The 57,671-nt window shown below is 58.6% G+C and carries 57 protein-coding genes and 1 pseudogene (1 of these 58 running past the window's edge); 46 read left to right on the top strand and 12 right to left on the bottom strand.

Going from position 1 to position 57,671, the window contains the following annotated elements:
• Positions 1–543, bottom strand: partial view of an McrC family protein gene (locus tag MUG95_RS16020; RefSeq protein ID WP_247010665.1) — the start only. Its footprint begins 660 nt before the window's first position; the window shows 543 of its 1,203 coding nt (coding positions 1–543); the start codon lies at positions 541–543; the stop codon falls past the left edge of the window.
• Positions 540–2,879 carry an McrB family protein gene (locus MUG95_RS16015; RefSeq protein WP_247010713.1) on the bottom strand — a complete coding sequence of 780 codons (2,340 nt, stop codon included), beginning with the start codon at positions 2,877–2,879 and terminating at the stop codon, positions 540–542. The genes MUG95_RS16020 and MUG95_RS16015 overlap by 4 nt, the downstream gene beginning before the upstream one ends.
• Positions 2,880–3,138: 259 nt before the next feature.
• Here MUG95_RS16015 and MUG95_RS16010 point away from each other — a divergent pair, with 259 nt between their 5' ends.
• The 15 genes from MUG95_RS16010 (at position 3,139) to MUG95_RS15940 (ending at position 20,298) form a co-directional block, all read left to right on the top strand.
• Positions 3,139–3,579, top strand: a complete 441-nt coding sequence (locus MUG95_RS16010) for a hypothetical protein (protein WP_247010712.1) — start codon at positions 3,139–3,141, stop codon at positions 3,577–3,579.
• 130 nt (positions 3,580–3,709) lie between these two features.
• Positions 3,710–4,762, top strand: coding sequence for an exodeoxyribonuclease VII large subunit (gene xseA / locus MUG95_RS16005; RefSeq protein ID WP_247010711.1), 1,053 nt, complete (start codon positions 3,710–3,712; stop codon positions 4,760–4,762).
• A gap of 2 nt (positions 4,763–4,764) precedes the next feature.
• Positions 4,765–4,947 (top strand): exodeoxyribonuclease VII small subunit, encoded by a 183-nt coding sequence (xseB, locus tag MUG95_RS16000; protein WP_049987856.1) that lies wholly within the window; start codon positions 4,765–4,767, stop codon positions 4,945–4,947.
• A 202-nt stretch (positions 4,948–5,149) separates the two neighbouring features.
• Positions 5,150–5,398, top strand: coding sequence for a hypothetical protein (locus MUG95_RS15995; RefSeq protein WP_123115093.1), 249 nt, complete (start codon positions 5,150–5,152; stop codon positions 5,396–5,398).
• A gap of 6 nt (positions 5,399–5,404) precedes the next feature.
• Complete coding sequence (locus MUG95_RS15990; RefSeq protein ID WP_122106700.1) at positions 5,405–5,827, top strand: DUF7985 family protein; 423 nt, start codon at positions 5,405–5,407, stop codon at positions 5,825–5,827.
• A 28-nt stretch (positions 5,828–5,855) separates the two neighbouring features.
• Complete coding sequence (locus tag MUG95_RS15985; protein ID WP_247010710.1) at positions 5,856–7,592, top strand: DUF8186 domain-containing protein; 1,737 nt, start codon at positions 5,856–5,858, stop codon at positions 7,590–7,592.
• Positions 7,593–7,594: 2 nt separating this feature from the next.
• Positions 7,595–8,431 (top strand): hypothetical protein, encoded by an 837-nt coding sequence (locus MUG95_RS15980; RefSeq protein WP_247010709.1) that lies wholly within the window; start codon positions 7,595–7,597, stop codon positions 8,429–8,431.
• A 2-nt stretch (positions 8,432–8,433) separates the two neighbouring features.
• Positions 8,434–9,549 (top strand): TrbL/VirB6 family protein, encoded by a 1,116-nt coding sequence (locus tag MUG95_RS15975; RefSeq protein WP_247010708.1) that lies wholly within the window; start codon positions 8,434–8,436, stop codon positions 9,547–9,549.
• A gap of 2 nt (positions 9,550–9,551) precedes the next feature.
• The gene (locus tag MUG95_RS15970) at positions 9,552–10,673 is read left to right on the top strand and encodes a TraC-like domain-containing protein (RefSeq protein ID WP_247010707.1); all 1,122 of its coding nucleotides are present in this window, start codon (positions 9,552–9,554) and stop codon (positions 10,671–10,673) included.
• Positions 10,666–12,873: a VirB4 family type IV secretion system protein gene (locus tag MUG95_RS15965; RefSeq protein ID WP_247010706.1), complete on the top strand. Its 2,208-nt coding sequence runs from the start codon at positions 10,666–10,668 to the stop codon at positions 12,871–12,873. Before MUG95_RS15970 ends, MUG95_RS15965 begins: the two co-directional genes overlap by 8 nt.
• Entirely contained in the window at positions 12,866–17,248 is a 4,383-nt protein-coding gene (locus tag MUG95_RS15960) for an ATP-binding protein (RefSeq protein ID WP_247010705.1), read from the top strand. The genes MUG95_RS15965 and MUG95_RS15960 overlap by 8 nt, the downstream gene beginning before the upstream one ends.
• Before the next feature lie 447 nt (positions 17,249–17,695).
• Positions 17,696–18,949: a phage NrS-1 polymerase family protein gene (locus tag MUG95_RS15955; protein ID WP_049983723.1), complete on the top strand. Its 1,254-nt coding sequence runs from the start codon at positions 17,696–17,698 to the stop codon at positions 18,947–18,949.
• A 74-nt stretch (positions 18,950–19,023) separates the two neighbouring features.
• Positions 19,024–19,464 carry a DUF8030 family protein gene (locus MUG95_RS15950; protein WP_049983724.1) on the top strand — a complete coding sequence of 147 codons (441 nt, stop codon included), beginning with the start codon at positions 19,024–19,026 and terminating at the stop codon, positions 19,462–19,464.
• Between the two features lie 220 nt (positions 19,465–19,684).
• Positions 19,685–19,975, top strand: a complete 291-nt coding sequence (locus tag MUG95_RS15945; RefSeq protein ID WP_157687606.1) for a DUF8069 family protein — start codon at positions 19,685–19,687, stop codon at positions 19,973–19,975.
• Positions 19,975–20,298, top strand: a complete 324-nt coding sequence (locus MUG95_RS15940; RefSeq protein ID WP_247010704.1) for a DUF7558 family protein — start codon at positions 19,975–19,977, stop codon at positions 20,296–20,298. The genes MUG95_RS15945 and MUG95_RS15940 overlap by 1 nt, the downstream gene beginning before the upstream one ends.
• 165 nt (positions 20,299–20,463) lie before the next feature.
• On the opposite strand, the gene MUG95_RS15935 is transcribed toward MUG95_RS15940, so the two are convergent.
• Complete coding sequence (locus MUG95_RS15935) at positions 20,464–21,276, bottom strand: DUF6036 family nucleotidyltransferase (protein WP_247010703.1); 813 nt, start codon at positions 21,274–21,276, stop codon at positions 20,464–20,466.
• On the bottom strand, positions 21,273–22,196 hold the full coding sequence (locus MUG95_RS15930; protein ID WP_247010702.1) for a helix-turn-helix domain-containing protein: 924 nt from the start codon (positions 22,194–22,196) through the stop codon (positions 21,273–21,275). The genes MUG95_RS15935 and MUG95_RS15930 overlap by 4 nt, the downstream gene beginning before the upstream one ends.
• A gap of 739 nt (positions 22,197–22,935) precedes the next feature.
• Here MUG95_RS15930 and MUG95_RS15925 point away from each other — a divergent pair.
• The 26 genes from MUG95_RS15925 to MUG95_RS15805 all read left to right on the top strand — a co-directional run bounded on the left by MUG95_RS15925 (position 22,936) and on the right by MUG95_RS15805 (position 41,362).
• The gene (locus MUG95_RS15925) at positions 22,936–23,832 is read left to right on the top strand and encodes a DNA-binding protein (RefSeq protein WP_247010701.1); all 897 of its coding nucleotides are present in this window, start codon (positions 22,936–22,938) and stop codon (positions 23,830–23,832) included.
• A 224-nt stretch (positions 23,833–24,056) separates the two neighbouring features.
• Positions 24,057–24,983 carry a transcription initiation factor IIB gene (locus tag MUG95_RS15920; RefSeq protein WP_049983730.1) on the top strand — a complete coding sequence of 309 codons (927 nt, stop codon included), beginning with the start codon at positions 24,057–24,059 and terminating at the stop codon, positions 24,981–24,983.
• Positions 24,984–25,083: 100 nt separating this feature from the next.
• On the top strand, positions 25,084–25,971 hold the full coding sequence (locus MUG95_RS15915) for a biosurfactant protein 1 (protein ID WP_096396480.1): 888 nt from the start codon (positions 25,084–25,086) through the stop codon (positions 25,969–25,971).
• A gap of 144 nt (positions 25,972–26,115) precedes the next feature.
• Positions 26,116–26,304: a DUF8012 family protein gene (locus tag MUG95_RS15910; RefSeq protein ID WP_096396460.1), complete on the top strand. Its 189-nt coding sequence runs from the start codon at positions 26,116–26,118 to the stop codon at positions 26,302–26,304.
• A 106-nt stretch (positions 26,305–26,410) separates the two neighbouring features.
• Positions 26,411–26,791, top strand: coding sequence for a hypothetical protein (locus MUG95_RS15905; protein ID WP_006183452.1), 381 nt, complete (start codon positions 26,411–26,413; stop codon positions 26,789–26,791).
• A 68-nt stretch (positions 26,792–26,859) separates the two neighbouring features.
• Positions 26,860–27,522 (top strand): DUF6735 family protein, encoded by a 663-nt coding sequence (locus tag MUG95_RS15900; protein WP_247010700.1) that lies wholly within the window; start codon positions 26,860–26,862, stop codon positions 27,520–27,522.
• 37 nt (positions 27,523–27,559) lie between these two features.
• Positions 27,560–27,844: a DUF7967 family protein gene (locus tag MUG95_RS15895; RefSeq protein WP_006183450.1), complete on the top strand. Its 285-nt coding sequence runs from the start codon at positions 27,560–27,562 to the stop codon at positions 27,842–27,844.
• Positions 27,845–27,905: 61 nt separating this feature from the next.
• Positions 27,906–28,655 (top strand): helix-turn-helix domain-containing protein, encoded by a 750-nt coding sequence (locus tag MUG95_RS15890; protein WP_006183449.1) that lies wholly within the window; start codon positions 27,906–27,908, stop codon positions 28,653–28,655.
• A 60-nt stretch (positions 28,656–28,715) separates the two neighbouring features.
• Entirely contained in the window at positions 28,716–31,088 is a 2,373-nt protein-coding gene (locus MUG95_RS15885) for a heavy metal translocating P-type ATPase (protein WP_015299293.1), read from the top strand.
• Positions 31,089–31,209: 121 nt separating this feature from the next.
• The gene (locus MUG95_RS15880) at positions 31,210–31,632 is read left to right on the top strand and encodes a DUF8025 family protein (protein ID WP_006183447.1); all 423 of its coding nucleotides are present in this window, start codon (positions 31,210–31,212) and stop codon (positions 31,630–31,632) included.
• 107 nt (positions 31,633–31,739) lie between these two features.
• The gene (locus MUG95_RS15875) at positions 31,740–32,231 is read left to right on the top strand and encodes a DUF7995 family protein (RefSeq protein WP_006183446.1); all 492 of its coding nucleotides are present in this window, start codon (positions 31,740–31,742) and stop codon (positions 32,229–32,231) included.
• A 3-nt stretch (positions 32,232–32,234) separates the two neighbouring features.
• Entirely contained in the window at positions 32,235–32,600 is a 366-nt protein-coding gene (locus tag MUG95_RS15870) for a DUF7568 family protein (RefSeq protein ID WP_006183445.1), read from the top strand.
• Between the two features lie 77 nt (positions 32,601–32,677).
• Complete coding sequence (locus MUG95_RS15865; RefSeq protein WP_006183444.1) at positions 32,678–33,073, top strand: DUF7567 family protein; 396 nt, start codon at positions 32,678–32,680, stop codon at positions 33,071–33,073.
• A gap of 79 nt (positions 33,074–33,152) precedes the next feature.
• Positions 33,153–33,554, top strand: coding sequence for a DUF6166 domain-containing protein (locus tag MUG95_RS15860; RefSeq protein WP_122106725.1), 402 nt, complete (start codon positions 33,153–33,155; stop codon positions 33,552–33,554).
• A gap of 23 nt (positions 33,555–33,577) precedes the next feature.
• Positions 33,578–33,856, top strand: coding sequence for a DUF7389 domain-containing protein (locus MUG95_RS15855; RefSeq protein ID WP_006183442.1), 279 nt, complete (start codon positions 33,578–33,580; stop codon positions 33,854–33,856).
• A gap of 49 nt (positions 33,857–33,905) precedes the next feature.
• On the top strand, positions 33,906–34,127 hold the full coding sequence (locus tag MUG95_RS15850) for a DUF8129 domain-containing protein (RefSeq protein WP_006183441.1): 222 nt from the start codon (positions 33,906–33,908) through the stop codon (positions 34,125–34,127).
• 53 nt (positions 34,128–34,180) lie between these two features.
• Entirely contained in the window at positions 34,181–34,480 is a 300-nt protein-coding gene (locus MUG95_RS15845; RefSeq protein WP_006183440.1) for a hypothetical protein, read from the top strand.
• 60 nt (positions 34,481–34,540) lie between these two features.
• Positions 34,541–35,362 carry an IS5 family transposase gene (locus MUG95_RS15840; protein ID WP_247010699.1) on the top strand — a complete coding sequence of 274 codons (822 nt, stop codon included), beginning with the start codon at positions 34,541–34,543 and terminating at the stop codon, positions 35,360–35,362.
• Between the two features lie 85 nt (positions 35,363–35,447).
• On the top strand, positions 35,448–35,648 hold the full coding sequence (locus MUG95_RS17110; RefSeq protein ID WP_443984541.1) for a DUF7534 family protein: 201 nt from the start codon (positions 35,448–35,450) through the stop codon (positions 35,646–35,648).
• Positions 35,649–35,866: 218 nt separating this feature from the next.
• Entirely contained in the window at positions 35,867–36,553 is a 687-nt protein-coding gene (locus MUG95_RS15835) for a DUF6166 domain-containing protein (RefSeq protein ID WP_247010698.1), read from the top strand.
• A complete protein-coding gene (locus tag MUG95_RS15830) occupies positions 36,553–36,708 on the top strand; it encodes a hypothetical protein (protein ID WP_006183438.1) in 156 nt (51 codons plus the stop codon). Before MUG95_RS15835 ends, MUG95_RS15830 begins: the two co-directional genes overlap by 1 nt.
• Positions 36,705–37,241, top strand: a complete 537-nt coding sequence (locus MUG95_RS15825; protein WP_006183437.1) for a hypothetical protein — start codon at positions 36,705–36,707, stop codon at positions 37,239–37,241. The genes MUG95_RS15830 and MUG95_RS15825 overlap by 4 nt, the downstream gene beginning before the upstream one ends.
• A gap of 168 nt (positions 37,242–37,409) precedes the next feature.
• A complete protein-coding gene (locus tag MUG95_RS15820; RefSeq protein ID WP_137685130.1) occupies positions 37,410–38,570 on the top strand; it encodes a dihydrodipicolinate synthase family protein in 1,161 nt (386 codons plus the stop codon).
• Between the two features lie 325 nt (positions 38,571–38,895).
• Positions 38,896–39,897 (top strand): DUF6610 family protein, encoded by a 1,002-nt coding sequence (locus MUG95_RS15815; RefSeq protein ID WP_137685131.1) that lies wholly within the window; start codon positions 38,896–38,898, stop codon positions 39,895–39,897.
• A gap of 75 nt (positions 39,898–39,972) precedes the next feature.
• Positions 39,973–40,320 (top strand): DUF8013 domain-containing protein, encoded by a 348-nt coding sequence (locus MUG95_RS15810; RefSeq protein ID WP_006184811.1) that lies wholly within the window; start codon positions 39,973–39,975, stop codon positions 40,318–40,320.
• Positions 40,321–40,432: 112 nt separating this feature from the next.
• Positions 40,433–41,362 carry an ArdC-like ssDNA-binding domain-containing protein gene (locus MUG95_RS15805; protein WP_137685132.1) on the top strand — a complete coding sequence of 310 codons (930 nt, stop codon included), beginning with the start codon at positions 40,433–40,435 and terminating at the stop codon, positions 41,360–41,362.
• 125 nt (positions 41,363–41,487) lie between these two features.
• On the opposite strand, the gene MUG95_RS15800 is transcribed toward MUG95_RS15805, so the two are convergent.
• On the bottom strand, positions 41,488–42,183 hold the full coding sequence (locus MUG95_RS15800; RefSeq protein ID WP_137685133.1) for a nucleotidyltransferase domain-containing protein: 696 nt from the start codon (positions 42,181–42,183) through the stop codon (positions 41,488–41,490).
• Positions 42,180–42,851, bottom strand: a complete 672-nt coding sequence (locus MUG95_RS15795; RefSeq protein ID WP_247010697.1) for a helix-turn-helix domain-containing protein — start codon at positions 42,849–42,851, stop codon at positions 42,180–42,182. The genes MUG95_RS15800 and MUG95_RS15795 overlap by 4 nt, the downstream gene beginning before the upstream one ends.
• A 228-nt stretch (positions 42,852–43,079) precedes the next feature.
• On the opposite strand from MUG95_RS15795, the gene MUG95_RS15790 reads away from it, so the two are divergent.
• The 3 genes from MUG95_RS15790 (at position 43,080) to MUG95_RS15780 (ending at position 44,662) form a co-directional block, all read left to right on the top strand.
• Positions 43,080–43,901: a hypothetical protein gene (locus MUG95_RS15790; RefSeq protein WP_247010696.1), complete on the top strand. Its 822-nt coding sequence runs from the start codon at positions 43,080–43,082 to the stop codon at positions 43,899–43,901.
• 74 nt (positions 43,902–43,975) lie between these two features.
• Entirely contained in the window at positions 43,976–44,227 is a 252-nt protein-coding gene (locus MUG95_RS15785) for an AbrB/MazE/SpoVT family DNA-binding domain-containing protein (RefSeq protein WP_135823146.1), read from the top strand.
• A complete protein-coding gene (locus tag MUG95_RS15780; RefSeq protein ID WP_092635736.1) occupies positions 44,228–44,662 on the top strand; it encodes a PIN domain-containing protein in 435 nt (144 codons plus the stop codon).
• A gap of 37 nt (positions 44,663–44,699) precedes the next feature.
• Here the strand turns inward: MUG95_RS15780 and MUG95_RS15775 are convergent, their stop codons facing one another.
• Positions 44,700–45,623: a helix-turn-helix transcriptional regulator gene (locus tag MUG95_RS15775; RefSeq protein ID WP_247010695.1), complete on the bottom strand. Its 924-nt coding sequence runs from the start codon at positions 45,621–45,623 to the stop codon at positions 44,700–44,702.
• A 138-nt stretch (positions 45,624–45,761) separates the two neighbouring features.
• Between MUG95_RS15775 and MUG95_RS15770 the strand changes: the two genes are divergently transcribed.
• Positions 45,762–46,088: a DUF6788 family protein gene (locus tag MUG95_RS15770; protein WP_247010694.1), complete on the top strand. Its 327-nt coding sequence runs from the start codon at positions 45,762–45,764 to the stop codon at positions 46,086–46,088.
• A gap of 512 nt (positions 46,089–46,600) precedes the next feature.
• On the opposite strand, the gene MUG95_RS15765 is transcribed toward MUG95_RS15770, so the two are convergent.
• Entirely contained in the window at positions 46,601–47,995 is a 1,395-nt protein-coding gene (locus tag MUG95_RS15765; RefSeq protein WP_372608215.1) for a Cdc6/Cdc18 family protein, read from the bottom strand.
• A 1,051-nt stretch (positions 47,996–49,046) separates the two neighbouring features.
• A pseudogene (locus MUG95_RS17070) lies at positions 49,047–49,242 on the bottom strand (hypothetical protein); the annotation flags it as partial.
• Between the two features lie 165 nt (positions 49,243–49,407).
• On the opposite strand from MUG95_RS17070, the gene MUG95_RS15760 reads away from it, so the two are divergent.
• The gene (locus MUG95_RS15760; protein WP_247010692.1) at positions 49,408–55,575 is read left to right on the top strand and encodes a hypothetical protein; all 6,168 of its coding nucleotides are present in this window, start codon (positions 49,408–49,410) and stop codon (positions 55,573–55,575) included.
• Between the two features lie 144 nt (positions 55,576–55,719).
• On the opposite strand, the gene MUG95_RS15755 is transcribed toward MUG95_RS15760, so the two are convergent.
• The 3 genes from MUG95_RS15755 to MUG95_RS15745 all read right to left on the bottom strand — a co-directional run bounded on the left by MUG95_RS15755 (position 55,720) and on the right by MUG95_RS15745 (position 57,441).
• A complete protein-coding gene (locus MUG95_RS15755) occupies positions 55,720–55,956 on the bottom strand; it encodes a hypothetical protein (RefSeq protein WP_247010691.1) in 237 nt (78 codons plus the stop codon).
• Positions 55,957–56,074: 118 nt separating this feature from the next.
• Positions 56,075–56,515, bottom strand: a complete 441-nt coding sequence (locus MUG95_RS15750; RefSeq protein WP_247010714.1) for a DUF8160 family protein — start codon at positions 56,513–56,515, stop codon at positions 56,075–56,077.
• A gap of 14 nt (positions 56,516–56,529) precedes the next feature.
• Entirely contained in the window at positions 56,530–57,441 is a 912-nt protein-coding gene (locus tag MUG95_RS15745) for a ParA family protein (protein ID WP_092663113.1), read from the bottom strand.
• Between the last annotated feature and the right edge of the window lie 230 nt (positions 57,442–57,671).

The raw sequence follows: 57,671 nt of genomic DNA, 5'->3' as shown, positions 1-57,671 counted from the left end.
CGACGACAGCGTGTTCGCAACGCAGAGAATCGTCTGGTTTAGCGTGGTATCGTAGGTGAATTCGTCGTAATCGCACTCGAAATCCGTCTTACCGGGACCTCCTGCGAGCTGTCTCTGGACGTTCAATCTGCCCCGGAGATACTCTTCTGTTCCTTCTACATCGACGTACTCTCTCCTAAGGCCCTGAGACAGAACTGTTTCCAGTTCTTCGAGAAACAGGGCTGCTATCGTGTCCACAAAATTCGTCCCGCTTTCGAGTTCCGTTTCGTGTGAGAGATGGGTTGGTTCTGTCCCGTTTGCATATCGTAGCAGCGTGACTAGGTTCGGCTCCCCGATTTTCGGTTGTATCTCAATAGTGGGTCCATCAGGGAGGGCAACGACTCCGACTCGATGATCCGTGTGCAGTACGACCTGTTTGCCTCGTCTGTACTCCACTCGTAATCCATCGACCTGTGATTCGACCATCTCGATATCGTCATCGGACAGGTCGATTGGGTCTGATTCGTCGTACTCGGACAGTTCTATCAGGTCAGCAGTTGTCACTCCACTTCACCATCCTCGCCAACGAGTTCGGAAAGCGCGGCACGGAGAGCGTCGGAATCGAAATCGGCGATCCGCTGTTCCTTCCAGTTGAAGAGGCTCTCACCCCCGCCATCGAATATGTGCTCTTTAAGCCGCTCCATGTCTCCAAAGTAGTACTCATCGAGCAGAGGGAGTATCTCGTTCTTCCAGGACTCTACGAGGCGCTCGTCCGTCGTCCCACCGATGAGGTAGGAGTGACCGACCTGTTTGCCTTTCCCGAGGTTCCCACTGTCCCGAATACGTTCGTTGATAGCACTGAGTGCGAGAATGGAAAGAGCACCGAGGTCCTCTCCCTCCTCGACTGACGCCTTGGTTTTGACGTCCTGTTCACCATCGAAGCCAAGTTCGTCGTAGAGAACTTCGTAGTTCGGCGGGAAGTGTCGAAATCGGAATCGCCGACGTATCGCGGCATCGACAAGGGCGATTGACCGATCGGCCGTGTTCATCGTCCCGATGATGTAGAGGTTCGGGGGCACTACGAGCCGGTCCTCTGAATGTGGCAGCTCGTCTCTCATCTCGTTCGGCTCACCGAGTCGCTTGTCGTTCTCGATGAGGGTGATCGTCTCACCGAAGATCTTCGGGATGTTTCCCCGGTTCACTTCGTCGATGATGAGGATGTATCTGGGGGCATCTGCTTTCGAGTCGGCGTCTTCGTAGGCCTCGACGGCGTCCTCAGCCATCTCTTTGAACACGCCAGCCTCGGGTTCGTACACGAGGTCGCCGTCACGGGTCTTCGCCGTTATCCCCTCAATGAAGTCTTCATACGAAAACGTCGGATGGAACGTTACCATCCGAAGGCGGTCCTCGACAGCGTCGTCGAAGTGGTCTTGCTCGTCCAGCCCCCTGTCTATCCACCACTTGGCGAAGTTGAGCGCTCCATAGGTCTTCCCGGTTCCTGGTGGGCCGTGGAAAACGATCTGTTTCTTGCGCTGGAGATGTTTTTCGACGGTCTCGAACCACGGTAACTCGTCGTACTCTGCGGAGTCCGGTTCTTCGATCAGTTCTTCGTTCCACCTCCAGAACGTGTCCAGCCGTTCTCTGTACGCTTCGACCACGCTCTGGATCGATATTTCGTCTTCAGACTCGAACGACTCGTCATCGTATTCCTTTCGAGGGACGTCGCTCCCGTTATCGATCCCGTATTCAATCTCGTTGGGATAGAAATAGATGTACAGTTGATATGCCGATTTGTGATCTCCGAGAACGCTCGGATACAGAACAGCCCACGAGCGAGTACTCGGGATGTTGGTTGCGCCTTGGTAGGTGACGTAGTGAGTAGACAGTTGGTCAGCGTCTATCTCGTTTCGTAGATAATCGAGCAAATCCTCGATATACGACTCTACACGGTCTTTGGCATAGTTGTAGTAAATCTGAGCGAGGATCTTGTAGTCGTCCCACGAGTTCATAATGTTCTTCTCGTGGTTTGCGTTCTCTCGTGCGGCGATTTCGTCGATATCTACGGATTCACCGTCAAGGATGGCATCGAGCACATCGTACCGGATTTTGGCTATTTTCTGGCGTCCTTCGTACGCCTCAAGCTGATCTCTGAGAAATGCCTGTGGTAGCGTGCGAATTTCGTCGAGGAACACAGAGGTTTCGTCCTCGAACTCCTCTAACCGGCTAGTGTGTCTGAAGAGGTATCTGAGAATGAAATTGTATCTACATTCCGCCGAGTGCGTTACAGTACCTACGAACTCTTGAGCGTCTTGGAGCGTGGCGTCAGCGAGTTTCTCGCTCAAAACGTCCGTCTGGATTGTTGCACAGTAGTCCCGATAGAGTTCGTATCTTTTCCCGACAGAGAGATCGCCGAGATCGGGACTGTGCAACCCAGTGAAGTAACGAATGAGCGTCTCAAAGCCTTTCTCGTCGTATAGTACATATTGGTCGGGGTCGGAAGTCGCCAAGAGAGCACTAATGACCGTGGGATCTATATCTTGATTCGTCCTGAATCGCTCGATGCGATCTTCGAGTGAACTCTCATCTTCGAATAGCGCTACCAGGTCCTCGACGAAATTTCCAGCGTCGTCAGCTACCTTCGCTTCCAGGTCGTCGAAGTCTTCCTCAGACAGAATTGGGTGATCATCTCCCGTTGCTTCTCTCAGTTCTGACGTATATTCCGATACCGTGTCCGTAGTCAGGTCCCGTTGATTGAGCCACGAATGGCCGCTATTCAGAACCTCTCGGGTCCAATTTCTCTGGTCCTCATCAGTCGATTTGAAATCGAGGTACGTATCGACAGCCGCGTGGAGGGCCCCTTCGTCGAGATTGAATTCCCCTACTGAAACCAGATTAACCATACCTCCGGTATTGACAGAACGGACAAAATAACCTTGTCCCGGTGCGTGAGATGATTCGAGGTACTCAAGTCAGAAGCTCACAAAGTCCACTCCGCTACAGCTCTAACTAAAAGGAAGCCCCCTCAGATTCGTACGGCGATCTCCCAAACCGGCAAAGCCTCAGTACGTCTGACTCGTAGCTCACAGTATGGCCTACTGCCCGAATTGTGGGAGCCAAGTCAAGGCGGTTCACCACTACTGCGGATCTTGTGGACAGGCATTGTCTGAGATCGCAGAATCGGAGAGCGATCCACCAATGGCAGTCGATAGAGATGGATTTCTGTCACTGCGTTCGCTCTCGTACGTCAATGAACTACTAGGCGGTGAACAGGAACTTGACCGAGATTCTGTCTCCTATACCCAACTCTCTCGAGAGGTGAGCGCCGCGTTTGCGGATTTCGCTCGTCTTGCGATGGTCAACGACCTCGATCTTCTTCAGCTCTGGGCGACGGGGTCAAACACGAATGCATTGAGTAAATCGGTTGATGATATGAATAATAACCAGTTCCAAGAATGGCTTGCTGCGATTGGGCTAGGGCGAACTCTTCGAATGTACGATGACGCACTACATACGGAGTTCGAGGACGAGTTCGACGACAGACTGCAGAAACTGATCGAGGTCGCAAATGAAGAACTCGACGACGGGGAGCTAACGGGGTAGTTCTACGCTGCACAAGCGATATGGTCTGTTGATATCTGGGTCGTCCCCTACTACGATTCCCTTGCTGAGGTGGTATACTCAGCACGAAGATAGCTTTTTGAGGATCTTGTTCAAAAGTTAGTAGACGTGTATGGCGGACGCACCGGATGCTGAACGGCAGGCAGCCGAGCCCGATGCAGGAGAGGTCCTTAGCGTGTCACAGCTGAACGACCGGATTGCGTCGGTCGTCCAGGACACGCCTGCCCTCAATAGCGTCCGCTGTATCGGCGAAGTCACCGATCTCCACAAAAACAGTACGGCGCTCTACTTCACGCTCACTGACGGCGACGCCGAGCTCCCCTGTATGATCTGGGCGAACCGCTATCGGAAGATGGATGCTGACCTCGAGGACGGAACTGAGGTCATCCTCGAAGGCGATATCGACTACTGGACTGAGGGTGGGAAAATCGATCTCAAGCCGTGGGAGGTGATTGTCGTCGGCGACGGCGACCAAGCGGCCGCAGTCGAGCGACTGCGAAGCGAACTCGAAGAGCGTGGCTGGTTCGACGACGAGCAGAAACAGCGCCCGCCAGCGTTCCCAGAGCGGGTTGGGGTCGTAACCTCCCTCCGTGGCGATGCCCGGTATGACATCCAGAACGCGATCCACGAACAGGACCCTACCGTCGACATCCTGGTGAAGGACGCCACCGTCCAAGGGTCGGAGGCGCCCACGTCTATCGCGAATGGCATCCACCATCTGGACCGTTCCGAAGAGGTCGACTCGATCATCGTCGGCCGTGGCGGCGGGAGTGATTCGAACCTCCAGGCGTTCAACACCGAGCAGGTCGCGGAAGCTATCTTCACCGCAAACACCCCGATCGTCACGGCGATCGGGCATACTGACGACCGGTTAATCGCCGATCAGGTCGCGGATGTGGCAACGATCACGCCGACGGCCGCCGGCGAGTATATCGTGAATTCCCGCGAGGAGTTCTTGGCGGGCGAAGTCAAGCCGCTGGCACAGCAACTCGACGCCGCGTACGAGACCTTCCAGCAAGAGCACGAACATAAACGGGAGCTTGCCGAAGCAGTCGACGAGGCGGCCGTACCCGAGGGCCTCCCGCCGGTCTACTACAAGGCCGCAATCGCTGTGCTGTTGTTGCTGTTGTTGGCTATCACTGGGCTTTGGTTGGGGGTGATCTGAGCGTGGCAAACGACCAAGAGATCCACGACCGGCTGACCCGTGTCGAAGAAATCATTGAGCAGCTCGATGCGGATGAGTGTGATCTCGATGAAGGGACAAGGCTCCACGAGGAGGGTCAGGAACGCTTGGCCGAGGTGCGAGAAATCCTTGACAACGGGCGTGGAGAGGTCGTGGAACTCGAGTAGAGGCCATCCTAACCTTAACCAACAGACAACGGAATCTAGCCCCATTGTTGGTTAACCGTACCCTTGCGAGGTGAACGAGCTATCCGGTTATAATTTACTTTAGATTTTTGCGCCAGTTGGTGGCCAGAAAGCATATACCGATCTTCTAGCTATCGCACCACCATGGACCGGGGCTCAACCGGTGCATACCCACCCCGCACATATGATCACACGGGCAGTCACCATCGAAGACATCGATGACCTGTACCTGACGTGGAACAGCCATATCAACGGGTCCGCCCTCTACCGCCGCGCCCTCCGAGATGAGATGGAACTTCGCGACGTCGACCCCGACGAGCTTCGAGATCTCTTCGAACGGGCTCGCGAACAGGGCTACACGAAAGACGAGATCGTCGAGGAGACCAACCGCTACGCTGATCTGAAAGCACTCGTCGACGACGCAGAGGAGTAACCCGCTATGTCACAGGACAATACGCCCTCCGAGACGGCTTCGAATCGCCCCGACAGCCAGTCCACGGCATCGAGTAGGCTTCCCAGGCAAGCTATGTTCATCGTCGTCGCCCTGAGCCTGTTCGCTGTGGAACCCGCCGCCGCACAGACGAATGCCGTCTGTAGTGCGGACAACCTTCCCAGCATGATCGAGGGTTTCTTCCAGCTTACCACGGCGCTGGGCATTGTCGGCCTCGCAGTCGTGTGGCAGGCTGACTCCCTTATCGAGATGTTCACGATCACGCCCGAGCAGAAGAAGGGCCTCAAGCGGCACAAACGGTCGGCGATGAAGTCCGCGGTCGTCCTCGTCGCCCTCGGCCCACTCTACACCGTCGCTGGGTCGATGATGAACCTCCCGCTGGCGCAGTGCGTCGACCTCGCCCCCTGGTAGGCGACTACCACCCCCGTCGCGAGCCCCCATGACACAACGAGAGCTCTCCGTGCTAATGGCCGCCCTGTTCGTGACGAGCCTAGTCACAGGTCTCGTCACTGCAAGCCCGCCACGGCCAGGCACGGAGGGGAATGGCCTCACAGAAAATGAATCAGCGACGCTGTGGTCTCGCGACGCGGACAACTACATCAGCCAAGAGGAGTACCAGCAGCGCTACGGCGAGAGCCGGACCGCGATGCACCAGCTCGCAAACGGGACGGACATCACGTTCACGCGCCCGCCGGCGACAGCTGCAACGTGGACGCGAAACGACTTCGCTGATCTCGAAGCCGGTGGGTCGGATACGTCCGTGCATCCGCACCACGCGTCGCTCGAAGATGGCGTGTTTATCGAGGACGCCCACGCCACGGTGTTCGCAGTGCAGCCGTCGACGCGAGGTCACTTGGAGTCGGGTGACACGCCGCTCTATATCGCGCCGAACGGCACAATACGGGGGTTCGTCGACTATCGCGTTCGCGTCCCGAACGGAAGCTCTTCGGGGAACACGACGATCGAGTGGTCGCTCGCGAGCAACGAGGTTGAGGAAGTTCGATTGCAGAAGGACGGCGAAACCATCGTCGAGCGCGACGGCTCGCACACGCCGGCCCTCGACTACCAGATCGAGGATGACTGGAGTGCAAACCTCACGCTTGAAGCCGAGATCAGCGTCCGACTGAAGAAGACCACGCGAATCGACCGAGGCGACGAGACCGATGTCGAGGTCACGTACCGAACCGAATCGCTCAACGTCTCGGATTCGATCGCCGTCGAGATCTACGACCTCTCGGCGTACCCCTACTACGCCGAGTACCCCAATGGTGACGCTGGTGTGGCTATCTTCCAGTCCAGACCGTGGCAGGGGTACACGCTGACGGAGAATGGAAGCGCACGAGTGCGTGGCGTCTGGCGGTTCTACACCGCTCGGAACACCAACTGGGATACACTCGTCAGGTCGAACCGGACCGACAGCGCCACCGTCGAGTCGGATGCGATTCCGGTCTATGTTCACGCGTACCCGTCGCGAATCGGCCCGCGTGCTGAACCAGTTCGCGATGGCCCAGAGATTATCGACACCTGGGGCAGTGACCGACCGTCTCCGGACGGAACGCTCGGTGAGAACATCAACATCGACATCGTCAACCAGTCGTACACGACGACGTACGGTGTTGCGGTTCGCGCGGAGAACGTCGACCGCGACGCGCTCCAGGTGGCGGGGATCGTACGGGGCGTGAACGCCTCGATTGTGGCACCTGACGCTAGCTCAGAGCGGCAGCTCCGGCACAGTAATCTGACGGTTGAGGTGCTCCAGCAGAACGAAAGTCAGGCCACACTCCGCATCGAACTCCGAGACAACGAGACCGGCGCTCCGATCATGCTCAGCGATCCCGACCGACGGTATCCAATTGGCGGGAACACTCGCAACGGCTACATCACCATCGCGGAGCAACGCGTCGAGACCAACGCCTCCGGGGTGGCGATTGTGACGATCGACGAGCCGGGTATCTACACGGCACGGTACCATCCGGGTTCGTGGCTCGGGCACAACCCCGCATATGTGAGTGCGACGGCTACTGCTCGCTGGCATCCGCTCGGTACCATCGACGGTTGGTTCGCATTTATTTTCGAGGTCGGCTGGCAGCTCATCCCGTTCATTGTGATGTTCTACGCTGGCAAGCGGCTCCTCCGAATGCTCGGTCCAGAAGACATCTTCCAACGGAACCCATAGTCATGACTAGAAACCACCCACACATCAGTCGGCGAACCGCCCTCCGAACAGTCGCAGGTGCCGCCCTCGTGAGCGTCGCTGGCTGTCTGAACGACAATGGCGGTTCTGGGACGCCTGGTGACGGAACGACCTCCCCAGATGGCAACGGCCCACTCACGCGTATCGCTGTCGAGGGGACAACACTCGTCGTCGAACTCTCCGGAGAGGCCGACATTGACCAGGTCAATCTCATCCAACCGAACGACGAGCTATTCGGGAAGCGTGACGTAGCTGCGGGTGCTCAACAGGTCTCGTTTGAGATCGGCACCGCATATGCGCCCGGTGAATATCGCGTACTCGCGTTGAAGAGTGAGGAGACAGTAGTCGAGACCACGACTGAACTGCGTCCAGAGATCCAGATACAGGATGTCGGACTCTATCGGAATAATCCAGATAAGCCGTGGGATGAGGTCTATGGTGAGAGCGAGACTGACCGGATCAAGAATGGCGAGGCATTCGTCACGGTAGAGAACACAGGAAGCGGTCCAGAAGCGATAACTGAACTAATCTTCTCCGGGGACGTTCCCAATCCAATTGAGAACCCCAGAGGCAGTGGAATGCACGAAACCGACCGGGTAGTGGTCTCCCCTGGCGAGACGGCCGACCTGTTCAGTAATTCGTTCCCGTTCGGTTCAGAGAGTGAGGATGGAATGGGGTGTTCCCCAGATGGTAACAGCGGGCAGTTCACGGTTATCGTCGAGACTCGAGTCGGTGGAAATCGGGTCACGAGTACCTACAATGTCCAGTATTCCGGGTCTGACGAGATGACAGACTGTGAGGTCACGATCACGGAGGCCTGACGATGGTTGATCTCATTGACGTCGTTCTTGAGGGTATCAAAGGCGTCGTTGATTGGTTCATCGGGCTCTTCATGGACGGTCTCAGGTCGGGGTATGAGACTCTGTCTGAGGGAATGTTCGGAACGCCGACCCCAGAGACGAACGGAGCATTTGTCTTCGGTGAACCAACCAACGCACCCTGGCCAGCGATTCACGATGCTCTCATCGGCGGCGAAATCATGCTGGTTTCCCTTTTGCTCCTCGTAATGAGTGTCCAGGGGCGTCACACGGTTCGGATCTTCAATATTGGAAGTACCTACGAAGCCCGAAAAACGAAGAAGACGGCCTGGGTCGGGGCCTTTCTAATCATTACGTGGTATTGGGTTGGAACTCTTGCGCTCTACCTCGTCGACGGGTTCACCATTGCACTGATGCCGGAGCTTTCCTCCGTAGCCTCGGCAATGCTTCAGTTCTTGGGTGCAGCCATCACAAACCCAGGGCTGGGGCTATTGTTCGCCGTGATTGGTGGAATTTCGATGTGGGCGCTGGAGGCGCTGTTCTACATCCGGATGATCCTGCTCTATGTCTACCTGTACGGAATGCCGATTGCATTTGCACTGGCCTACGGAAACATTCCGGTCGTATCCGATATCGCGATGGGGTTCTGCAAACGGTTTGTCCCGTTGGCTGTCCTCCCGCTCCCGGCAGCGATGGTCCTCAAGGGATACGATTTGATCTACAGCGGTGGAACGCTCACACCAGGAACAGCGTTCCTCAAATATCTCGTCGCTGCGTCTCTCCCGCTGGTCGCCCTCTACATCACGTGGAAGACGTTCAAATACGCGACCCCGCTGACGGCCAAAGTCGTCGGCGGTGCGACGAAAGGCGCAGCACTCGTTGGCGGTGTCGCCGCTGGAGCCTACGTCGGTGGCGCCGGCGTCGCGACGACCGCCGCTCGATGGGGGCCGAAAGCCGCCGCTGGCCACGCCGTCGCGCAAAAAGCGGCTGCCCGCGGTGGGCATGGAGGAAACGATGGTGGCACGCCGTCGTACCGTCGAACAGAGAATGACCCAGGTGGAGCGACAGCAGAATCAGCGAGTGACGACCGTGGGATGGAGTTTGACCGAGGGATTCACTAACTATGTCAGCAGATCAAGACGCGGCCGCACGGCGCATCATGGATCAGTTCGGCGAGGAGAGTCGCATCCCGTATCTCAATATTGAGGAAGGAGACGTCGGTATGCTCATCGCCTTCCCCATTATTGGGCTGTTTATCGCGGGCCTCACCGGGATCGAATCACTGGCCCTCCCGTTCGTTGCTGGCGGGCTTGGCTTTGGCGTCGCCGTCATTTACGTCTCACCAACCCACCTGAACGCTTGGACGTGGACGAAAGATGTCTATCGGTATCTCAAGCGACCTCAGGTCACGTTCAGTGCGCCCGCCGAAGCCGACACGAGTACCAACGAATCAGAGCGCAACGAGGACGGACTCGCGAACTACACGCCGTTCAAGCCGGACGAGCGAACGCAGGATCTCACCAACATCAAGCGAGCGTGGCCGGGCGCTGGTGCTATCCAGCGTGAAGACGGCGCGATGGAGGCGTTCATCGAGATCGATCCGGCCAACATGGACTTCGCGATGTCCGACGACTGGGCACAGCTCCAGGACGCCGGAGAAGAGTTCGCCAACAAAGAACTGGACTCGAAGCTCAAACTCCACGCCACAACCCGTTCATTTCCGGTCGAGCAGATCACCGAGACCATTGAGGAGCGCCTCACTGACGAAGACGTTACGGAGAACCCGATCTTCCGGGAACTCCTCGAAGAGTACCGGGAGACACGGCCGAAGGAGATGCGTGACCGGGGCATCCAGCAGGTCCGGTACTACATCGGCGTTGAAGTTAGCCCGATAGAGGTCTACGACCGCTTCCGCGACGAGGGCACCCCCGCAGAGAAGCTGACCCAGTTCCCCGTCATCGGCTTCCTGTTCAACCCGTTCGTCACCCGCCGCGAGGACCTTACCGACGTCGAACGTCGTGCGCAGATGTTCGAGAAGCTCGACAGTCGCGTGAACGACGTGCGATCCGAGTTCATCCAGCAGGCGTCGGGGTGGTCCGCACGTCGACTCAGCACGGTCGAGCTGTTCGTTCTGAATATGGACTTCTGGAACGGCCGCGAACACGACTACGACGAGGCGGAGCGTGTGGTTCGCGACCAATCGATCATCGGCCACTCGCGCCGGGAGGATCCACACGATGCGTAACGTGACCCTCCAGACCGGTGGTGGCGCGCTTGGCTCCGTCGCCGGGTGGCTCCAGAACCTGACACCAGCAGAGAGTGCAGTACTAGCCCTTGCAGTGGGTCTCGGCCTTGGCGTCGGCAGTAAGTACCTCTGGGACCGCTTCACTGCGGATGATGAACCAGACGTGGACTTCACCGATGTCCTCGACGAGGAGACACTCGAAGAAGGCGAGGCTGAACGCAAGCTCCTCGACGACATCTCCGAGTCGCACAAGACCGTCACCGCGCCCGGAGCTGTCGAGTGGGAAACGCGAGCCGCACGGGTCGGCGAGCAGTGGACGACGACACTGTACATCGCTAACTATGCCGACTACCCCAACGACGGGTATCTGAGCGACCTCTTCGAGATGACCGACGTCCAGTTCGATCTGACGGCCCACATCACGCCGAAAAATCAGGAGCGGGCCCGGAACGAACTGCAAGACATCGCGGACGACCTCCAGGTCGATGCTGACCTGGAACAGAGTATCCGGAGCGCGTATCTCCAAGAGCGCGCCAACGAGGCCGCAGCGACGTACAAGGCCGTCGAGAACGGCGCGAACGTTTTCGACCAGGGGATGTTCATCACTGTGCGGGCCGACGAGAAGGACGACCTCAGAGACGCCGTCCAGACGGTCAAGAGTGCGCTCCGCGACGACCCGGCGAACCTCACGCCGAAGACCGCAATTTGTCGGCAGGACCTCGCCCTCCAGTCCGCCGCGCCCATCGGCGACAACGAATTCGGGCGGACATCAATCGCACTCGGCGGGGCCGTCGGCGCGTTGCTCTCCTCGCCGCACAACGCGACGATCCTCGAGGAGGGCGGTGTCGAGTTCGGGATTCACAAGGACAACCAGAGCCCCGTGGTCATCGACCCGTTCGCCCGGGACAACGGGTACGCGATGTTCACCGTCGGCGACACGGGGTCGGGGAAGTCGTTCAGTTCGAAGCAGAACTTCATCCGTTCCATCGAGCAGAGCAAGGACCGCATCGGCATCATCCTCGAGCCGTTGAACAACTGGGCAGGAGTCGCCGAAGCGCTCGATGCCAAACGCATCACGGTCGGCGGGACACTCGGGCTGAATCCCTTGGAGATCCGCGAGACACCCGAGCACGTCCAGCGGGCGATGGGTGAGGACGCGAGCCCGTTCAACGAGAAGCTCGACGACGCGATGAGCTTCCTTACCAACTTCTTCGCGCTCCGCGGGATCTCGCTGGGTGACCGCCGGACGACACTGGAACTGGGTCTCAAGCGAGCGTACAAGCGTAACGACATCACCGACGACATCTCGACGCACGGCAACCCGAGTCCGACCATCCGGGACATGATGGACGTCTTCGAGGACATGGTCAACGATCCCGAGGAGTTCGTTGTCCGATCCGACGAGGAAGCCGGGAAGATCAAGGAGGATGCGACGTGGCTGCTCGATCAACTCCGCCCCTTCGAGGACGACGGTCGCCACGCCAACCTCGGCCAAGAATCGGACTTCGACATCCGGGACGAGAAGGTCATCTATCTCGACCTCGCCCAACAGGAGGGGAGCGTCGACAGCAGTACGGCGCTGACCATGCAACTGCTCATCTCGCTGGTCTACGAGCGCGCGAAAGTCTCGGAGAAGGAGGTCGTGTTCTACATCGACGAGGCGCGCTACATCATGCAGGACGCCGCGAGTCTGGCGTTCCTCGAAACAGTGTTCCGGCACCACCGCCACCACGACCTCTCGATCCGGCTGGTCACCCAGACCGTCGACGAGTTCTTCGAGCACGCCGAGAGTGAGGCCATTCTCGACCAGTGTGCGGTCAAGCAGTTCCACCGCCTCGACGGGATGGATGATGAGTGGGCCGACGAGTTCGGGCTGAACTACGCGCAGATGCGGTTCGTCCAGGACGCCGTGCCCGGCAACGAGGACGCCGGCTTCTCCGAGGCCCTCGTGGGCGTCGACGGCGAGTGGCGCGGCATCCAGGTCAAAGCGATGCCCAAAGAGAAGCAAGTCATCGACTTCGAGCCAACCGAGCAACGGCGATCCTCGCTCCCTGGTACTGGCGAGGATGCTGTAGACGCGGACGTGCAGGCGTTCCAAGACGATATTGAAAGCCGAGCGACCGATAACGGACAACGCCCACCTGAGCAGACGCCAGCAGAGACTGATGGTGGCGCAGCGGGAGGTGACGAGGATGCGTGAGTACCTTCGCGTGACGCCAACCTCCGAACGGCTCACTCCGGAGCGTCTGCCGCAGGCACTGGAGAGCCTCCACAAACTGACCTCAACGGACTCGGCAGGGCTAGCTGACAAACTCAACCCGCTACATAGCGACACACCGCTACGCTTCGAATTCCTCGCGCTCAGTGAGGGGAAAGATGACCCCGTCGAATTCTACTACGGTGCCGACGACCATCTGGATACCCTTGAAAAACGGCTCCGGTCGGTCTATCCCGAGACGTTCGACATCGACCGTACCGAGGTCGACATCGCATCCCGACTCGTACAGCCTGTCGAATTCGACCGCGAGACATTCGTCGAGCACTATGAGTCGGGCGACCTCCAGTACGAATTCGGTCCTGACGAGCAATACGAACGTGGCACTGACGCCGATAGTCAAGCGGGGCCAGCAGACGCCGAATCAGTCGCGGATGGAGGAACAGTCGGCGACCAGTCTGCCGACCACTTCATCGAAACCGAAGATACTGTCCTCGAACTCGCCCCACCAGATGCGATTCCCGAGGATGAGCCACTCACGACGCTTGCCAAACCAACGGTAACATCGGAGGGGACGATACTCGCCCGGCCAGCGACCGAATCCGTCTCCCCACTCGGCGTGCGGTGGCAAGGGTCGGCGACTCGGAAGCAGGACTGGATGACCTCACTCTCGCCATTTACTGCCGACGACGAAGCGGAACTCCCAGCCGTCGATCAGCCAGGAGGTGCGCTCGCGTCGCTCGTCGACCACCTGATGGAGGCGACAGCACCAGTAGCGTTCCAAGTCGTCTTCCAACGACGCGAGAGCTGGCAGTCCGATGCCGACCTTCGCAAAGAAGACGTCATCGACGGACGGGACACACTCGCACAGGAGATTATTGGCTCCCTCTTCGAACTCGACGATCAGTCGGAGAGTCGCGATAGAAACCAGCTGAGCGACGCGGTTGCAAAACGTGTTGCGGCAATCGAGGCGAAAAATCCGAAGCGGTCGTTCACCGCGAACATTCGAGCAGTCGGGATTCCATCCGGTAGTGACGGTCACGATGATCTCGATGAGCGAATGCAATCACTTGTTCCGGTATTCGATCCGCTTGACGGGCCGTACTACCAGGTTGCGGCTGAACGGGTACGCGACAGCGGCTTCCGGGCAGCCACGAAAGAACGAAACGCCCGAGCGGCGCTGCAGCGGCTCTTGGATCGTGAGATCACGACCGGCCGTGGGAAGACCCGACCCGAGTTCGTGCTGAGTGGCCGAGAGCTCGCGAATTTCGTACTCGTCCCCTCCTCGGAACAGCTTACTGTCGAGGGGACACGTGGGACGCGTGCGGAACAGCAGAGTCGGAATCCGTTGCCCCGTCCGCACCAGGACCTCATGAGTGAGTTCCGAGACGGGATGGCAATCGGGTATGCTCTCAACGACACCGGCGAGGCCGAAGACGTGCCGACACACATTCCACCCGGACTGCTGCCCACTCATTTCGGCCGATTCGGAACAACCGGCTCTGGGAAGTCGAAAGCCCTCATCAACGACATGCTGTCGCTGTACGACAACACCGAGGGGCCGACGATCCTCATCATCCCGAAGAACGACGATATGGCCCAGAATTACATGCGGGCTCACGCGCGTCGGTTCGGAATGACCGACCTCGAAGAGAACGTCGTCCACTTCCCGATTCCGGACGTCCTCCCCGGGTTCTCGTTTTTCGATCTCGAACCGTCGATGGAGAGCGGACGGCGTCGCGAAGACGCCGTCCAACGGAAGGCCGACCACTACGAAGAGATTCTGAAGCTCGTGATGGGAACCGACCGCTACGAGCGGGCGACTGTGGCCCCGACTCTCATCAAGACACTCATCAAGGCACTGTTCGACGAGGAATACGGCCGTGAAAACGGGCTGTACCGAGCGTCGACGGACTACTTCGCCCACCGACAGCTCGAACACGTCGTCGACCAGCTCTGGGAGGCCGGGCCACCGAACGAGAACATCGGCGACGCCCCACGGTCGAGCGACGAGGAAGTCACCCGGACGATTCGACGGCAGCTCCAGTTAGATTCGAACACCTTCGCGAACGTGATGGGCGGTGTCGGAAACCGTCTCGCCTACATCTCACAGGATACGCACCTGCGGCAGATCTTCAACAATACCGAGAACCAGTTCGACTTTCGGGATGTCCTCGACGAGGATACGGTCATTCTCTTCGACCTCGGCGACCTCCGCGACGACGCCGCCCGGATTATGACCGGTGTGATCCTGACCAATCTCGATGCAGCTCTCAAGGACCGCAAACAGGCCCTCCCCCAGCACTCGGACGACTACGTCGTGAACTTGCTCGTCGACGAGGCAGCATCGGTCGTGGTCTCCGACATCATGAATGATCTCCTCGAGAAAGGCCGGGGATTCCGGCTCTCTGTTGGTCTGTCGATGCAGTTCCCCGAACAGATGGAGGCTGAAGGTGGGCGGAAGATCTACCTGAATGCTCTGAACAACATCGGCAGTTCACTCATCGGGAAAATCAACGTCGACCGGGAACTGGCGCGAGCGATGGCCCACGAAGAGATGGACCCCGCGGATTTCGCCAATCGGATTCGTTCGTTGCCACGAGGGGAGTGGATCGCCAGCCTGCCAAGCCCGACGTTCGGTGAAACGGGGCCGTATCCGTTCAGTCTCGAACCACTCCCGATTCCACCGGGCCACCCCGAGAGCGAATCCCCGCTCACAGAGCGTGAAGAGGAGCAGTTCACTGAGACACTCTCCTCGATGCACGAGGACATCAATGACGAACACGGTGTGCCGGCTGAGCCAGACACTTCAACAACGAGCACACCTGCCGACGGACACGAGGTGCTCGATATCGCGAGCGACGACCTGGACGTCGCGATTGCGAACGTGGTTCGGAGTCTGCAGCTTCGAGAGGGCTGCCGTGAGGAAAACGGCTGGGTGGCCGTCGAAGCAGTTGACGACGAACTCAGACGACTCTTCGACGACGTCGACGCCGAGCCGCCATCGTATGATGCCCTCGCGGACATCCGAGAACGATCACGATACCTCGATACGACCGTCGATATCGACGCCGACGAGCTCCGCATCCGGCTCACTGACGCCGGAGAAGAGGTCGCGACACCCGATACTGGTGGCGTGCAGGCCGCTGGTGGGAGTGCCCACGACGCAGCACTCCTTCAGATCGAAGAAGAGCTCACCGCACTCGGTTTCACCGTCTCGATCCTCGCACAGGATGGCAGCGAGAAACCTGACGCGAGGGCGAGCCACCCCGACGTTTCCGACCGATTCGCCATCGAAGTCGAAACGACGACACCCGAGAATCCCGCGAAAGTGCTCACGAATCTCCGGAAGGCCCAAGCAGCAGGTGATATCCCGCTGTTTGTCGTTCGACCAGGAAACGACGAAACTGAGTGGGCCGAGCGTGTTGACGGCATTCTCACACCTCCCGTCCGTACCCTCCAGAATGGTGAGACACGGTTCTACACGACTGACTCGAATCTCACGTTCAGCGGTGGAGCGACCGAAGAAGGTGGAGTGACGGCCGTGCGACCGGCGACCGACGACGAGAACGGGACCCAGAACATCTGGCAGCGTGATGGCGACGAGATCGTCCTTCGTGATGCCAGCGGGACGGAACATATCCGCCTCGAGTCGCTGGAAAAACTCTCGAAAGATCGTGTTCCGGCCATCTACAGCTACGACCACGCTGCCGACGAGTACGTCGTTTATGAGCACGGTGAACAACACATCTACGAGACGAAATCGGCGTTCGAGGACGACTGGATTCGGATCAAAAAGCCGTTCGTTCCGGAAGACGAGTTCTCCACCCCAGAGTACAGCTGCGACAGCTACGTAATCGTGATTCTTGCCGATGAGAAGTCATCAGTCGTCTACACGGACGGGACAACGAAACCTCTCACAACCCTATTTGATCACTCAACCGCCCACAATGAATCAGAGGGGGACTCCAAAAACGACGACGAAAATAGTGACCGGGCGGAGACTGACTATCGGGCCGAATCTGCTCCGGGAGAGGATATGCCGGGGGAAGATTCCTCAGAGCAAATCTCCCAAACTAACGGGAGTGAACTCGATCACGACGCGGACGATTTCGAGTCATTCGTTGACGTGTACGTTACCGAAGAAGAGGAGGCGGAACTCCCGAAGGATGATCTCTATAATGCGTATCGGATATGGGCAATCAGACACGACAAAGAAGTTCAATCGAAAGCGTGGTTCTCCCGTTCTCTCGGGGAGTTCGTAACGCATGATACGAGTCGGATTCGTCAAAACGAAACCCGCGTGAACTGCTATACAGGTATTTCGCTCACGGCAGCAGGGCAACAATTGATTGAATGAAGAGAAATCTATGAGGTACTTGAATTCGAGACGGGTTATCAAAAAACCGCCCGAAGGCGTTGCCGGTCAGGGGAAACGACCAGTAACAGCACGAGAGGGTAAGAATCAAGAGTTAATACTCGGTTATGGACCGAGAAAACCGCAAGACGGAACCGCCGGTCAGGGCATCTGGGAGGGGCAACAGTATCTAACATCAAGTGAACATACGAAATCGCAGGACGGCGCTGCTGGTCAGGGGAAATTAAGAAAGGGTACTCCCGCCCGTATCAGCGGTCAGGGGAAAAACCACCAGACGGCGAAGCTGGTCAGGGGTATCACCGAGCGAAAACCAACTAGGATAGAACGGGGGGTCCCCGTTGGGACCAAGGGATTGGATCGAGGAGTAGAATTGAGTGAGTTCTGTGCTGGCTCAGAATTAGTGAGAGCCATGCAAGGTACTGTGAGAACATGAATAAGAATATCATCGACGAACCGGAGGAGATTCCGGAGACGCTACGCGAACGGGACCAGTGGGTGTGCTGGCGCGAAGAAGAGCGGGACGGCAAGCCGACGAAGATTCCGGTGACGCCGGGAGGTGGGGGGTTCGCGTCATCAACAGAGTCGGAGACCTGGGCGAGTTTCGAGACAGCGCTCGACTACACCGAGACGGCACACGCCGATGGCGTCGGGTTCGTGTTTACCGACGACGACCCCATCGTCGGCGTCGATCTGGACGACTGCCGCGACCCGGAAACCGGCGACGTCGACGACGCGGCACTAGACATCATCGAGCGCCTCGACTCCTATACGGAGGTGTCACCGTCCGGCACCGGCTATCACGTCCTCATCAGGGGCGAACTTCCCGACGGGCGGAACCGTCGCGGGAGCATCGAACTGTACGACACGGCACGCTTTTTCACCGTCACTGGCGATCACGTCGAGCGGACACCAACGTGCGTCGCACGTCGACAGGACGCGCTCAGAGCGATTCACCGTGAGTACGTTCAGGAGACAGAGCGTGACACGGCAGCAGAGCCCGAACAGCGTGGTAGCGCTGACGACGAGTCACCGACGACCGGTGCAGCCGGCGTTGACGTCGACCTCGAAGACGATGACCTCCTCGAGAAAGCGCGAAACGCATCGAACGGCGAGAAGTTCGAGCGGCTCTGGAACGGGAATACGGTCGGCTACGACAGTCAGTCCGAGGCCGACATGGCGCTGTGCTGTTTGCTGGCGTTCTGGACCGGTGGTGACCGGACCCAAATGGAGCAGCTGTTCCGCCAGTCGGGATTGATGCGAGAGAAGTGGGACGAGGTCCACTACGCTGATGGGTCGACGTATGGGGAGAAGACCATCGAGCGAGCAATTGCGACTACTTCGGAGTTCTACGACCCGGACGCCGGCGACGATACCGCGGACGAGATCCCCGCCACATCGTCGCCAGACGTCGGCGCTGCTGACTCGGAGCGGAGTCGCGCATATCTCGCCGAGAAGAACCAGATCTTGAGCGACCGCGTCGACGAGCTCGAGGCGACACTCACGGAGAAAACCGAGCGCATCGACGCTCTCGAAGCGGAGGTCAAGCGACTCACTGACGAACTTGCCACCCGTGGCCAGGAGGAGGAGTGCCAGGGCGAGCACGCCGCTACTACGAGTGAGAACAGTAGTGAGTCAGAGTCATCCTCACTGTTGGGTCGGTTATTCGGCGGTCGGTCCAAGTAGCGTTGCGACCGCAGCGGCACGTCTGTCACCCCCGCCAGGGGGCGGCGGGGTACATCACGTGCCCCCGATAGACGATGGCTTCGGAACGTACGACCCAAACGCAGACGGTACAGCAAGCAGCAACCAACTCCGACGGGGAGGCTCCGTGGGCAGACCTCGAGGTGGCGATCCCGAACGACCGCGATCACGCGTCGCTCGTCGCGCTCGTGGAGTGTGCCCTAATCGAGCTGACGCACGAGCACGTGGGGGCAGTCGTCGTCACCCACCAGGTCCGGGGGACAAACCACACGCAGTACGTCGCCGTCGACGACGTCAGCGAGCAGTTCCAAAAGCGGCACTTCGACGCCCGGCTGGGCTGGCACGAGACAACCGTTCCTCGTGAGATCGTTCGCGACGAACTCGTCACCCAGCTCACCCGGTCGGCAGCCTCACAAGCGGAACGCACACGAGAAGCAGCAGCCAGCGAGCCGGACACGTTCACCGTGAAGCCGGTTCAGGAACTCCGGACTCCATAGGCCACACTCTTAACCAACACTCGGGACCAGTTCTGTCGAAGTGTTGGTTAATGACGTTGCCAGAATTTATGCCCTCAACCCACGCCCACCGCCCTATCCCTCCGCGACGTTGCCGTTTTCGAGTACCGCGACCCAGGGTCGGACTGACGCCCTCCGACTGGGCTGTTTATCGGCGCCGGGAGGCGTGCAGCGCGCGAGAGCGTGCGCGGCGTGATTCACCATGGTTGGTCCCGATCCTCACGACGACACGAGTGCCGACCACGAACAGCGCGAAACCGAACTCCTCGCACAGGACCGTGACGCCGCGAGCGTCGCGACCGCGGACGTCGACGACGCAACGGCCCGCAGCCTAGTCGACGACCTCATCGACGCGGACGTCGTCACACCCGTTCCCGAGGATCGCGTTCTCGTTCACGAGCCGAGTGTTACTACCTTCGACTCGACGACGCAATTGGCCGTCTTCCACCGTGGCTGGACGGCCGGCCGCGACGCCGACGCGGAGGCGGAGTAATGCAGCAGACGCTTACAGGGTGTGCGTTCTGCGACGCTCCGCCCAGCACCGAGACTGGCGAGGCCCACACCTGGGGGGAAGATGAGCGGGTCACCCACCCTATCTGCGTCGACTGCGCGATCCAGATGGATCCGGATCCCGACGAGCGCGATCGCTACGCCTGCGATGGCTGTGGTCTCGTCGTCGACGCCCTCGCGGCGCTCACGCGTTTCCGTGTGGAACTCGGCCATCTCGAGGGGCCGCTGCAGCTGTGTGCGCGATGTAGTCCTGGCGGGCCCGCGACGTACTGGACGCACGACCTCGATGAGCATCTCGTTGAGTGAGACATGTTGCCGACGCTTACACCGTTTCCATGGAGGACCTCGTTGACGAAGTCGACGTCGCGCTTGACCGCGACTAATGGGGGGGTCTCCTATCCAGGGATAGGGAAAGTATCCAATAAGCCGCACCGCTTGGCATTACACCACAGATTCCGGTATCCCTCGCCGTCAGATCGTCGTCGAAAGACGCTCGATGCGATCAGCGGTTCCCTTGATTGCGTCTTTCTCCTCGAGACGACTCACGATATCCTGTAGTTCAACCGTGGTGTAATCGAGTTCCTGCTGGAGGGCAGGCATAGATTTCGGTTCGTCGAGGGCGTGAAGCACTTCGAGTTCCTCGTATACGCGCTCTGTAATCTCCGCGACCGGCTCATGCAGGGGTGTCCTCACGTTGTGTTGCTCGGTGAGATCGGCCAACGCCTCGTTCACGTATGTCACGAATAGCTCTTGGTCCAAGAGGTCGATCTGCGCGGCGAGTTCTGCTTCGACGACGTCGAAATCGAGGTCAGTCTGCAGCAGCGAAAACATATCTTCGATATCGTCCACCCGTCCGGCGACCGCCTTGAATAGGAAGATGTCCTCTGGGCTCACGAGTTCGACCACCAAGTTGCTGGGGTTGAGGTACCGCTCGCTGCGCTTCCGAATCCCGTCAGAAAGAACCAGTTTATCGATTACCTGCTGGTGAAAGATGTCGATTCGACACCCATCATCGTTCTCGAGGATTCGCTGAGCACCGAGCGCTTCGTATTCTTCGTCCGGTTCCCGAACGATATTGTAACCAAGTTCGAGCAGTACTGCTTGGAGCTGCCCGAGGTCATCACCGGATGCGACGATGAGATCGATATCCTTGGTAGTGGTCTTGAGATCCTGGAACGCCATTGCCCCACCGCCGATCAAGAAGACAGTGAGCGGGTCGTCTAGCTGCTCGCCGATGCGCTCGAGTTCCGACCGAATGTACGAACTGTCGAATCGCGCCCTCATGCTGACACCCCGTAGTCCGCAGCCAATTCTTGGAACTCCTCCCACTCGGGAAGTCGAGATGCCCGCTCCTCGCCACTCGTGTCGAGATACGTGAGCAAGTCCTCGACGAGATCGTCGACGCCGTACTTTGTGGCCTGGTCACGCAGTTCGTCACGGTCGACGTCAACGTGGCTGAGCAGGAGCAGACAGTATGACTGGGTACGTGCGCCCGAATCGATCACGAGCATATGACAGCACAGCATCGCCGGCGAGAGATCATTCATCGTCTCTGAATGGAAATAGTACCGACGGTCGCGGGCCAGAAGGGGCAGGTCGTAGGTCTGGAAACGCTCTGGCCCCGTCGAAAGGAAGTCCTCGGCGGTAATCTCATCTGCGGTCTGGACGAGGAACTCGTCGAGTGACTCCCAGAGAATCGTGTAGGTGTCGGTGTGTTGTTCGACGGTCTGGCGATGGTCGTGGTGAACGAGTTCCCGAGCAAGCGTACTCAGTTGTTCGAATCCCTCGTTCAGCACATATGCATCCTCGTCAGTTTCGTAGATGATCCCTCGATGCTGAAGTGGATCGAGGGCGCGATGGACGGTACTCCTGTGAATGTTGGCCCGGCGTGCGAGCTCCATTACGACCCGCGGTGTTTCAAGATAGTAGAGAACGCGGAACGTCGCGCCCGACAACAGTTCAGGCCATTCGATGTGCGAATACTCTTGGGTGATGTCTGCGAGGAGTTCGAGTGCTTTTGCGTCCGATGGCCGGATCTGCTTTGTTTTCCCTTGTCGACGCGTCTCGACGAGTCCGGTCGCTTCGAGACGATCGACAAGTTCAGACGTGTAGCTGAGACTGCGGTCCAGCTGGGTCGCAAATTCGGAGACTGTCTGTTCACCGTGAAGGACGGTGAGCGCGCGAACCTCGCCTTCGGTAAGCATCTGTTGCGTAGATACGAACCGATATTTAAATAACTTCGCTATCTCGCAACGAGTATGACTGACTCAGCTGAAGTTGCTGGGTGAGCAACACGATGAAGGCCCTCGGCCGTTCACGGGCGGCGCGCCGCCCGTTAGCTCGGGAGAGCAGGCTCTCCCGGTGACCGAGGCGGCCTCGCCCTTTCTGAGTCCGCCAGGGCAGTAGTTGGGTCGCTGAGTGTCGCGGCTGGGTGGACAGGTGTGTCCGTTATGGCCCGCACCGCTCGCCGCGTTCCGCCCTCCGCGTCGCTCGCGACCGACCATTCCGGGCGTGCGGGCGCTCTCCGCACCGCCCGCGCCCGTTCCGGGCTAAAATGCATGTGCCCTCGGCGCCAGCGGGTATCCCCGTCGGTTGCGCCCCTTGCGGGCTTTCGCGTTCCAGCGCTTGGTGCCGCCTGCGCTGTCGCGCGCCACACCGCGGCGCGCGTTCTCGGCGACAGTCGCCCTGGACACGGACCCGCACATCGGGCCGGACACGAGCGGGCATATCCCGCTGGCCGCTCGCTCCGGGCGGGTCGGCGCGCGGTGCTGGTTGAGTGGCCTCCCTATGGCGCGCTCTCGCTCGCGCCCCAAGGGGCGCTCGCGAAGGCGCGAGCGAGAGCGCGCAGACGAGTCTGTCGGTCGTTGTCGTCGAGGAAATCCGCGATGTTGTAGCATCGCGGTGTCGGGCGCTGAGCGCCTTCAGGAATCAGGGTAGATTCCAATGTCTAGTAACAACGTCACCACGGATGTAGTTTCGGTCGATGAACAGGCTTTCGAGAAACACGATGAAGGCGAGGTCGACGAGGATGGCTTCGAAGTCGTCGACGAGACCCCGGAGTTCCGGGCGACGGTCGACATGGAAGTCCAGGCCAAAGTCGATTCCAACCACCCAGACGCGCGCGTCGAGGAAGGCCCGGATCACCTGTTCGGGAAGACCCTCGAACAGGAAGAGCGCATCAAGGCACGAGAGGCCGAGTTGGAACACATCAGTGCCCAGGCAGAACTCAGTCAGCAGGAGGGGCGTGCGAAGCGGACGCGAGACATCGCAGCGAAGCGAAGCGCTGAGCGGCGTGTGAAGTTCCAGAAGCGGGCAGCGAGCGTGAATCCGATGGCTGACCCGGAGCGAGACGATCCTCGTGCAGAGCTCACGCAGGAGCAGTTGGCGGCGGTGAACAAGCAGTCGATGCGGTTGGCGGAAAAACTGGATGGCTGGTCGCGAGCAGCGATTGGCCGGCGGTTGGGTGAAGCCGTCGTCGGTGGGAAAGACCTAACGAGTGCAGTCGTCGGGATGTTCGAGGAGTTGCAGACGGCGCCTGGGACGGTGATCCCCATTGGGAAGCTCGAGGACGTCAATCGCAAAGAGGTGAGCATCGAGGGTCGAGTCGAAGTACTCTGGGATGCGGACTCGCCGGCCATCGCTCAAGTCGGGCTGATCGCAGACGACAGTGGAAAAACGAAGGTGACGATCTGGGAGAAATCAGATGCGCCGTGGATTGAAGAGGGCGAGCAGGTGCGTATTCACAAGGTAGCCCGGAACTGGTACGAGGGGCGCGTCTCACTGGCTGTCACTGGGTGGAGCACCATTATGTTCCCTGAGCGCGGTCGGTGGTGGGAATAGCCGGTCGGCGCACCCCTTTTTTGCTGGTGTGTACGCGGTCACCGCCACCTCCCACCACCTCCACGGTCCGGGCTGCTCACGGCGCTCACGCGCCGTTTCGCGGCCGGGCTTTCGCCACCGCAGCCCTCCAGTGTCAGCGCTGTTCCGTGTGGTGTGTATGTGCCCCTGATGGGTGAGGGGCACTCCGAGAGACGCGATCCGCGTGAGTCCCCTCGTGAGTATCCATGGCAACCAGAGAGATCTACGAAACGACGTTCGACGAAGACGTCCAGACCGACTCGAATGCTACGCAGTGTCCCGAGTGTAACGGGCAAGTTACAACCAACGCGGTTGAAACCGTCTGCGAGGACTGTGGACTCGTCGTCGACGAGCAGCGGATCGACCACGGGCCAGAGTGGCGAGGGTTCGACGAAGACGAACGGGAGCGCACGGGTGCTCCGTTGACAGCGGCGCGGCACGATCGTGGGTTGTCGACGGAGATCGGCCACGGGACCGATGCGAACGGGAACGAACTCTCAGGACAGAAGCGACGGCGGCTCGCTCGGATGCGCCGTGAACAGACGCGTGGGCGGTTTCAGTCGAAAGCCGAACGCAACCTCGCACACGGGCTTAGTGAAGTCCGCCGGATCAGTAGTACGCTCGAACTATCCGAGACGATCCGTGACCAGGCCTGCCAGCTCTTCCGCAGCGCTCAGAACGAGGAACTCCTGCAGGGCCGGTCGATTGAGGCGATGGCCGCCGCGAGTGTCTACGGAGCGTGTCGGTGTAACGGGCGACCACGAACGCTCGACGACATCACCGAGTCGGCGCGCGTCGAGCAATCGCGGGTGACGAACGCATACACGACGCTGAATACGGAACTTGGCCTGCCAGCCCAACCCGTGACGCCCAGTGCGTTCGTTCCGCGGTTGGCCTCGGAGCTCGACGTCTCCGATCAAATCCGGCAGCGGGCTCGGCAGTTGGCGGAAGCATCCGAATCGACTGGGGCAACCACCGGGGTTCGGCCGTCCGGGTTCGCTGCAGCCTGTCTGTACAAAGCCGGACGCGAAGACGGGCAATGGCTCACCCAGTCGGACGTCGCTGACGTTGCGAACGTCTCGGTGGTCACCGTGCGGACCCACCGCGACACACTGGACGAACTGGCTGTCTAACGCCCACACTGCTGATTTTCGATTGTATGTCTGTAGGCTGATTGATGTGAGAGCCATTATTTAAACCCGAAGACGAAGCATGATACGGCCAGATCACTCTATGACCGACCAGTACGCCGACTACGAAGCCCTCCGACCGCTCGGCGAAGCGACCCACGTTCCCGACGATCAACTCGCCAGTAGTAGTGGCGAGCCCCGGCGGCAACGCTCTGGTGGCGTCGACGCGGGCTATCCAGACGACCCGACAGAAGGTGAGACCGAGTGCGATTCCTGTGGAGCGTCGATCCCCGCTGGCCAGTCGAAGTGCCGGTTCTGTCTCACGAACCATCTCGAAGCAGCCGACGATCAGGACACATCGACTGCCGAACAGACTCTCCTCCATATCATCCACATAGTCGTTGAGGCGTCGACGTTCTACGGCGCCGTCGGGAAGGGATCTGCTGCGGCCACCCTCCTCGCGAAGGCAGACGATGACCCAGTAGTCGATGACTGCAAGCTAATCTATGATCTCGACGAGGAACCGGCCCCACGGCTTGTCGATCAGTGGCCCTCGCTCCCCTCGGCGACACGGGTCACGTCTGAATGTGGTAATCAGCTGCTCGCGGCTGCTCGTGAGCGGACGGCGTGGACAGAGACGACGCAGTCCTGTCACGACGGCGAGCACACGACGTTCCTCTACGACGAAACCGGGAGCGAGGTTCGCACCGAAGCTCGTCTTGCAAGCCTACGTGAGGACGCAGACAACGACCTCTGGCTGGTGCCAGCGATTGCGCTCCAGAAATCCGTTGACAAGACCGATACCGAACAGCCACGACGCGAGCGCCCAAACAGAACTCACCTCGAGTGTCGAGAGTGTGATCGGGAGACTAAGCATCGATTCCGCGAATTCGAGGCTGTCCCCGATGACGAGTGGACCGGGCAGCCAATGTGGGGCTGTCAGCGGTGCGGCACGCCACGCTACGGGCCCGAACCCGAAGCCGATCAGTAAAGACGACGTCAAATTAACCAACAATTCTGGTGTCGGCTCGGAGTTGTTGGTTAACAGAAGCCAGCTCGCGACCACCCGACGATACCACACCTGCTGACTGCCCGCCGGTGTTTTTCGGCGCCGAGAATTGGCGGAGGCGCACACATGGATCCACGAGACACCCCCGGCTATCGACTCCACCGCGCGCTCAGTAGCCTCACCAGTATCGACAGCGACCAATTGGAGCCCGCTGATCGAGAGCGAATTAGCACCGCGACGACGCTCCTCGAGCAGGTAGATTTTCTCACCCAACCGAATACGACGAGGGACGGTGACATCAACAGAGAATCCTGACAGCTCGACGCATCGGCAGCGCAACGTCATGTGGCCGTCACAGCGTGAGCAGTTGCTCGCCCCCTGAAAGGGTGCGGGGGCGCGAGACCGCTCCCGAGAACAATCCATGGCAACATTGCAAGCCGCAACGACATCGACCGGCGCGCTCGTATCGGATCCACAGGCAGTCCGCGAGCTCTGTGAGAACCACTGCTTCGGGACGCTCAACTGGGAAGTGGACGACGACGGCGAACTCGTTATCTGGGGCTACGACAGCTTCGAAGTGTACGAGGCCCGTGAGAACGGTCTTCCTGACTACGACGGTGGCATCGTCACTCACGAGTTCCTCCGGTCGCTCGCGGAGTATCTCGAACCGAACGAAGAATTCGACATCCAGACAGCCGGATTTACCAAGTGCCGGTTTCCCGTGCTGGCGAAACGGTACGTCGTTCGCGACGGCGAAGTCCTCCACGCGGACCTCAGTTCCCCCGACCCGATCGACGAGTAGCGTTGTTCGTCCCCCGGGAGGGGTGCGGGGCGATCCAGTCGTGGGTCGTCCTGCAAGGAGATTGTTCAATGGGCCACCGCGCACTCGTTGCGTACGAACGCACAGACGGACAGTACACGCTCCACTACTCTCATTGGGGTGCAGCGAATCTCAAGCTCAAGCACCGAATCTCGGCCGAAACACCGTTCGGTGGCGACGACACCGACTCGAAGTGGGCGAAACAGCTGCTGGCGGAACTGGCCGATGGCCTCGAAGCAGATGGCGTCGACGGCTACCTCGCCGGCGAGGATCGTCCGTCGTCGGTCGTCAAGCCGAAGTCCCGTGCCACCGGGCTCACCCTCGACGAGATCGTCGCGGACCACCTCGACTATCTCCACCACGAGGCGATCTTCGTGGTGTCACCCACCTTCGAGGTGACCGCCTATCGGACGCTGTGGTTCGGGCTGCAGTACGACTCGGAGACGGTCGAACAGGGAGAGACCGTCGGGAACGGCGCGCTCGCGACGGTGCGCTGGTACGACGGCAAGCCGGTCGGCGACGGCCACCTACAGGGACAGTTCGCGGCCCTCAAAGACGTCGTCGGCGACATGCTCGATAAGGGCGTCTTCACGCCGTCAACGGCGATACAGTATCTGAAACGGAAGCTCGCTGAGCGGGTCGGAGACCGACAGGAGCTGCTCATTCCGACCGGAGAATCACCCTTCGAGACAGCGAGTCTCGGCAAGCCGTAACACCAATCCCTTAGTGGATATCGGGGGACGTCTAAGTATGTCAAATCAGTCTGAAGATGACGTTCGTGTTTGGCTTGTCGAACGGACGTACTCCGATGACGAGCAGAACCTGATCATCCTCACCTACGCAACACCCGATGGAGAACAGTACTATCGGAAGGAACGCGCACTCACGTCCTTCACCGACGTCCGAGATACGACAGCAGCAGTCGATGCTGAACCCGGCAATCTTGGCATGGTCGATGACCCCGACCTCCAGGAGCAATACGCGGCCGAAGCACAGCGAATGCAGGAGGTTCACGACCCGGACGACGTGATCTGATACCCGCCAGTAGACATCGCCCCAAGCCATGGGTTATGTCGTGGCAGGCCTTAGTCGGGGTATGCGCGAACTCGTCTTCGCTCTCGAATACGAGCCCGGCTGCAACAGGGTGGCGGACGCCCTCGCAGACCACCCCGACGCTCGCGTTCGTTCACTCTCGCTGCACGCCACTGCCGACCAGCTCTGGCGAGTCGACCATGCCACCGGCACTCCGGACGCACTCGACGCCATCGAGGACGCGTTTCGCAACAGCGACTACTACGCCGACTGTCTCGCCACCGAGGACTGCGGCGCAACCCAGACCACCCGTGTCCTCGACCGCACGGACGACACGCTCATCCTCTACTCCGACTGGGAGCGGACCCCTGCCTGTGCCTCAGTCCCCCACATCGCCCGCGACCACCTCGGCGACGGTGTGCTGTTCGAGACCCGTCACGAGGGCCGCCACTACACGTGGCGGCTCATTCACTCCGACGAGGGCGATGTGGCGGCGTTCTTCGATTCCCTCGGGGTTGCCGTCGGGGAATGCGCCCAGATGGAGATGCTCCGCACCGCGGATACGACGACATCAGCTGGGGGAGGCGACGGGACACCGAGCGGCCTGCCGCCAGCACAGGAGGCCGCACTCCAGGCCGCTGTCGAACACGGCTACTACGAGTCACCCCGCGAGGTCGACGTCGGCGAACTCGCCGAGCATCTCGACGTGCCACGGTCAACACTCACCTACCGACTCCGTCGGGCGGAAGAACATTTGGCGAAGCAACATGTCGCCGGCGAGCGGGTAGCGGAAGAACGGCTGGCATCGCACTGAGGGCCGCAGTTGGAATATTCCAACAAAGACATATGGAACTCCCACTCCTACCGTGAGGTAATGACAGAGAATCCGGACGCAGCAGGAGAAACGAGCGGCGGCGGACAGCGACGTGAGCTGACCGCCCGCCTCGCCGTTCCCGAGATGGACTGTCCCTCTTGCGCCCAAAAGGTGGACAAGAGCCTCCAGCGTGTCGACGGCATTACTGACGCCACGCTCCAGCCGACCACCGGCACGGCCAACGTCACGTACGACCCTGATCGGACTAGCGAAGCCGACGTAATCAAGGCGATTGAAGGCGCCGGCTACGAGGTCGTCGGGGGCTCGGACGCTGAGGGCGATGATGAGGACAACCAGGCGACCGACGGCGTCGACATCGCGCCACCATCGGAGGTCTGGACGAGTCCTCGCGCGAAGAAGACGTGGCTCGGCGCGGCGTTCGTCACGCTCGGCCTCCTCTTCGAATTCCTCCTCACCGGACAGAACGTCACGGTGGCGAGCGTCCTCGAGTACCCGCTCCACATCGCAGATGTCCTGTTCCTCGGCGCCGTCGCCGCCAGCGGCATCCCCGTCGTCCGTAGCGGGTACTACTCCGCGAAGAACCGAAGCCTCGACATCGACCTGCTGATGGGGACGGCGATCATCGCGGCGACCGGTATCGGCTACTTCGTCGAGGCCGCCACGCTGGCCGTCCTATTCAGCATCGCCGAGCTGCTCGAGGACTACGCGATGGACAGGGCACGGGACTCCCTGCGCGAGCTGATGGAACTCTCGCCCGACGAGGCGACCGTCCTTCGCGATGGTGAGGAAGTGACCGTTCCCGCCGAGGAGGTCGACGTTGGCGAGACCGTCGTCGTCCGCCCCGGCGACAAGATTCCGCTCGACGGAACGGTCATCGACGGCGAGAGTGCAGTCGACCAGTCGCCGATCACGGGCGAGAGCGTCCCCGTCGACAAGACTGCCGGCGACGAGGTCTACGCCGGCGCGATCAACGAAGAGGGGTACCTCGAGGTAGAGGTCACCTCGACCGCTGGCGATTCGACGCTCTCGCGCATCATCGAGATGGTACAGGGCGCACAGGCGAAGAAGACCGAGTCTGAGCAGTTCGTCGACCGCTTCTCCGGCTACTACACACCCCTCGTCGTCGTGCTGGCAATCCTGACCGCCGCTATCCCGCCGCTGGTTATCGCCGACCCCATCTCGGTGGACGTGGCCGGGTACGGGTTCACTTTCGCCGGCGACTGGCAGACCTGGTTCATCCGCGGGCTCACCCTGCTGGTAATCGCCTGCCCCTGTGCGTTCGTCATCTCCACACCCGTCTCGGTGGTGTCGGGCATCACCAGCGCCGCGAAGAACGGCGTCCTGATCAAGGGCGGCAACTACCTCGAAGCGATGGGCGAAGTCGATGCCGTCGCGCTCGACAAGACGGGGACGCTCACGAAGGGCGAACTCGCCGTCACCGATGTCGTCCCGGTCGGCGACACCACTGAGGATGATCTGCTCCGTCGCGCCGCCGGGCTGGAGCGGCGCAGTGAGCACCCCATCGCTGCGGCGATTCTCGCCCGTGCTGAGGAGGCGGGCGTGGGCGACCTGCCCGACCCGAGTGGCTTCGAGAGCCTCACGGGGAAGGGCATCCGGGGCGAGATCGACGGCGAGACGTACTATGCGGGCAAGCCCGCGCTCTTCGAGGAGCTGGGCTTCGACCTCGCTCGAGCACGCCGCGAGACAGACGGCGGCGTCGTGGCGGAAGAGGCGACCGAGGCCGACGACGGGGCGTTCGCCGAGGACGCGCTCACCTCACTGGAGCGGGAGGGCAAGACGGTCGTTATCGTCGGGACGGAGTCGGAACTGCTGGGTGCAATCGCCATCGCCGACGAGGTGCGCCCGGCCTCGAAGCGGGCTGTCGAACGCCTGCACGAGCTGGGCGTCGAGCGCGTGGTGATGCTGACCGGGGACAACGAGGGCACCGCCCGCGCCATCGCCGAGCAGGTCGGTGTCGATGAATATCGCGCCGAACTCCTACCCGACGAGAAGGTCGACGCAGTCGAGGAGTTACAGGCGGAGTACGGGGAGGTCGCGATGGTCGGCGACGGCATCAATGACGCCCCCGCGCTGGCCACTGCGGAGGTCGGCATCGCGATGGGCGCGGCGGGCACCGACACCGCCCTCGAAACGGCTGATATTGCGTTGATGGGCGACGACATCGGGAAACTCCCGTACCTGTACGACCTGTCGCATACGGCCAACGGCGTGATCCGGCAGAACATCTGGGCGAGCCTCGGCGTGAAGCTTCTGCTCGCGTTAGGCGTGCCGCTGGGCCTGGTCAGCGTTGCGCTGGCAGTCGTTGTCGGAGATATGGGGATGAGCCTCGGCGTCACCGGGAACGCGATGCGGTTGTCACGAATCGAGCCCGATCGAATCATCGACGCCTGATTCTGCGGCGGGAAGTGCGGGCAGGACGCTCTTCTTTCGGGACTTACCTCCGCTACATCGAGACTAGTTGTGGTTTGTCTGGGGCAGAAAGGACTGAGCCCCACCGTTGGCTCGTGATTTGATGCCCGAGAATTCAGACGACGATCCATTCCACGATTGCGAGTTAGATCCCGACGCAGTCCTCGGGACGCGCACCTTCCACGATGTCCTGTTCACCGATGAGACGGAGACACCGGTGAACGTGCTCACTGGCGAGACGCCCGCACATTCACAGGCGACCGTCGAGGAAGCGAAGGAGTTCGCTGCGAGTATTGACACCGACACGCCACAGATTGCACTTCCGGCGTCAGTTGAGACGCAAATCGAGACGCAGAGTAAGCCCTACACGTCGGCTGCGTTCTTCCACTTCAAGGCGACGGGCTCGCTAAGGCGTCACCGCGCCTACCACGCCGCATATGACTCGGATGCGTTCACCGTCGACTTCGAAGCTGACTACGAGTCCGGAAACCTGACCATCACAGTCGATCGAACGAACGAGTCCTAAGAATCGACCGCTAGATCAGGGTTTTTCGAGCGCCGGCGATGGGTGCCGGCGCAGCAGGAGCGAACGATCAACCACTCCCGGTGCGTCGGCGTTTCGAGGTGTTCGAGATGCACATGGTAATTTACGCTCTGGTAGAAGAATCGACCCACGACGACGCACTGGCCAGCGGAAAGTCGGTGTTCGACCGCCTGGTCGGCGCGGACCCACACGCCGGCGCAGTCTTCGACTACCACGTGACGTTCGATGAGGAGGACACGTCCGTTGCGGGGAAGGCGCGATGGGGTGAATTGCCGACTGCAGCCCCCGTCGACTCCGATGCCGGCCAAGACCTGCTTGAGCGTGGCTGGGAGGCGACGAAAGAGGAGTTCGAGCGGAATCTCGACCGGGTGAAAGAGGCCATCGACGAGCTCTCCGATGAGGAGATCATGCGCGACGAAGATCTCGCTCGGCACGCCTTCCACCAGGTTGGCGCCTACGACGGGCCAACGATCTTCCTGTACAACGAATATGCGAACGGGATCCGTCACCGTGAGCAGCTGGATCGAGTGCTGGAGGAGAGCGAGGAGCTCTGGATCGTGCCCGCCGACGTCCACTTCTAACAGATGTCCCGGATCACAAACTGGAAGCGCGAGAGCCGCACGCCCACACTCGCATACCGGAATACCGAGACCGGCGCTCGGGCGGTCTTACACCGAGCGCCGGATTCATACCGCTACAAGTGGCGTGGCGTAATCCTCGTCGACGGCTACCCAGTGTGGTCGCGGGGGTACGAGACGAAGGACGCGAAATCGTTCCGTGACGAGCTCCGTGACCGGCCAGCGCCCGAACTGAGTTGTCCCGAGTGTCCGAACAGCGATATAGCAATCGGTGGGAAAACGGCTGACGGTGCGAAGGTTCAGCGCTGGGTCGAGTGTCGGAACTGTGGGTACGAAACATCCTCGCGAATCGTGTACGGCGCCGAGCGCTGATTGATAGGAGCGTATCTGCGGTGACGTTTATTTTGGGCCGGAATGGGTGGCCCGTCTCAATCGGGCCAGATTCACAGATGAGTCTGGAAGTCATCGACCGCCACAGCGAAGCACTGTTCGAGTTCCTCTGGTGTCCCGTCTGCGGGCACGAGATATTCAGTCACATTCCGTTCGAAGGTGTGTTCTGCAAGAACTGCAACACACAGGTCGAACTCCAAGAATCCCGAGAGACACGCGGCTACGAGGAGGCCGTGCTCGCCTGCTTCGACACCCACTCAACGTGGAACCTCCACGTCGACGAAAAGCTCCGTCGCGATCTACCCGATGGGTCGGCACGGGTGAAGATCCTCGGCGCACCGGGTGCCTACGAGGTCGACTGGTGGAGTCCAGCACCCGGCGATGACTGGCAGCCGGTCGAGCGTGGTGAATTCGATGAGGTCGACGAACCAGCCGATATCTCCCATCTCGCGTAGGGGCAAGCAGTCCCTGTGACTGTTTTTCACCCCCTGAGGGGTGCGGGGGTGCTCGAACGAGTAGCTCCCGAACAGACCAATGAGTAGACCTAGCGACACACACTCGATTGAACAGACACACCCAGCGAGCGACTGCGACATCGCCTACGTCGGGTATCGGCAGAGCGGGCAGGCTATCGTTGAGAAACGTCCCGGCCAAGAACGGCTCACACCAGAGCGGAGTCTCGCGCTGGTGAATCACAGTCCCTCGGGATTCGAATGGGGATATGGTGGTAGTGGTCCGGCACAACTCGCGCTCGCACTCCTCCTCGACTACACAGGTGACGAAGCGTTCGCCCTCGACCACTACCAGGCATTCAAAACCGAGGTCGTGAGCCAACTGGACTGTGCTGGGTCTGCTGGACGCTGGCGACTCACCGGGGCCGAGATCGACGCAATCCTTCACGAAACACCCGGCGAGCCGGCCGCACCGTCCATCTGAATATCAATCACCGAAGGTAACCCATGTCAGAACATACCCAACCATCTCGTGCGGATGACGAATCGACCGCAGCCAGTGAACAGACGACACGAACGGAGTACGTCGAACGCAGTGACGTCGGCGTCTCCCTCACCGTGAAGCTTACTCGCGGGACGGGCACCCGCGATCAGGACAAAATCGTGGCCAAAGCGAAAGGCAAGACTCTCGAAGACGCTCGCGAGGACATGGAGATTCTTCGGGAGTACATCCACGATCTCGCTGAGGACGCCCGCCAGATCCAACCCGAGGAAGAAGACGAGTAACGGCGGGGGCTGTTTTTTGTCGCCTCAGCAGTGACGGAGGCGATCATCAGTGAGCAATCCAGACGGTCAAACAACAGACGCAAGCGATCTTTCGCCAGAACAACGGCTCGAGCCATCGAATACGCGACTCATCAACGCTGGTATCGTGACGATCAACAATATGGAGACGCTGCGAGCCTGCGTCGCCTACGAGAACGCGAATCAGCAACGGGTCCAGATCCTCCGCCAGCTTGAACAGCGGGCCAGCGAACTCCGCGCACAAGACGATTGACCCAACGCCCGGAGGTGTCTGTCGGAGCCTCGGTGGGTGGAGGCTCAATCCAGATGAGCGATCGACCAGAGATCGAGATTCAACGACAGACCGCATTCGGTGACGATGGCCAACTCGAAGTAACCGAAACAAGCGTCGAGACCTCGCTTGAGGACTTCGGCGCTGACGTGGATCATCGTGACCGGGATTCACGTCTTGATCAGCCCGAGGCGTGTGAGTTCGGCGTCGACGATCGACCCGAAGTTGAGCAAACATCCGAGGGAGATCAGTCAACACTCTTCGCTGATACGGACGAGGATCAGCAGACCCTCGCTGGCGACGATGCAGCCGCTCGCTGTCTCTTCGAAGAATAGGCTTGCCTGGCTCTGTTGAAATCCTCAGAGAGTTACATATTCAGCCTGTAATTCGACGAGATGGAGTCCCTTCCTAAGTCGCAGATTCTCCGGTTTACTGAGAAGGCAATCCATCTGGCACGGCGAGCTGTCTCTCGATACTCCTCGAAGTTCTCCAAACATCGCTATACACTTCCCCAGCACGTTGTTTTGCTGTGTCTCAAAGTTCGGAAGAACACGACCTATCGTGGCCTGCTTGACGAACTGATCGAGATGCCACGCATTCGTCACGCCCTCGGATTAGCTGAACTTCCTACGCCATCAACGCTTTGTAAGGCGTTCAACCGGCTTGATATGGCTGTGTGGCGTGTCATTTTGACTCTCTCAGCGACGTTACTTCCGACAAGCGGAGTTGTTGGTGTTGATGCGTCGGGGTTCGACCGTAGTCACGCTTCGAAACACTACACGAAACGTGCTGAACTCACGATTCAGCAGCTCAAGGTGACGTTGCTGGTCGATGCGAAGGTGAACGCAATTCTCGATCTACACGTGACGACGACGCGGAAACACGATAGCCAGATCGCTCCGTCGTTGATCAAGCGCAATCCCGACGATATTGACGTTTTGCTCGGTGACAAAGGGTACGACGATCAGAAGATCAGGCGGCTCGCCCGGCAACACGAAGTTCGACCACTGATCAAGCATCGTGAGTTCACGTCACTCCATAAGGCATGGAACGTACGCTTAGACACTGATCTCTACGGTCAGCGGAGTCAATCCGAGACTGTCAACTCAACACTCAAGCGGAAGTACGGCGCGTTTGTCCGGTCACGGCGCTGGTGGAAGCAGTTCCGTGAACTCACCATCGCCTGTCTCATTCATAACGTAGATCGATCACTCTGAGCGGTCAATACAGGCCATTTAATTCTCATTACTCCGGTGTGGTAAAAGACGCAAAACACATATCTCGTGGTAGTGGATCACCATTATGGACTATACAACGCTTAGTGAATTTCTACTCACAATACTTGTATCGAATATGATTGCGTTCATCATTGGGGCAATAGTATCTCCCCCCGACCCGTTCACACAATTTTACTACTATTTACCATTAGTACCGGTTACGGTGGTTGTTTCGTATCTCCTTGTCTACAGAGGCGGGTTCGATTACATCAAAGCTAGAATCTAGTGTCGGTCAGCACGCAATCTTCAGCGAACGGCTGTTTCAGTCGAGAATTTGTCTGAAAAATGGGATTTCAACAGAGCCGCTTGCCTCTATCAGTTGGTTGTCTGATGAATTGTTATACTGAATTCTAACTTTGAAGCGACGTTGAGGGTCTAATAGCCGGTGGTGGTTTTTCGACCCCCAGCAGGGGTGCGGGGAATCCGAACGCCCGCATTCAACCGATGGAGACGAATTCGACTACCGACCCACGAGCAGTCGTACAGGATACGGATGAGCGATGTCAGGCGAGTACAGACCGCGTCGAGTACGTCGGGATGCGTGTCGACGGAACGCCAGTTGTCCTGAACCTCACCGCACACGAACGCCTCTCCCCCCATCAAAGTCTCGGTCTCGTGCGGCATAGCCCGGCGGGATTCGACTGGGGCTACGTCGGGAGCGGACCGGCACAGCTCGCCTGTGCGCTCCTCCTCGATTATACCGACGACGAAACTGTCGCCCAGCATCACTACATCCAGTTCCGCAACGACGTGGTCAGTCAGCTGGTGTGTGATGGCCCGGCCGACTGCTGGCACCTCACCGGAGAGGATATCGAGGCGGCACTCGCTGAATTCGAAGAGTCCCGAGCACTCACGCCAGATGGTGGGACGCCGTCATCGTCACTGCCGGCGAACTGGAGTGCGGTGAGCCGGACAGATCGGACAGTCTTCCAACGTCGGGATATCGACCACTACGTCGTCCTCGCCGAAGGGAGCGAGGAGTGGTTGATCATACTTTGTGCGCAGGGGGACCGGGCGTATCCCGCCCCACTCGACCATCGAACACTTCCGGTCGAGAACAATCCTGCTTCAACCGTGCAGGCACTCGTCGCTGAGAGTAACGATCTCGTCGAGCCAGAGGAGGACATCTGATGGAGAACATCCGACTCTCGCGGGCCACGTACCAACTCATCGAACGCGCCGTCACGGCGCTGGAGTGCATCGGCCGAGAACTCGAGCGATACAACGACCGGCATGAGCGAACAGCTGGGAAAGACACAGATGAGACGAATCCCAGCGAATCATGACTGACGAAGCGACGCTTGACTACTTCGAGGGCGAGAATTCAGCCGGTGAGTCTCGCTCGCTCACGCTGGAAGAGCGACTCCTCGCCCCGATATCCCCGTCCATCGGTCTGCGGGTGATTCCCGGTCGCGAGGATCCGCTCTATCTCCAAAATCGGGGAACAGAACGGTATCTTTTCCGCGACGATCACGACCGGTGGTTCATCCTTCAACCCTCGGCGAAGGACTCAGAAGAGGCGTTCGTCCGCTGGGTGTATCTCCCAGCAGACCGGCCCGAACGGCTGGCACAGTCAGCGCTTCGTCGACGGACAGTGACCGGCTATGATTATGTTCAGCGGTCGGCCGCACCAGATCCAGTCAGGTCGACGGTGACGGCGATGTTCGTCACGGAACGCTGGCCTGAGACCGCCTACGAGTGTGGGTCGTGTGAGACGCTGTTCGACACGTCACGAGAGCACGCCCTCCACTGCTGGGACGACCATCCGTGGGTGCCAAATCCTGAACAGGTGCGCCGTCGACGCGAAGCCGACGAGTGAATTGAAGAGCCGAAGCCAGGTGTCGGGACCGTCCAGATGATTAACCAACAGTACTGGATTTTTGGGTAGAATGTTGGTTAAGAGGTTGTTTTTGCGCCCGTGAGAGGGGCGCAGGGCGCGTGATGAGAGCGCTGTCGCGGGTGACGAATTCAATTTCGAGGAGACAAGATGAAAGACCCAGAATCCAGAACCGTGTTCGCCGGCGTCGACGGACGAACCGATACAGAACTACCCGACTGGTACCGCCGGAAGAAAACGGTCGACGAACCGAAGTCCTTCGCCGAGACGATTCGTGACCTCCCCCAGGCCGTCGAGACGACAGTCGCATACCGGAATCCCTACTCCGACGAGTGGGTCGAAACGGATCGCTTCAACGCCTTAGTCGAGCCGACGAGAGCGCGCGACCACGCGACAGACGATGAGCCCGGCGCAGACCCATTATTTCACGTCCCCACGGACAGTTACGCGATCATCAACCCGGTGGACGTGTACAGGCCCTTGGAAGAGGTCCTTCGCGAGGAGACCATCGACGGGACGCCGCTGGATGACGTGATGTTCGGCGAAATCCGGCGCTACCGGGGCGGTGGCGAGGTCCATATGGACGTGATGTTCGACGGCCTCGAAGTCCGGCTTCCCGGCCGGGCGGACCCGATCACGATGGCCGTGACCTCCGGCTACGACTTCTTCGGTGAGCACGCAGTCTACGTAGAGGGATTCGCTCAGGACGGGTACTGCTCGAATTCGATGCGCTCGCTCACCGATAAGGAGGTCATCAAGCACGTCGGGGACGTTCGGGACTTCCGGACCTGGTGGGAAGAGATTCTCGCACAGGTCGAGCTCGTCGCTGACGATCTCTTCGAGTTCATCCGAGATGCGCAGGAGATTGATCTCGAGTTCTCCGAGCTCCCGTTCACCGTCACCGAATTTTACAGCCTGCTGGGATTCCCGGACTATCTCGCAGAGCGTGCTGCCGAGGACGCCGAAGCGAACGCAGCGTCGCCGTTTGCAATCGATATGTGGACGCTGCACTCCGGCGCGACATACGCGCTCACCCACTTTTTCCAGGGGAAAGAGGGCACGTCCCTCGACCAGTACGTCCGCGTTGCGAACGACATCCTGTTCAACCCGGAGGGCACCATCGAGCGCGTCGAACGAGCCTACGAGGAGCAGCTGGAGGCGGACGGCGACGACGGGTCGCAGGCGTCGCTCGCCGGCGAGCGGGCGCTCGCGAGCATCGAGCGTGTGAACGAAGACCTGCAGGCCAACGTCGAGCAGTTCGAAGCACGTGAAGAGGCGCTTCGCGAGCGGTTCCAGCAGGTGACGAACTAGCGCAGTCATCCGTTTTCGCGTTTCCATATGGCAAACGAAAACGCCCACCAGCAGTGTCCGGTCTGTGATCGCCGAATCGCGAGCGTGACAATCGTCGGGCCGAGTGAAGCAGTGGTCACGCCGTGCGGGCATCGTATCGTTCCCCACCGACTCGACTGAAGGCCTGACTCACCGTTGAGCGGACACGGTGGCTACGTCGTCTCTATATTAACCAACGATGTGCGGGTTCTGGAGACTAGTGTTGGTTAATAGCGGACTGCGGCTCCGTTTATTGCCCCTCAGAGAGGGTGCAGGGCGGCTGGATTCGCCCTCGCAGCCCATGTTCATGTCGCTCGAAATCAACTCCAGCAGCAGTACTGATCGCGACATCACCGCTGCCAGACAAGCCGACGTCGTGGCGTTCCTCCATCGAGCGCCGTTCGCTCTGGATGCGTATCGGCTCGGATTCTTGCCTGGGTTCCGAGAAGACTGTGGGTACCAGCAGACCCAGTATCAGGACCTGAACATCCCCGTCGGGATGCTCGATAACGACTTTCGGAATCCCGATCTGGATCGGTACGTCGCCCGATTTTTCGAATACGAACCCAAGGTTGGCGTGATCGGAGATGTGTACGAGGGAGACGACGTCGACGAGTACGTGGCCGCTGCCCGCGAAGTTCAGGCGAGTTATCCCGACGCAGAACTCATCATCGTCCCAAAGTGTCGCGAGGTGATCGACACGATCCCGAACGACCTCGTGCTCGGTTACTCGCGGGGGTACGCCGACCGATTGGCGCACGAGTTCTCCGAGCCGACCGACTGGCGTGGCCGTCGTGTTCACATCTTGGGGGGCAGCCCACCGAAACAGTGGGACGTCATCCAGCAGTTGACCCGACCGACACTCACGGACGACCCACCGGCCGACATCGTCGGCCTCGACTGGAACGGGCTGCATCGCGGCGCGCAGTTCGGGGAGTTCTGGACGGCTGACGGCTGGGATGATAGCGGTCGTGACGCCTCCCACGTCACAGTTCGGAAGACAGTCCGACACAGTCTCGCCCGCATCAAGGCCTTCTGGCAGTCTCACGGCGTCTGGCCCGACTCAACGCCACATAGCGACATCCTCGAAATCGAGTACGAGGGTCCGTCACCGACCAATCTCGATAGCGCTGTGTGTACCGAATGCGAAGCGAACGTCTGGACGACTCGACGCGGTCCCTTCATCGCTGAGTATGATACCGGCGTGCTCTGTGGCTACTGCAGCTACGAGTGCTACTTCTCACATCGCCATCGGAACAACCTGGAGGAGATCGCCAGCGAGCAGAGCGTGTACATTCCACCGGCGTGACGCTACGAGTGGTTTTTCGCGCCCCGGAGGGGGCGAGGGCTCGATCCAAAAAGTCCTCCGAGAAGGTGATTTTCCGTGAGTCAACAACAGCGTCCGAACGATGTCTCGATTGACGACATTCCAGTCGACGTATCGAACACCCAATCAGGCGAGGTCGACCCCGCCGAGGTACCCGAGGAGATTCGGTCGATCACTCGTGGACTCGCAAGCGAGCAACCGCCGACGAATCCGCTCGTCGTCCTGAAGGCCGCCCGCTGGTGGTATATACATGGTAAGGGCGGGACCGATCCTGCGTTCCAGTGGGCCATCGAGTGGGCACGACACCTCGCGACGGACACGCCGAGCGATGTCGACCAGTTCGACGCGTTCCTTGAGTACCTCGTCACGGTCGGCTTCGCTGACGAGAAAGCAGCGCTCCGATAGCAGCTCCGATCTAAACCCCCCGAAGTCGCGCCGATGTTTATCGTGCGCCCCCGAGGGGTGCGGCGCGTCCTGACTTCTCGGAGACGTCGTCGTACTCGATGTGATGCAATCCATGATGACAGCCAGTGAGTCGGGGGTCTCGTTCGAGGAGACCGACACCCGACACGACAAGATGCACAGTACGATCGAAGACTGGATCGACGATCTCGTCGCAGACGTCGACGAGGCAAAAGCCAGCCAACAGTTCCAGGAGTGGCTCGATGTCCAGTCCCGATTCCACGACTATTCTCATCGTAACACCCTCCTGATCAAACTCCAGTGTCCCGAGGCGACCCGCGTGGCGGGCTACAATACGTGGAGATCGGAGTTCGACCGGCACGTCCAAGAGGGCGAACAGGCGATCTGGATCTGGGCACCCATTATTACGAAGCAGTGCCCCGAGTGCGAGAACTCACCGAGCTACCACGAGCAAAGCGACTGTGACTATGACGAGACATCGCCCGAGGAGTGGTCGAAAGGACTGGTTGGATTCAAACCAACGGCAGTCTTCGACGTGTCTCAAACCGAGGGCGAACCGCTACCCGAGCTGGAAACCGAGGCAGCTGGTGACGCCGACGACCTGGTGCCAGCGCTCCTCCATGCGGCAACTACTCTCGATATCGACGTCCGTGTCGTCGACGCTGCCGAGTGGGAGCATGGCGACGCGAAAGGCGTCTGCAAACACCGGACTCTCCACGAGGGCCAGCCCGTCGTCGAAGCGAAAGCCCGCTCAAATCAGGCCGATCTCGCGGTGACATTGGTTCACGAGTACGCCCACGCGCTGCTTCATTTCGATGGCGACGACGAGCCCGAGCGCGCAAAACGCGAGGTCGAAGCGGAAGCCGTTGCGTACATCGTCGGGCGGTATTTCAACCTGGATACGAGCGGGTCAGCGTTCTATCTTGCCGCGTGGCAGGACGACGATGCGGAGAGTATTCAGGAGCGTCTCGGCCGGATCAGTTCGACCGCTCAGGAAATCATCGACACAGTTGTAGAGGGCTGAACACCCCCTTCCCGGCTGTTAACCAACGCCGGAGGGTACTCTGTCGACATTGTTGGTTAATTCGTTCGGCATCCCGACCCCGTGTGTTTCGATCGGTCCCGAGACATACCCATCGACAGTCGATGTTATCGTTCAGAATCGATTCGGCGCTGCTGGTCACGAAGGAACTCAACGACGGCATCGATATCCTGTTCGGGAACCGTTTGCTGTTCGAAGACTCCTTTGAATGCATCTGCGAAATCCTCCGACGTGAGGCGGTTGAGGACAGTCTCGATGCGACCAGCGAGCTTCTCGGATTCTCCGCGATGCAGATGAGTCGCGATCCGGTCGAAATCCGCGCCAGCAGCCAGCACCACCAGATCCCGGGAGTCTGCCTTGCGGCCACTGTGAAGTTTCACGGCAAACAGCAACTCCCGTTCCGGAATCCTGGCTGTTACCGGGCGCCCGGTTCGCAGTTCCTGGGTGACGGAGTGCTGGGTCAGATAGCGATACGACCATTCAGCTTCCGTCTGGCGACAGCCCAACGCGTCGACCATCGCGTCGAACCGAACCGGATTCCCGATGTCCTTCTCAAACCGGATGGTACGGCCCTCGTAGAGCTCGTTTCGCTCGACATCGGCCGTTTTCTCGTAGCCGCGGTCGGTGAGAAGGTCCGTGTAGTCGTCGACCGCTTGGGCCGGAATGACGACGTCGACGTCCGTGGTGAAGCGCTGATTGAACGCCGCGATCGCCCACCCACCGACGAGGACGTATGGCAGGTCAGCGTCAATGACGGCCTCCAGGGTGTCCAGCAATTCATCTTCGCGTTCACCGAGACTCATGCATTGAGACGCGGATCCTCGTGGGACGCGTCGATATCGCGGTCGTACTCATCGGCGATCATCTCCAACGCCGGCTCGTAGTTCACCCGGTACTCCAACATATGCTCGATTGCCTCGTCCAACGGAATAACCGGATTGCCGTCAACCCACTCGCGAGTGATCTCCCCACTCGTCGGGAACAACACGTACGAGACGGCTGCGTCGGAGTCGGTCGCATCCGGCCGCTCTTCGATCCGGCTCGGAATCCCGAACTCATCAAAGAATGCCGTCCACTGCTCGACATCCCGGTCGGCGACCTGGATGAAGATCGGATAGTCGTCGTGGCCGCGGGCGATCTGATAGCCGCCGTGGGTCCAGACGTAGACGCCGTCGATTTTCGTGTACGCAAAGGGCATCCCCGCGAAGTGCGGAATGACGTAGCCCTCGTCGATCGAGGGGGAAGCAGCGCGGGAAATGGCCGCGACGAGGTCGTAGTAGCGATCCCTGACAGCGTACTTCTCGATGTAGACGCCATCCTCACGTCGGATGAAGCCGGCGTCCTCTAACCGCTCGATCCAGTCGTAGACCCACGAGTAGGAGCCGTCGATCTTCTGGGCGATCCGCCGGATCGAGTCGCCCGGCCGGGCCGCGACCATGATCTTCGCCGCGGTCTCGTCGACGTACTCCATCATCGCTAGTTATCGGTATCGTATCTAACTGTATTAGTCTTGTCCCCCGTATTCCCTATAGAGTTATCTCTATACAGATATACAATTCTTGGCTCCGGTAGTCCGATCGGGCTCAGCATTCGAGCAGAGAGGGGTTAACCAACAGAGGATACGATTGATCGGTATTTGTTGGTTAAGTTTTTCAGCGCCCGCCGAGGGGCGGAGGCGCACTTCCGTCTCCACCGACCCATGACCGACCAATATCTAACGACCGTTCTCGACGAGGCAGAGCGAGTCGCAGAGCACCACGAGCAGGTCGCCCAATCTTCAGACAATCCGAATCACGAGTATCTCCGGTACGCCGTCCTTCGGCTGCTCGAAGACGAGGCTGACGAGACATCGGTGGAGATACCGCAGATCGACGGCCTGACCGTTGGATACGGGGAGGATAAGGCGATGTGCGAGAGCTGGGACGACGACGTCGAGTGGTGGGAGACGGTTCCGCCGCAGGCGGAATGTACTCGCTTTCGGATGTTTTACCCCGACAAGCACGAGGCTGTTCCGCGAGTCATCGTCGACGTGATGGCAGCACTCGGGGCGTGGCGTGTCTGGACTGGGAGCGCAGCCGCGTGCGGCTCCTATGACCATCGCGAGCGCCGCGAGGTCCATTACCTCTGGCCGGAAGGCCATCCGGTGGAGGAAGTACTCCACGAGCGGCTTAGTGGCCCTGCGGAAGCCGTCGCTCCCGACGGTGGCCGAACGGGCGACGTTCGCGACCGACTGGTCGTCGACGAGAACACACAGTCGCAGAACGATCTCGAGCCTCGCACGAAGCGTGCCGTCGCCGAAGCGATGGACGTCTCACTCCTCTCGAAAGGTGGCCGCTACGAAGTACAGTCCGCGTCCGGAAACCGGTATGAAGTTGACGTCGTCGACGAGTCGTGTACCTGCCCTGACTGGCAGCAGCGCTCACCCGAAGGCGGCTGTAAGCATCTGCGTCGCGTCGATCACGAGATAAAACAGGGTCGTGTTCCACGTCCGGATGGGCGCCTTCCAGCACCCTCGAACTAGAACGATATCTTCTGGAGCGCGTGGTAGTGTGGCGGCACACTAGACTTTTCACGGCCGGTCACCTACCGTGAGGTATGAGCAGCGACAGAATCGACGCCGAAAGCAAGGTGTCTGGAAACCAGGCAAACATCCCCGCCCGGATTCGGCGTGAACTCAATATCGATGATGGCGATCAGCTCCGCTGGCAGCTCGAGGATGACGGGAGCATCCGAGTCCAAGTGATCCAACAGCAAACGGGCACGTTCGCCGACTTCGACGGCTACGCTGGTGAGGAGCCGACCGATGTCACGAGCGAGCACGACGCCTGGGGCGTCGACGTCGAGTAAATGCCGCGGGCACTCATCGATACGACAGTCCTCTTTGCCGCCGCATACCGGCGAGATGGATCCCACGATGCCGCGCTCCCGGTGCTCCACGGCATCGACGACGGAACGCTCCCGGAAGCAGTCGTCCTCGACTACGTGCTCGCGGAAACGCTCAACGGCCTCACGACCCACGCCGGCCACGACGCAGCCGTCGATCTCCTCGATCGCATCGAAGAAAACGCCCGCTTCCACATCGACTCCCTCACCACCGATGCCCTCGCGACCGGGAAGGCACTCTTTCGTCAACACGAACCCCTCTCCTTCGTCGATGCCTGCATTGTGGCGTATATGCAAACCGAGGGGCTTGGCTACCTGTATGCGTTTGACGACGATTTTGACGCTGTCGAGGATGTCTATCGACTCGATACAGCAACGAATCCCTACGATCCGAACTGACGCTGGCAGACGGCACTGCTGCTGACGATGTTCGGTCTCAGGATAGTCGTACCTCGTAGTCAGCCGCCAGCTCCTGGAACTCGTCCCACTCCGGAAGCTGGTCATCTGCGACCTCACCGTGCGTCTCAAGGTAGCGGAGCAAGGCGTCGATTTCGTTTTCAAGGTCGTATTTCGCTGCCTGCTCTCGGAGATTCTCCTCGTCGACGTCGACGTGGCTGAGCAGGAGGAGACAGTACGAGCGGTGGCGGCTGCCATCGTCGATTAACAGCGTGTGACAGCAGAGCTCCGCCGGCGAGACTACGTCGAGGTCTTCGGAGTAGACGTAGTAGCGGTGCCCGGTGAGCAGGAGCTGGAGGTCGAAGGCCGCGAATCGAGCGAGGCCGGTTTCGTGGAACGCCTCCGCGTCGATTTCCGTCTCGGCCTGGGCGAGGAATTCGTCGTAGTCCTCCCAGAGAATCGTGCCCTTCGGGGCGACGGCTTCGAGGCGTTGACGATGCAGATGGTGTGCGAGTTCACGTGCGACCGCGTGGAGGCGGTCGAAGTCGGCGTTGAACTCGTAGTGGCCCTCGACGGTCCCGACGAGCCCACGGTCACGAAACCGCTTGAGGACGCGGTTGACCGTGTTGCGGTAGTTATCGCTCCGGTCGGCGATCTCGGAGACAGTTCGCGGCTGGTCGAGGTAGTACAGTACCTCGAGTGCTTTGCCGGTCAGTAGCTCGGGGAAGTCGATGTGGGAGTGCTGGCGGACGAGGTCCTGATAGCGTTCAACGGCACGAGCATCCGACGGGACGACTCGTTTTCGCCGGCCATCGCGTTCCGTGTAGACGAGTCCCTTTTCGACGAGGTCCCCGACGGCACGAGAGAGATAGCTCTCGCTGTGGTCGAGCTTAGTCGCGAGTTCGGAGATCGTGTCGCCGCGGTCGACCGTGGCGAGGACCTCAAGCTCGATGAGCCGGAGCACGGTGTAACATAGTAGGAAACTTCTTTATAAACAAGTTTCGAGTAGTGTTACAGACAACCATCGTGAGAACCGTCTCCATCGTCTTAACCAACAAAACTATGGAGTCGCGGATAGTGTTGGTTAACACGAGAGCAGCCGATGTCCTACGAACCCCCGACCCCACCAGCGAACCTCCCAACGGAGATCGTCAACACACTCAACGAAGCCTCATCGGAGCATCTTCGGGACGTTGCCAGCTACGCCGAGGCGTTGGCCGAATACAAGGAGCGTGAAGCTCGTCTCGAGGAGGAAGAGGCGGATGACGCCGACGTCGAGGAGCGCCCCGATGACCTCCCGGACGACGTGCCAGCGAAGGCGACGATCACGATCAAGGAGATCAACGACAACCGCTACTACTACTGGCAGTGGCGGGAAGGAGATTCGGTGACGTCGAAGTACAAAGGCCCAGTGAATCCCGGCGAGTAGACGAGATTGAACTGTAGTCTGATGTTCTTTTCAGCACCATTAGAGACGTAGCAGGCGACACCCCCCAAAGGGTGAATGGGATCGGTTTGTCCAACACCCCTCAGTGTGAATAGGTCCGGTCAACCCGGACGAGTAAAACTCGATGAGGGAGGACACCCACCCCATGTTTCCGTCGTAACTGGATGTGGGTGGAAGGGGTGACGCTGATTTTGAAGCGACCACACCCCCGTATTTCCGTCGTTTCTCCACCGTCTCCGCATCATCGATGGTACCGACGAAAGAAAATCGTAGGACACACCCTCCGTTTTCGAGTTGTAAATGGGAGATGGAAAGGGGATAGCACAGTACATCGACCGGCACGTCAAATCTCTTGGCTCACCCACCCCCCGTTTTCGAGTAGTAACGAGACATCCCGACGACTGACACCCCCCATTTTCGAGTTGTAACGCACCACGCGGGATACGAACACCCCCCGTTTTCGAGAAGTAAGTGTGGAGAGAATACGGGCGAGATTAGTTCTTACTCCGGAACTGCTTCAGCCGTTCGCGGACAACCGCGCTGATAGTCGCCTCTTCGTGAGCTAGATCCTCGAACCGGGAATCCTCACGGATCGTCTCCATGATCGTTTCCGGATCCTCGGAGAGGGAGAAATACATATGCACTCCTCTGCCCCGCCCCTTACCTCGACGCTCGAAGTCCAACACACCGTACGTACTCTGCTCAGTGACGTGATTTACGAAGGTCTCGCGACTGTACTGGTCTGCGTCCATCGTATCAGCAATGAATTGGTACGTCTTGAACGCAGGTCCAGCAGGGATCCACTCAGGATGTTCTCTTGCGTAGTGGGCAGTGGCCGCCACAGCGTAGATGGAGAGTTTCTTTTGAGTTGAAATCCCGCTGATATGGCGGAGTTTGCGGTTTTCAGTGTACTTCTCCTGAGCTTCACGGACATCAGTCTCGGTAACTGTGTCAGCTCCACGCCGCTCGGCTAATTCGCCCGCCCACCTGAGGAGATCAATCGCTTTCCGTGCATCCCCGTGCGTTTGGGATCCGAACGCAGCAACAAGCGGAACGACGTCATCTGCAAGTGATTCTGGCTTGAAGGCGTCTCGCCGATGTTTGAGAATACTACGGAGCTGCGTCGCATCGTAATCGTCGAAGAAGATATCGTCAGGATTGTAAGAACTCTGTGCGCGGCTGTTGAGGTCCTTCATGAAGTCGGCGTAGTTCGTAATCGTCGTGAGCGAGATGGGACCATCAAAATCGGCGAGTTTGCGAGCCCGTGAAAGCTGGTAGATGAGAGAATTGTACTCTGCTTCCTGATACGGCCCCTCGAGCATATCGATCTCATCGAGGATAAAAATGACACCGTCGTAGTACTCTCGCATGAGTTCATACAGTCTCTCGAGCTTCTGATCCGTTGAGACGCCGGTTTGGGGAACACCAGGATCAACGCCGAGGTCGTCGGCAGCAGCTTTGACTAACCGATAGACAGCCCGATCTGCTGTCTTCGGCCCCTCGCAGTTGATTGAAATGACCCCGAAGGTCTTGCCTTGGGATTCACACAGTTCGACGATCTGTTTGCAGACCGCATGAATGATGAGCGACTTCCCAGTTCCAGAAGGACCACTCAGAAGCATATCCGGGATCCCTTCATTCTGGAGGACCGGTTTTAGATTGTCGACGACACGGCCTAGCTGGTCGTCACGACCAACGATACGATCCTCGTCGATGATGGTATCTGATCGGACGAGGTCTTTGTTCGCGAAAACGCCACCGGACGACTCAGTTTGGAGCCGATCACGAATTGAGATGCCTCCACCGTCGCCGTTAGTTGCTTCTTGAGACGAATCGGCGGAATCTGATCCGTTTTCGAAGGTCGTTTGTGACGTGCCAGGAGATTCCATTCCCTCATCCATCGACTCGGGATTTTCAGGATCAGCAGCAGAAGATTCACGATCCTCCTCACCTTCCGGATTATTCGATCCTGCTCTACGTCCCTCTCGTCCCATTATGAACCCCCTCGAACTCTGGGTATAAAAATATGGACCCTTGTGGAGTTGTAACCGGGCGAAAACAGGCTATATAACTACTACAGCCCCGTATCCTCTGGATGAGTCAGATACCGTCTTCGGAATCTATCACCCTCCGTTGTCGAGTTGTAACGGTTCGACGAAGATCTATCATCGAAATCCCTCGATAGCCCAGACCCCCCGTTTTCGAGTTGTAAGACTTTGAGGAGCGGTTACACACCTGGTCTGATTCTCCCACCCGCCCCATTTTCGAGTTGTAAGTAACAGTGAGTCGCACTGAGTATAGAAGCAAATCTGTATCGTCTGAGTTTTGCGAATGATGCTTAGGGTGAAACGGTGTATCCTACACTCCCCGTTTTCGAGTAGTAAGCACCAGAATTGTCGCGAAAGGGCAACGCTCGTAGGAGCAGTTCACGAATGAGAGTAATACCGGTTTACAAACACGATGGTTGGTGGTGTTCGTATAGCGTTCTCGAACAATCTACCCTCTCCCCCCTTTTTCGAGTTGTAAGTTGCTGGGTGCAGACCACTCCAGACACCCTGGAGTGAGAACGGAGTTCACGGAATAGGACGTAGAGGCAATGAAACGTGATAATTTCTAATAGAAGATTCTCTATATCCAAGAATCTCAATCTTCTAGTTGAGCTAGAAGATTCGTCTCTTTTGTCTCTACTACGGGTTTGGTTAGATATAACATAACATAAAACTTCGCATTTTAAGTTATGAGTTATAGGAATGGATATTCAGGCCTTCTATCGCGTGTTTCTGCCATAATCGGCTGTTTTGTGGTCTCTCTTCCTGTTCACCCCTCCCATCACCACGAGTTTACAACTCGAAAAAGGGGGGAGGGGGTTCGTCAGATCCAATCCGCGACTACACGTGTTCCATTGAGCTCGCCGGATGTCGTTCTAATTCAGTCAAAGGGAAGTGTCCTCTCGACAGCCTGGACCAACTTTGTTTCATAGTACGAGGGCGACCCGCTCTCGTGAGGCTTCTCGTCGTCGACGACGACGTACATCGATATCCTGTCCGGGATGGACGACGAGGTTCTAGCCGTAAGTCCGTTCGAGCGTCGTCACGTTCTGTGTATTCTGTCTATAACCTTCGAGGGGTTTGGAGAGATGCAATATCATTTATCAGTTCAACCCGCATTGATCCCGGTGAAGTTGCTCGATCGTGTACTGGAGATACGCGAGGCCGCCTTCGACGACTATCCCGAATGAGTGGAGGCTCAGCTGGTGGCTCTCCCTTAGACTTTTTTGATGTATGCCCGATGTGTGAGAGGTATGGATGTTTCCGAGGAGCAAGTGGAGGTTATCGATGAATACGGGACTTGGTACGAGAAACTGAGCTCTGAGGCGGCAACGATTACAAATGGGGTAAGTGACGATGTCGATAAGCTGAAGAACAACGGTAATACTGAGCGTCTCTTAGCCGAAAATCATACTGGACGGGAACTCCTCGAACTCATCCAAAATGCCCGTGACGAGATCGTCGCCGCCAAGGATGAAGCCGATGACTCACTGGCGGGCGAGATCTACATCGGTGTCCACGACGAAGGACTTGTCGTAGCGAATACCGGGGACTCGTTCGATCTCCTGGATGAGGAAGTCGAACGGGCCGTCCGTATGGTTGGTGAGTCGAATAAGACCGACGATGACGAGGAACTAGAGCCGACGACGAACACCGTTGGCCACATCGGCGTCGGTCTCAAATCCATCCTCTCCATCGGCGACACGTTCGAGGTCTGGTCGAACGTCGACAAACTGGCCGAGCCGCTCCGCGTTAGATACAGTCGCTCCTATCTCTCTGCTGCTATCGCCCGCAACTGCGGCCGCTCGGTCGATTCCCAAGAGCTCAAATCAAATTTCCACGACTCCTTCCAGGGCGATAGCGAAACTGAACTTTTCCCTAAGCCGAACACAGTCGATGAACAGAACGTCCCAGATGTCGTTGGTGGCATTCCGTTATTTTGGTATCCCGTTGCGCTCGATCCGAGAACAGCCGACAGTGAGCTCGCCCGGCGCTGTCGAAGCCTCGTCTCCAATGGTGAATCTGATTTCGGAGTGTTCGACGACCCGCCCACAAAATCGTTTACAACGGCGCTATTCATCGAGTTTCGAGACGACCAGTGGCGTGATCTCCTCTCTGAGTTAGGGATTGAGCCCGAGAAGGACCTCGATGAGAAACCACGGGGGGACCGCCAATCGGTCTGGGAGACACTCTCGATAGACAGCGAACGATCGTCGTCACTCGATGTTGAGACGCTGATCCACTTCCAAGGAATTGACGACTTCTACATCGAAAATATCGGGGACGAGGGCGTAGAGGCGGCGGAACACTGGTCAATCCGCCGAGACGGGAGTGAATCGGTTCCCCACGAGATGCTAAACTATGAACGAGTCTTCGTAGAAGCCCAGATCGAAGGCGAATCTCCGACTTACCGGTGTTTCGACGAGTTCGAACACCAGAACGCTCCGGAAACGGACGTTAGTGTGCTCGTCGATCGGACGCCGGAGTTGCCCGTCCTCGCAGATACTGTGGAGATTCCGTTGTCGAGTAGCCCATCTCCAGACGACAAGCTTGAACGGCGAGTTGAGTATCCACTGCATCTATACTATCCAATTGATGCCACTAGCGAGGGGCGGTTCCCGTTTTGTCTCCATGGTCGCTTCCGGGTGGCGACGAACAGGCAGGATTTCAGTGACGACGAAAAGAATTGTCGGGTACTCGAGAGGGGAAGCGATCTCATCCGGTATGTTGGCGAGACAACAGCAGAACTGTCTCGGGACAGCCCATGGTGGGAGGTGTATCCTTGGCTATTGCTCCCACCGGACCCCCCAGAATCGGAGCCGACATCGGATCCCATCGATGCGCCGGAACTCCTGGCGTATTGTAAGGCCCGGATCTATGATGGACTCTCAGATTCGGCGTGTATCTCCACTGGAGTGTCCCCTGCCTTACCGGCGGATGTCTTCATCGGGACGTCGGATACGATCAGGAAAGGAGTCGAAGCGGCTGTTGCCATTCGAGCGAATCTCGAATCGCGTCACCAGTCAAATAACCATACAGGAGTGGGCTCAGAGACGAAAACTCTTCCAACGCGAACATCGTTGCAGGCGCTGACGCAGGCACTCGATAGCGTATCCGATTGGAACATACGGATTGGGGAACTGCTGGGTCATCCCGCACCGGAGTCAGAGTTCGAAGCGTGGGTAGACTGGCTCGCTGAGCATCTTGACTCAGAACGGTGGGGTGACGATGTCGTGACCGTCACTGCCTCGAATGCACAGCGGTTGTTCTATGGGACGATTCGTATCTTCGAGGACTATCGGGAGGAGACCGACAGAGGTATGAAGGCAATTCTGCGCAATGACGAGAACGAACAGCGCCTCGACGGCGTATACCTCCTCCCATGCCTGGCTGAAAGCGACGAAAATTCACAGCTCGTCGCCACAGAATCCCGTCGCAAAGGTGAGGGAGGTACGTGGGAGAGTGGCCGCCGATCCTCCCGGACAGTCATTTGGGATTACGAGACCGAATCTCGCGACTACAGTTTCCCGCCCGAGTACGGCGATTTCGACGTTTACTTTCTGAATCCGGAGTGCACCAACGGGGATACCCGTAACACGCTGGCAAACGCCGGTCAGGCTTGGGGCGTGCGGAAGGGTGATAGCCCCGCAGAACTGTACAAATCTCTCTTAGAACCGCTACCGGACAGGGAAGATGCACGTGTTGGAGAAGCAGAGATAGCCGGACTTGCCGATCTAGTGACCTGCTACAACGAGAACCGCGCGGAGACGCTGAACTCGGGCGAACTGGCCTTCCTCGATACTGACAATCTTTTCGAGAAAGTCCGAAGCAGTGGGCAAGACAGGCGTGACGAACGATTGCGGACGAAACTCCGTGGAATTGATCTCGAAATTGACGGCAAGAGCGAGTGCGTCGCCGACATCGCCCTCTCACCAACGTGGGCTGCCATACGAGAACAAGCGCGGGCTACGGACGCCAATACTGCCGAAGCTGACTCTGGACCTGACAGCTGTCCCACTCTATCGACGGACTGCTGGCTTCCTGAGCCCGATGCATTGGTGACTGGGGAGATAGACACCTTACTAGCTGATCAAGATGTGCCTGTCGGGAACGTCGCTAGAGTCCTCTCGTTGCTTGGTTCGAGTCGTCTACCCGGGCTCCGATACGGTTGGTTGCTGGATCGCCGTCTCCACCCGGATCCCGACATGGATTATGATACGACCGGCGATACCGGCGAGAATCCCCACTGGTGGCCCACCGAATGGGAGCGAGAGAAGATTCCGACAGATGTCGGGCGGGAGCTTCATGAAACACTGGCCACCGCTCTCGAAGGGCGTGATGGGTACAAGGCCTGGATCACGAACGGCCGATACCAGACCAGTGCCGTCATCGATCACAACAAGACCTGTAACGTCGATCCGGTCTCCACGGCAGGCAGCAGCGGCTCGTACGTGGCCACATGGGTCTGGTTCACTAACGACGGACTTGAATGGATAGAATCTCATCCGGACGCAGTACTCGACGCGTTGCTAAACCACCCTGAAGCCTATCGATCGGGGCTTCTGCGGACGTACTGGTACTGTCAGGGCGGGAAGGGGTGTTCCCACCAGAAGCAACGCACGATTCCGACACTCGCTAACTGGCAGCTCCGAACCCTACCGATCTGGAGCGAGATCCTCAAGTTGTCGGACTCCGCGGACTCTGCAAACCGCGGCTGGGGAAGTGATACCCTAGACAGCGCCATCATCAGGGGGGCAGACCAAGCGCTAGGCTGGCGGCTCTTCCCGTACATCGATCCCGATAGCGATCGGGTTCCCGACGAAGCCTTGCTGGAAGATCTGGGCGTGAAACGATTAGGAGAATTGAACGCCTCCCAGGCAGCACAGAAACTACAGCAAGTGCAGGAGGCGTTCGCCGACGAACCCACTGGACTCGGCGATGGAAGACCCACACAACTGGACATCCCGAATCAGAGATACTGGGATAGTGCTCGGACGAAACTCTTCGAACCGATTCTCGAATATGTCGACGAGCACTCTGACGCTGATTCCTGGGAGGATCTCGACCTCCCTATGCTCACTCATCTTCCGCTCCGTCGTGGAACGACGTGGTTCAGTGCCCCGATCAATTGGATTGTGGGCGACGACCGCGATGCCTTAGTCAAGTATCTCTCGTCCACCCCGACGCCATGGGAAAAACGGGCTTTAACTGATCCAGACAGTGACGTGTACTCGAAACGGGTATTCGAACTCAGACGCCAAGAACAAAGAGGATTCGACGAGTTCATGACAATCCTCGGTGTCGGGTTAGTCAAGGCACCGGATCCTACACTTGATGCGGCCCAGTTCAAAACACGACAGTGCACCGCGGATGGACTCAATACATGTTTGCGGAATATCCGTCGTGAACTTCAGAACCGGCTTGATTTACTGATCGCGATTCAGGAACTCGAAACGCAGGACTCGATTGATGAGAGTCGGGCAGGACTCGAGATAGCAATCGAAAATCTTGCAGTCGTTGAGTCGCTTCCGGATGAGACGACCAACCCCCTCTCGAAAACGGGATCGGGAACGTACTACTTGCAGGAGGGAGGAGACAGCGAGGAGAATAAAGGGCTCGTACTGAATCTGGAGGGCATCGACGAAGTCTCCTCTGCTAGTGACTTGAGCGAGCTATCGTGGCCCGAGCTGAAACGATGTGGTATCGTCCCTGAACTGGGAATGGGATTCGCGCTCGTGACCGAGAATTACCGCGCACGTAACGATTTCGAGTCTATTCTTGACCTCACGGAGGACAAAGCGGACCTGATCAAACGACTCAAGAAGGACACCTTCCCCATCGAAGAAGTCCGGAGCCACTTAGAGAGTGATTTCGAGCACTCGATCCGACAGCGGGTGCGAGCATCGAGTGATCTCGTCGAAAACATCGCGCCTGGTGATCCGTCACTCCCCGACCTCGAGACCACCGTTCAGGCATTAGAGAGCCGAGAGAGTGATGGACGAATTGTCGGAGGACTCGAAGCAGTGTTCAACATCAACGACTCCAATAGTAACCCCGAACCGATCGTTGAATACGTTCGGACTGTCCAGAGCCTGCCGGACCCCTATCGAAGACTGGTTGAGGGGCTCTACGTAGATACGTTGGACCGCGACTGGCGGACGCTTTTACAGCGCTTTGAGCGAGATCGAGTCGGACGCGTCATCGAATGGTGGGTCACCAACGAACGATTCCTCCCGGCGGATCTCACAGCCGATATCGATCGGACTAAAGCTCGACGGTTGGTCGAAGTCTCAAAGGTCAATGACGCCCTCTCTATTGCGTCTGCGGATCCGATCGACTGGAAGACGGAGGTAGATTCAGTCACTGCCAATGTCCAGTGGCAGGACGTGGTACCGGCCGAACTCCAAATTGATTCCAGCACTGATACCCGATGGCTAGAGCTCAGTTCGACGAGCTTCGAGGATAGACTATCGTTATGGCTGGATCGAATCCAGAATGAAGCCAGTAATGATGACCTCCCTGCGTTTCTGGAGGAGTACATCCGAACGGGGTCACTCCAAACAAAAACCGATCGTGAGTTCCGAGCAGATTCGATGAGTCGTGCCGGCGACGTGTCGAAAGACGCAGAGCGCGACTTCTCAATCCTTCAGACGTCGTCATCGTCTGGCGGATCTTCACGGAAGTCGTCGATTCAAGAGAAGGGCCAAAACGTGTCGGGGAGTGTGCATCAAGATAGCGGCGGCTATCCGACTAAGGGGCGTGGCGAAGACGCTGAAATCGCGACAGCGATAAAGATCCTCGACGATCTGACTGAGTGGATAAAACGTGACCCAAAAACGCACTACGACAGGTTCGTCGAGCACATATACCGTCTTTACGACGAACAAAGCGAACGCGACTACGCATGGCACAAGAGCGATGTCTGGGAGGAACAGATCCTCGACCTGTTAGAGTCGAGCTTGACCGCTGACGATATCGAGGTACGGTTCTTGAACTGGCGTACCGACCTCGAACAGGGCTCTCTTGACGATTCTCACCTTTTCCGAATGCTCGATGTGTCGCAGGAGGATGGACCCGGCTTCGATATGATCGATCCACTGGGCCCAACGCGACAGGACGAGACGATTGACCGCGAGCTCGCTTCCTCCCCGATCGAAGTCAAGGCTGTTGGGCGTGATCCTCCCTACAGTATACGGCTTACCACCAACGAGTACCAACAATGCCTGAAATTCGTTACGACACCCGGTCAGGATTATGTCCTCCGATTGGTCTACGTCCCTGAGTCGGACAACCGTGTAGCTAATGCGACGCTACAGCAGGATATTGTTCTAGAGTCAAAAGCCGACCTTCGGGAGTTGATCCCCCTACGCGAGTTCGAACGAAACGTTCGACAGGGAACGATTAGCCTTGATATCGGATGATCTCACAGGCGTGAGTACCTGATAGCTGCCGGAATTAGCAGACTCTTTGACTGCTACGAGTCAGCCAAAATCCGGTTTTGCAAAACCTCGGAAGGGTTGATAAACCACATCACCGTTGCTATCTGCTGTAGTCCTCTGTGTCTTTCACAGATGGATATCGGGGAGTCCTTTGAGGGCTTCGTTCAGGATGTATGCCTCAATCAGCTTTGTGGGCAACTTCATTGCCCACTCTTTGGTCGTCTCCGCCGAATCGAAGGCCAGATTGAGCGTTTGCCAAAGGTACGGGTGATGAGTTCGAAGAAACCATCCCCAGATGACTGCGGCGAGAGCACCCTGATGTTCTTGGGATAGCTCCAATTTGTCGACGTTGATGGTAGCCATCTAGTACAAAATCATTCGCACCAGCCGTGTAAATAGCTTGACTCTGTACACGTTTAGCAGACGAGGTTTTCTTGGGTCTCTCGATCACGCAATATCCGAATTTCAGTGAATCACTGATTCATTGATCGACGTCTTCCTTCGCCAATTCACGAATTTTTTCCTTCGTCTCTTCGCGGTGCTCGCCGAACGCCACTTCAAAGATCCCACGATAGAAGTGCTTGTTCTTCTCCAGCGTGACGTTCTCCCGCTTCAACTGTTTTTTCAGTCGCGTGAATGTGACTTCGATGTCCTCGCTCTGCTCCGGTTCAACGTATATCGTGGCTGAATCCCAGTCCTCACGAATATTCAACGGTCCATCATCTGCTTCCGTTGCCTCCTCAGTAGAGGGTTTAGCATCCGCCGAGCCAGCACCCCTCTGCTGATCTGGTTGTTCTTCGGTGGCGGTTGCAGGTTCCTGGTCTTGTCTCTCTGATTCCGACGTCGCCTCCGTTGTTTCGTCGTCGCTCGCAGCTTCTTCCTTTTCTGCTTCCTCTGACGGGTCATCAAATCGCTCATCCATCCCTCGGGGCATACTTACACCTCCACCTGCGTTTTGTCGAACGCCCGTTCCATCGTCTCAGCAACCTCCAGGAAGAGGTCGCGCTCGACTTGCTGGTCGTTGGCGTCCTCCCATTCGAAAATATCGCAGCCGTTGTCCCACGCGCGCTGTATCGCTACCCGCATTGGAAGCTTGAAGATCGGCGCTAGTGACGCATATGACTCGTCAAATGCCTCCAGGAACTTCTGTGACTGACCATCGTCTCTGTACATGTTTGCCAGCAGTCCCACGATCGCAATCTCGATCTGTTGGTTGTCCTCGATGGATTCCAGCTGATCCCAGAGATCGTCTAGAGCATCCCGGGATGTCGCTTGGGTTTGCGCAGCCAGGAAGACGTTTTGCGCCGCGATGAACGCTGCATCCGTCAGGACCGAGAGATCAGGGGGGCAGTCGATCAAAATAAAATCGTAGTCGTAGCCGTCGTCGACCAACTCTTCGAGAGCAACTTTCAACGAGAGACGAGCGCCTGCGTCGTCCATCCAATCCCGGGCAAGCCCCATGTCCTTGTGGCTCGGTACGAGATCGAAATTCAGGTGTTCGTAATCGTCGCTGTGGATCATAATTTCTGAAAGAGTCGTGTCGTCAGTGCGCGGATTGTCGACGAGGACGTCGAGAAGATTTGCATCATCCGTAGCGAGCGTATTTGGAAGGTCGTTCTTCGGGCTTGATGGATCGTTGTCGTCGCCCGGGCCGAGTCCCAGGCCTTTCGTCATATCGGCCTGTGGATCCATATCGATCGCGAGGACATCGTGTTCTCGCGAGGCCAGTGCCGCTGCACTGTTTATCGTCGCCGTTGTTTTGCCAGTCCCGCCCTTCTGATTGCCGAAGGCGATCGTGGGAATGCCAGTCGATGGTGTGACGCCCCAGCCACGAGGTGACTCGGTCATAGTACGATCATTGATTCAATGACTCATAAATCCACGTCAGACATCTAATCCCGCTCTGGGAATGGTAAAGTGCTGTATTCCGCGGTATAAACCGCTAAAAGGCGCTTATGGCGTTGTACTTGGTGAAAAGTCAAAGAATCACTGATTCATTGAGTCAACGCATTCTGGAATCCTCGATTGTTGATTCCTCGGGGATTGGAGCTTGCTACTGGCAGTTACTGAATCAGTGA

The organism is Halorientalis litorea, assembly GCF_023028225.1.
GTDB lineage: Archaea > Halobacteriota > Halobacteria > Halobacteriales > Haloarculaceae > Halorientalis > Halorientalis litorea.
Note: the sequence above shows the minus strand (reverse complement) of the source record. Positions and strands in the feature narration are given on the sequence as shown.

Excerpts from the sequence above, each read along its gene's own strand:
- MUG95_RS15930 (WP_247010702.1), bottom strand. The coding sequence starts at position 22,196 with ATGCTTACCGAAGGCGAGGTTCGCGCGCTCACCGTCCTTCACGGTGAA.
- MUG95_RS17110 (WP_443984541.1), top strand. The coding sequence starts at position 35,448 with ATGGACTATACAACGCTTAGTGAATTTCTACTCACAATACTTGTATCG.
- MUG95_RS15980 (WP_247010709.1), top strand. The coding sequence starts at position 7,595 with ATGACTAGAAACCACCCACACATCAGTCGGCGAACCGCCCTCCGAACA.
- MUG95_RS15990 (WP_122106700.1), top strand. The coding sequence starts at position 5,405 with ATGTCACAGGACAATACGCCCTCCGAGACGGCTTCGAATCGCCCCGAC.
- MUG95_RS15805 (WP_137685132.1), top strand. The coding sequence starts at position 40,433 with ATGATGACAGCCAGTGAGTCGGGGGTCTCGTTCGAGGAGACCGACACC.
- MUG95_RS15855 (WP_006183442.1), top strand. The coding sequence starts at position 33,578 with ATGTCAGAACATACCCAACCATCTCGTGCGGATGACGAATCGACCGCA.
- MUG95_RS15860 (WP_122106725.1), top strand. The coding sequence starts at position 33,153 with ATGAGTAGACCTAGCGACACACACTCGATTGAACAGACACACCCAGCG.
- MUG95_RS15905 (WP_006183452.1), top strand. The coding sequence starts at position 26,411 with ATGGCAACATTGCAAGCCGCAACGACATCGACCGGCGCGCTCGTATCG.
- MUG95_RS15910 (WP_096396460.1), top strand. The coding sequence starts at position 26,116 with ATGGATCCACGAGACACCCCCGGCTATCGACTCCACCGCGCGCTCAGT.
- MUG95_RS15795 (WP_247010697.1), bottom strand. The coding sequence starts at position 42,851 with ATGGAGTACGTCGACGAGACCGCGGCGAAGATCATGGTCGCGGCCCGG.
- MUG95_RS15960 (WP_247010705.1), top strand. The coding sequence starts at position 12,866 with ATGCGTGAGTACCTTCGCGTGACGCCAACCTCCGAACGGCTCACTCCG.
- MUG95_RS15765 (WP_372608215.1), bottom strand. The coding sequence starts at position 47,995 with ATGGAATCTCCTGGCACGTCACAAACGACCTTCGAAAACGGATCAGAT.
- MUG95_RS15895 (WP_006183450.1), top strand. The coding sequence starts at position 27,560 with ATGTCAAATCAGTCTGAAGATGACGTTCGTGTTTGGCTTGTCGAACGG.
- MUG95_RS16015 (WP_247010713.1), bottom strand. The coding sequence starts at position 2,879 with ATGGTTAATCTGGTTTCAGTAGGGGAATTCAATCTCGACGAAGGGGCC.
- MUG95_RS15760 (WP_247010692.1), top strand. The coding sequence starts at position 49,408 with ATGGATGTTTCCGAGGAGCAAGTGGAGGTTATCGATGAATACGGGACT.
- MUG95_RS15815 (WP_137685131.1), top strand. The coding sequence starts at position 38,896 with ATGTCGCTCGAAATCAACTCCAGCAGCAGTACTGATCGCGACATCACC.
- MUG95_RS15955 (WP_049983723.1), top strand. The coding sequence starts at position 17,696 with ATGAATAAGAATATCATCGACGAACCGGAGGAGATTCCGGAGACGCTA.
- MUG95_RS15875 (WP_006183446.1), top strand. The coding sequence starts at position 31,740 with ATGCACATGGTAATTTACGCTCTGGTAGAAGAATCGACCCACGACGAC.
- MUG95_RS15870 (WP_006183445.1), top strand. The coding sequence starts at position 32,235 with ATGTCCCGGATCACAAACTGGAAGCGCGAGAGCCGCACGCCCACACTC.
- MUG95_RS15755 (WP_247010691.1), bottom strand. The coding sequence starts at position 55,956 with ATGGCTACCATCAACGTCGACAAATTGGAGCTATCCCAAGAACATCAG.
- MUG95_RS15975 (WP_247010708.1), top strand. The coding sequence starts at position 8,434 with ATGGTTGATCTCATTGACGTCGTTCTTGAGGGTATCAAAGGCGTCGTT.
- MUG95_RS15965 (WP_247010706.1), top strand. The coding sequence starts at position 10,666 with ATGCGTAACGTGACCCTCCAGACCGGTGGTGGCGCGCTTGGCTCCGTC.
- MUG95_RS15945 (WP_157687606.1), top strand. The coding sequence starts at position 19,685 with ATGGTTGGTCCCGATCCTCACGACGACACGAGTGCCGACCACGAACAG.
- MUG95_RS15830 (WP_006183438.1), top strand. The coding sequence starts at position 36,553 with ATGGAGAACATCCGACTCTCGCGGGCCACGTACCAACTCATCGAACGC.
- MUG95_RS15790 (WP_247010696.1), top strand. The coding sequence starts at position 43,080 with ATGACCGACCAATATCTAACGACCGTTCTCGACGAGGCAGAGCGAGTC.
- MUG95_RS15995 (WP_123115093.1), top strand. The coding sequence starts at position 5,150 with ATGATCACACGGGCAGTCACCATCGAAGACATCGATGACCTGTACCTG.
- MUG95_RS15840 (WP_247010699.1), top strand. The coding sequence starts at position 34,541 with ATGGAGTCCCTTCCTAAGTCGCAGATTCTCCGGTTTACTGAGAAGGCA.
- xseA (WP_247010711.1), top strand. The coding sequence starts at position 3,710 with ATGGCGGACGCACCGGATGCTGAACGGCAGGCAGCCGAGCCCGATGCA.
- MUG95_RS15770 (WP_247010694.1), top strand. The coding sequence starts at position 45,762 with ATGTCCTACGAACCCCCGACCCCACCAGCGAACCTCCCAACGGAGATC.
- MUG95_RS15890 (WP_006183449.1), top strand. The coding sequence starts at position 27,906 with ATGCGCGAACTCGTCTTCGCTCTCGAATACGAGCCCGGCTGCAACAGG.
- MUG95_RS15920 (WP_049983730.1), top strand. The coding sequence starts at position 24,057 with ATGGCAACCAGAGAGATCTACGAAACGACGTTCGACGAAGACGTCCAG.
- MUG95_RS15900 (WP_247010700.1), top strand. The coding sequence starts at position 26,860 with ATGGGCCACCGCGCACTCGTTGCGTACGAACGCACAGACGGACAGTAC.
- MUG95_RS15820 (WP_137685130.1), top strand. The coding sequence starts at position 37,410 with ATGAAAGACCCAGAATCCAGAACCGTGTTCGCCGGCGTCGACGGACGA.
- MUG95_RS15985 (WP_247010710.1), top strand. The coding sequence starts at position 5,856 with ATGACACAACGAGAGCTCTCCGTGCTAATGGCCGCCCTGTTCGTGACG.
- MUG95_RS15745 (WP_092663113.1), bottom strand. The coding sequence starts at position 57,441 with ATGACCGAGTCACCTCGTGGCTGGGGCGTCACACCATCGACTGGCATT.
- MUG95_RS15865 (WP_006183444.1), top strand. The coding sequence starts at position 32,678 with ATGAGTCTGGAAGTCATCGACCGCCACAGCGAAGCACTGTTCGAGTTC.
- MUG95_RS15925 (WP_247010701.1), top strand. The coding sequence starts at position 22,936 with ATGTCTAGTAACAACGTCACCACGGATGTAGTTTCGGTCGATGAACAG.
- MUG95_RS15935 (WP_247010703.1), bottom strand. The coding sequence starts at position 21,276 with ATGAGGGCGCGATTCGACAGTTCGTACATTCGGTCGGAACTCGAGCGC.
- MUG95_RS15825 (WP_006183437.1), top strand. The coding sequence starts at position 36,705 with ATGACTGACGAAGCGACGCTTGACTACTTCGAGGGCGAGAATTCAGCC.
- MUG95_RS15970 (WP_247010707.1), top strand. The coding sequence starts at position 9,552 with ATGTCAGCAGATCAAGACGCGGCCGCACGGCGCATCATGGATCAGTTC.
- MUG95_RS15885 (WP_015299293.1), top strand. The coding sequence starts at position 28,716 with ATGACAGAGAATCCGGACGCAGCAGGAGAAACGAGCGGCGGCGGACAG.
- MUG95_RS15835 (WP_247010698.1), top strand. The coding sequence starts at position 35,867 with ATGGAGACGAATTCGACTACCGACCCACGAGCAGTCGTACAGGATACG.
- MUG95_RS15880 (WP_006183447.1), top strand. The coding sequence starts at position 31,210 with ATGCCCGAGAATTCAGACGACGATCCATTCCACGATTGCGAGTTAGAT.
- MUG95_RS15845 (WP_006183440.1), top strand. The coding sequence starts at position 34,181 with ATGAGCGATCGACCAGAGATCGAGATTCAACGACAGACCGCATTCGGT.
- MUG95_RS15750 (WP_247010714.1), bottom strand. The coding sequence starts at position 56,515 with ATGGATGAGCGATTTGATGACCCGTCAGAGGAAGCAGAAAAGGAAGAA.
- MUG95_RS15915 (WP_096396480.1), top strand. The coding sequence starts at position 25,084 with ATGACCGACCAGTACGCCGACTACGAAGCCCTCCGACCGCTCGGCGAA.
- MUG95_RS15800 (WP_137685133.1), bottom strand. The coding sequence starts at position 42,183 with ATGAGTCTCGGTGAACGCGAAGATGAATTGCTGGACACCCTGGAGGCC.
- MUG95_RS15950 (WP_049983724.1), top strand. The coding sequence starts at position 19,024 with ATGGCTTCGGAACGTACGACCCAAACGCAGACGGTACAGCAAGCAGCA.
- MUG95_RS15785 (WP_135823146.1), top strand. The coding sequence starts at position 43,976 with ATGAGCAGCGACAGAATCGACGCCGAAAGCAAGGTGTCTGGAAACCAG.
- MUG95_RS15940 (WP_247010704.1), top strand. The coding sequence starts at position 19,975 with ATGCAGCAGACGCTTACAGGGTGTGCGTTCTGCGACGCTCCGCCCAGC.
- MUG95_RS15780 (WP_092635736.1), top strand. The coding sequence starts at position 44,228 with ATGCCGCGGGCACTCATCGATACGACAGTCCTCTTTGCCGCCGCATAC.